Origin of the sequence: Anaerococcus faecalis (assembly GCF_013371425.1) — a bacterium.
Taxonomy (GTDB): domain Bacteria; phylum Bacillota; class Clostridia; order Tissierellales; family Peptoniphilaceae; genus Anaerococcus; species Anaerococcus porci.
In genome coordinates, this window is the sequence record NZ_JABVBA010000009.1 from 1 (window position 1) to 57671 (window position 57671).

62 protein-coding genes and 1 tRNA gene are annotated in these 57671 nt (G+C 30.6%); 9 read left to right on the forward strand and 54 right to left on the reverse strand.

Annotation, left to right across the window (positions count from 1 at the left end; genetic code table 11):
* Positions 1–559 (forward strand): IS256 family transposase (locus tag HV819_RS08565; protein WP_176270008.1); only part of this gene is annotated, 559 nt, incomplete at its 5' end.
* 75 nt (positions 560–634) lie between these two features.
* Here the strand turns inward: HV819_RS08565 and HV819_RS08570 are convergent.
* The 8 genes from HV819_RS08570 to HV819_RS08605 all read right to left on the reverse strand — a co-directional run bounded on the left by HV819_RS08570 (position 635) and on the right by HV819_RS08605 (position 9518).
* Positions 635–1243 (reverse strand): ABC-2 transporter permease, encoded by a 609-nt coding sequence (locus HV819_RS08570; RefSeq protein ID WP_154541027.1) that lies wholly within the window; start codon positions 1241–1243, stop codon positions 635–637.
* Complete coding sequence (locus tag HV819_RS08575) at positions 1243–2082, reverse strand: ABC transporter ATP-binding protein (protein WP_176270009.1); 840 nt, start codon at positions 2080–2082, stop codon at positions 1243–1245. The genes HV819_RS08570 and HV819_RS08575 overlap by 1 nt, the downstream gene beginning before the upstream one ends.
* A 9-nt stretch (positions 2083–2091) precedes the next feature.
* Positions 2092–2460 (reverse strand): GntR family transcriptional regulator, encoded by a 369-nt coding sequence (locus HV819_RS08580; RefSeq protein WP_154541023.1) that lies wholly within the window; start codon positions 2458–2460, stop codon positions 2092–2094.
* A 336-nt stretch (positions 2461–2796) separates the two neighbouring features.
* The gene (locus HV819_RS08585) at positions 2797–3591 is read right to left on the reverse strand and encodes a ZIP family metal transporter (RefSeq protein WP_176270010.1); all 795 of its coding nucleotides are present in this window, start codon (positions 3589–3591) and stop codon (positions 2797–2799) included.
* Between the two features lie 24 nt (positions 3592–3615).
* Complete coding sequence (locus HV819_RS08590) at positions 3616–5991, reverse strand: glycogen/starch/alpha-glucan phosphorylase (protein ID WP_235942781.1); 2376 nt, start codon at positions 5989–5991, stop codon at positions 3616–3618.
* Entirely contained in the window at positions 5966–7492 is a 1527-nt protein-coding gene (gene malQ / locus HV819_RS08595; protein WP_176270012.1) for a 4-alpha-glucanotransferase, read from the reverse strand. Before malQ ends, HV819_RS08590 begins: the two co-directional genes overlap by 26 nt.
* Before the next feature lie 212 nt (positions 7493–7704).
* Positions 7705–8322, reverse strand: coding sequence for a hypothetical protein (locus HV819_RS08600; RefSeq protein ID WP_154541015.1), 618 nt, complete (start codon positions 8320–8322; stop codon positions 7705–7707).
* The gene (locus tag HV819_RS08605) at positions 8319–9518 is read right to left on the reverse strand and encodes an AI-2E family transporter (protein WP_154541013.1); all 1200 of its coding nucleotides are present in this window, start codon (positions 9516–9518) and stop codon (positions 8319–8321) included. Before HV819_RS08605 ends, HV819_RS08600 begins: the two co-directional genes overlap by 4 nt.
* Before the next feature lie 98 nt (positions 9519–9616).
* Between HV819_RS08605 and HV819_RS08610 the strand changes: the two genes are divergently transcribed.
* The gene (locus HV819_RS08610; RefSeq protein ID WP_154541011.1) at positions 9617–10234 is read left to right on the forward strand and encodes a thiamine diphosphokinase; all 618 of its coding nucleotides are present in this window, start codon (positions 9617–9619) and stop codon (positions 10232–10234) included.
* Between the two features lie 78 nt (positions 10235–10312).
* On the opposite strand, the gene HV819_RS08615 is transcribed toward HV819_RS08610, so the two are convergent.
* From HV819_RS08615 to HV819_RS08655, 9 genes are all read right to left on the reverse strand, one after another.
* Positions 10313–10666 (reverse strand): Spx/MgsR family RNA polymerase-binding regulatory protein, encoded by a 354-nt coding sequence (locus tag HV819_RS08615; RefSeq protein ID WP_176270034.1) that lies wholly within the window; start codon positions 10664–10666, stop codon positions 10313–10315.
* Between the two features lie 48 nt (positions 10667–10714).
* Positions 10715–11164 carry an Asp23/Gls24 family envelope stress response protein gene (locus HV819_RS08620; protein WP_154541007.1) on the reverse strand — a complete coding sequence of 150 codons (450 nt, stop codon included), beginning with the start codon at positions 11162–11164 and terminating at the stop codon, positions 10715–10717.
* 13 nt (positions 11165–11177) lie between these two features.
* A complete protein-coding gene (locus HV819_RS08625) occupies positions 11178–11492 on the reverse strand; it encodes a hypothetical protein (protein ID WP_154541005.1) in 315 nt (104 codons plus the stop codon).
* A gap of 8 nt (positions 11493–11500) precedes the next feature.
* On the reverse strand, positions 11501–12040 hold the full coding sequence (gene amaP / locus HV819_RS08630) for an alkaline shock response membrane anchor protein AmaP (protein ID WP_154541003.1): 540 nt from the start codon (positions 12038–12040) through the stop codon (positions 11501–11503).
* 86 nt (positions 12041–12126) lie between these two features.
* Entirely contained in the window at positions 12127–14046 is a 1920-nt protein-coding gene (gene abc-f, locus HV819_RS08635; protein WP_154541001.1) for a ribosomal protection-like ABC-F family protein, read from the reverse strand.
* A gap of 6 nt (positions 14047–14052) precedes the next feature.
* Entirely contained in the window at positions 14053–14691 is a 639-nt protein-coding gene (locus HV819_RS08640; RefSeq protein ID WP_154540999.1) for a redox-sensing transcriptional repressor Rex, read from the reverse strand.
* A 14-nt stretch (positions 14692–14705) separates the two neighbouring features.
* The gene (locus tag HV819_RS08645; protein ID WP_154540997.1) at positions 14706–15155 is read right to left on the reverse strand and encodes a hypothetical protein; all 450 of its coding nucleotides are present in this window, start codon (positions 15153–15155) and stop codon (positions 14706–14708) included.
* A gap of 6 nt (positions 15156–15161) precedes the next feature.
* Positions 15162–16988: a translational GTPase TypA gene (typA, locus tag HV819_RS08650; protein ID WP_154540995.1), complete on the reverse strand. Its 1827-nt coding sequence runs from the start codon at positions 16986–16988 to the stop codon at positions 15162–15164.
* A 121-nt stretch (positions 16989–17109) separates the two neighbouring features.
* The gene (locus tag HV819_RS08655) at positions 17110–17508 is read right to left on the reverse strand and encodes an ATP-binding protein (RefSeq protein ID WP_154540993.1); all 399 of its coding nucleotides are present in this window, start codon (positions 17506–17508) and stop codon (positions 17110–17112) included.
* Positions 17509–17639: 131 nt separating this feature from the next.
* Here HV819_RS08655 and rd point away from each other — a divergent pair, with 131 nt between their 5' ends.
* Together rd and HV819_RS08665 are read left to right on the forward strand one after the other, a co-directional pair.
* Positions 17640–17798 carry a rubredoxin gene (gene rd, locus HV819_RS08660; protein ID WP_154540991.1) on the forward strand — a complete coding sequence of 53 codons (159 nt, stop codon included), beginning with the start codon at positions 17640–17642 and terminating at the stop codon, positions 17796–17798.
* Between the two features lie 62 nt (positions 17799–17860).
* Positions 17861–18457, forward strand: a complete 597-nt coding sequence (locus tag HV819_RS08665; protein WP_154540989.1) for a TVP38/TMEM64 family protein — start codon at positions 17861–17863, stop codon at positions 18455–18457.
* 343 nt (positions 18458–18800) lie between these two features.
* On the opposite strand, the gene HV819_RS08670 is transcribed toward HV819_RS08665, so the two are convergent.
* The 11 genes from HV819_RS08670 to HV819_RS08720 form a co-directional block, all read right to left on the reverse strand.
* Positions 18801–19652: a glycosyltransferase family 8 protein gene (locus HV819_RS08670; RefSeq protein WP_176270013.1), complete on the reverse strand. Its 852-nt coding sequence runs from the start codon at positions 19650–19652 to the stop codon at positions 18801–18803.
* Between the two features lie 8 nt (positions 19653–19660).
* Positions 19661–20629: a YitT family protein gene (locus HV819_RS08675; RefSeq protein WP_154540985.1), complete on the reverse strand. Its 969-nt coding sequence runs from the start codon at positions 20627–20629 to the stop codon at positions 19661–19663.
* A 56-nt stretch (positions 20630–20685) separates the two neighbouring features.
* Positions 20686–21867: a coenzyme F420-0:L-glutamate ligase gene (locus HV819_RS08680; RefSeq protein ID WP_154540983.1), complete on the reverse strand. Its 1182-nt coding sequence runs from the start codon at positions 21865–21867 to the stop codon at positions 20686–20688.
* A 432-nt stretch (positions 21868–22299) separates the two neighbouring features.
* Positions 22300–23034, reverse strand: a complete 735-nt coding sequence (locus HV819_RS08685; protein WP_176270014.1) for an NAD-dependent protein deacylase — start codon at positions 23032–23034, stop codon at positions 22300–22302.
* Between the two features lie 32 nt (positions 23035–23066).
* Positions 23067–23225: a hypothetical protein gene (locus HV819_RS08690; protein WP_176270015.1), complete on the reverse strand. Its 159-nt coding sequence runs from the start codon at positions 23223–23225 to the stop codon at positions 23067–23069.
* 8 nt (positions 23226–23233) lie between these two features.
* The gene (locus tag HV819_RS08695) at positions 23234–23971 is read right to left on the reverse strand and encodes an ABC transporter permease (protein WP_154540977.1); all 738 of its coding nucleotides are present in this window, start codon (positions 23969–23971) and stop codon (positions 23234–23236) included.
* A gap of 1 nt (position 23972) precedes the next feature.
* Positions 23973–24761 (reverse strand): ABC transporter permease, encoded by a 789-nt coding sequence (locus tag HV819_RS08700; protein WP_176270016.1) that lies wholly within the window; start codon positions 24759–24761, stop codon positions 23973–23975.
* Positions 24758–25456: an ABC transporter ATP-binding protein gene (locus HV819_RS08705; protein WP_154540973.1), complete on the reverse strand. Its 699-nt coding sequence runs from the start codon at positions 25454–25456 to the stop codon at positions 24758–24760. Before HV819_RS08705 ends, HV819_RS08700 begins: the two co-directional genes overlap by 4 nt.
* Positions 25449–25799, reverse strand: a complete 351-nt coding sequence (locus tag HV819_RS08710; RefSeq protein ID WP_154540971.1) for a GntR family transcriptional regulator — start codon at positions 25797–25799, stop codon at positions 25449–25451. The genes HV819_RS08705 and HV819_RS08710 overlap by 8 nt, the downstream gene beginning before the upstream one ends.
* Positions 25800–25807: 8 nt before the next feature.
* A complete protein-coding gene (locus tag HV819_RS08715; protein ID WP_154540969.1) occupies positions 25808–26068 on the reverse strand; it encodes a barstar family protein in 261 nt (86 codons plus the stop codon).
* On the reverse strand, positions 26069–26509 hold the full coding sequence (locus HV819_RS08720) for a ribonuclease domain-containing protein (RefSeq protein WP_154540967.1): 441 nt from the start codon (positions 26507–26509) through the stop codon (positions 26069–26071).
* Positions 26510–26553: 44 nt separating this feature from the next.
* On the opposite strand from HV819_RS08720, the gene HV819_RS08725 reads away from it, so the two are divergent.
* Complete coding sequence (locus HV819_RS08725; RefSeq protein ID WP_154540965.1) at positions 26554–27015, forward strand: DUF523 domain-containing protein; 462 nt, start codon at positions 26554–26556, stop codon at positions 27013–27015.
* Positions 27016–27119: 104 nt separating this feature from the next.
* Positions 27120–27196, forward strand: a tRNA-Pro gene (locus HV819_RS08730).
* A gap of 304 nt (positions 27197–27500) precedes the next feature.
* Here HV819_RS08730 and HV819_RS08735 read toward each other — a convergent pair.
* The 5 genes from HV819_RS08735 to HV819_RS08755 all read right to left on the reverse strand — a co-directional run bounded on the left by HV819_RS08735 (position 27501) and on the right by HV819_RS08755 (position 33464).
* Positions 27501–28439: an ABC transporter permease gene (locus HV819_RS08735; protein WP_154540963.1), complete on the reverse strand. Its 939-nt coding sequence runs from the start codon at positions 28437–28439 to the stop codon at positions 27501–27503.
* A complete protein-coding gene (locus HV819_RS08740; protein WP_154540961.1) occupies positions 28439–29542 on the reverse strand; it encodes an ABC transporter permease in 1104 nt (367 codons plus the stop codon). The genes HV819_RS08735 and HV819_RS08740 overlap by 1 nt, the downstream gene beginning before the upstream one ends.
* Positions 29535–31061, reverse strand: coding sequence for an ABC transporter ATP-binding protein (locus tag HV819_RS08745; RefSeq protein ID WP_154540959.1), 1527 nt, complete (start codon positions 31059–31061; stop codon positions 29535–29537). The genes HV819_RS08740 and HV819_RS08745 overlap by 8 nt, the downstream gene beginning before the upstream one ends.
* 210 nt (positions 31062–31271) lie before the next feature.
* A complete protein-coding gene (locus HV819_RS08750) occupies positions 31272–32339 on the reverse strand; it encodes a BMP family lipoprotein (RefSeq protein ID WP_176270017.1) in 1068 nt (355 codons plus the stop codon).
* Between the two features lie 99 nt (positions 32340–32438).
* A complete protein-coding gene (locus HV819_RS08755; protein WP_176270018.1) occupies positions 32439–33464 on the reverse strand; it encodes a M42 family metallopeptidase in 1026 nt (341 codons plus the stop codon).
* Between the two features lie 199 nt (positions 33465–33663).
* On the opposite strand from HV819_RS08755, the gene HV819_RS08760 reads away from it, so the two are divergent.
* The 3 genes from HV819_RS08760 to yfcE all read left to right on the forward strand — a co-directional run bounded on the left by HV819_RS08760 (position 33664) and on the right by yfcE (position 36483).
* Complete coding sequence (locus HV819_RS08760) at positions 33664–34380, forward strand: MIP/aquaporin family protein (RefSeq protein WP_154540953.1); 717 nt, start codon at positions 33664–33666, stop codon at positions 34378–34380.
* 20 nt (positions 34381–34400) lie between these two features.
* Positions 34401–35882, forward strand: coding sequence for an NAD(P)/FAD-dependent oxidoreductase (locus HV819_RS08765; RefSeq protein WP_154540951.1), 1482 nt, complete (start codon positions 34401–34403; stop codon positions 35880–35882).
* 94 nt (positions 35883–35976) lie between these two features.
* On the forward strand, positions 35977–36483 hold the full coding sequence (gene yfcE, locus HV819_RS08770; RefSeq protein WP_154540949.1) for a phosphodiesterase: 507 nt from the start codon (positions 35977–35979) through the stop codon (positions 36481–36483).
* A gap of 800 nt (positions 36484–37283) precedes the next feature.
* Here the strand turns inward: yfcE and HV819_RS08775 are convergent.
* The 21 genes from HV819_RS08775 to HV819_RS08870 all read right to left on the reverse strand — a co-directional run bounded on the left by HV819_RS08775 (position 37284) and on the right by HV819_RS08870 (position 57495).
* Positions 37284–37964 carry a transaldolase family protein gene (locus HV819_RS08775; RefSeq protein ID WP_154540947.1) on the reverse strand — a complete coding sequence of 227 codons (681 nt, stop codon included), beginning with the start codon at positions 37962–37964 and terminating at the stop codon, positions 37284–37286.
* Positions 37965–37967: 3 nt separating this feature from the next.
* Positions 37968–39872: a PTS mannitol transporter subunit IICBA gene (locus HV819_RS08780; protein WP_176270019.1), complete on the reverse strand. Its 1905-nt coding sequence runs from the start codon at positions 39870–39872 to the stop codon at positions 37968–37970.
* Between the two features lie 11 nt (positions 39873–39883).
* On the reverse strand, positions 39884–40936 hold the full coding sequence (locus HV819_RS08785) for a glycerol-3-phosphate dehydrogenase (protein WP_154540943.1): 1053 nt from the start codon (positions 40934–40936) through the stop codon (positions 39884–39886).
* 117 nt (positions 40937–41053) lie between these two features.
* Positions 41054–41866 carry an SDR family oxidoreductase gene (locus HV819_RS08790; protein WP_176270020.1) on the reverse strand — a complete coding sequence of 271 codons (813 nt, stop codon included), beginning with the start codon at positions 41864–41866 and terminating at the stop codon, positions 41054–41056.
* A 1-nt stretch (position 41867) separates the two neighbouring features.
* A complete protein-coding gene (locus HV819_RS08795; protein WP_176270021.1) occupies positions 41868–42230 on the reverse strand; it encodes a PTS glucitol/sorbitol transporter subunit IIA in 363 nt (120 codons plus the stop codon).
* A gap of 20 nt (positions 42231–42250) precedes the next feature.
* Positions 42251–43252, reverse strand: a complete 1002-nt coding sequence (srlE, locus tag HV819_RS08800) for a PTS glucitol/sorbitol transporter subunit IIB (RefSeq protein WP_154540937.1) — start codon at positions 43250–43252, stop codon at positions 42251–42253.
* Positions 43245–43805: a PTS glucitol/sorbitol transporter subunit IIC gene (gene srlA / locus HV819_RS08805; RefSeq protein ID WP_154540935.1), complete on the reverse strand. Its 561-nt coding sequence runs from the start codon at positions 43803–43805 to the stop codon at positions 43245–43247. Before srlA ends, srlE begins: the two co-directional genes overlap by 8 nt.
* Before the next feature lie 14 nt (positions 43806–43819).
* A complete protein-coding gene (locus HV819_RS08810; protein WP_154540933.1) occupies positions 43820–44266 on the reverse strand; it encodes a transcriptional regulator GutM in 447 nt (148 codons plus the stop codon).
* 9 nt (positions 44267–44275) lie between these two features.
* Positions 44276–46141: a BglG family transcription antiterminator gene (locus tag HV819_RS08815; protein WP_154540931.1), complete on the reverse strand. Its 1866-nt coding sequence runs from the start codon at positions 46139–46141 to the stop codon at positions 44276–44278.
* A 228-nt stretch (positions 46142–46369) separates the two neighbouring features.
* A complete protein-coding gene (locus tag HV819_RS08820) occupies positions 46370–46729 on the reverse strand; it encodes a DUF1667 domain-containing protein (protein WP_154540929.1) in 360 nt (119 codons plus the stop codon).
* A complete protein-coding gene (locus HV819_RS08825; RefSeq protein ID WP_154540927.1) occupies positions 46726–47985 on the reverse strand; it encodes an NAD(P)/FAD-dependent oxidoreductase in 1260 nt (419 codons plus the stop codon). Before HV819_RS08825 ends, HV819_RS08820 begins: the two co-directional genes overlap by 4 nt.
* Before the next feature lie 10 nt (positions 47986–47995).
* On the reverse strand, positions 47996–49417 hold the full coding sequence (locus HV819_RS08830; RefSeq protein ID WP_154540926.1) for an NAD(P)/FAD-dependent oxidoreductase: 1422 nt from the start codon (positions 49415–49417) through the stop codon (positions 47996–47998).
* 117 nt (positions 49418–49534) lie between these two features.
* Positions 49535–51040, reverse strand: a complete 1506-nt coding sequence (gene glpK / locus HV819_RS08835) for a glycerol kinase GlpK (RefSeq protein WP_154540924.1) — start codon at positions 51038–51040, stop codon at positions 49535–49537.
* Positions 51041–51051: 11 nt separating this feature from the next.
* Complete coding sequence (locus tag HV819_RS08840; RefSeq protein WP_154540922.1) at positions 51052–51624, reverse strand: glycerol-3-phosphate responsive antiterminator; 573 nt, start codon at positions 51622–51624, stop codon at positions 51052–51054.
* A gap of 243 nt (positions 51625–51867) precedes the next feature.
* Positions 51868–52476, reverse strand: coding sequence for a sugar transferase (locus HV819_RS08845; protein WP_154540920.1), 609 nt, complete (start codon positions 52474–52476; stop codon positions 51868–51870).
* A 94-nt stretch (positions 52477–52570) separates the two neighbouring features.
* A complete protein-coding gene (locus HV819_RS08850) occupies positions 52571–53272 on the reverse strand; it encodes a pseudouridine synthase (RefSeq protein WP_154540918.1) in 702 nt (233 codons plus the stop codon).
* A gap of 1 nt (position 53273) precedes the next feature.
* Entirely contained in the window at positions 53274–53588 is a 315-nt protein-coding gene (locus HV819_RS08855) for a PadR family transcriptional regulator (protein WP_154540916.1), read from the reverse strand.
* Positions 53589–53628: 40 nt separating this feature from the next.
* A complete protein-coding gene (locus HV819_RS08860) occupies positions 53629–56211 on the reverse strand; it encodes an ATP-dependent DNA helicase (RefSeq protein WP_154540914.1) in 2583 nt (860 codons plus the stop codon).
* Complete coding sequence (locus HV819_RS08865) at positions 56208–56711, reverse strand: GNAT family N-acetyltransferase (RefSeq protein ID WP_154540912.1); 504 nt, start codon at positions 56709–56711, stop codon at positions 56208–56210. Before HV819_RS08865 ends, HV819_RS08860 begins: the two co-directional genes overlap by 4 nt.
* A 410-nt stretch (positions 56712–57121) precedes the next feature.
* Positions 57122–57283: a type I restriction-modification enzyme R subunit C-terminal domain-containing protein gene (locus tag HV819_RS11905; RefSeq protein WP_407926331.1), complete on the reverse strand. Its 162-nt coding sequence runs from the start codon at positions 57281–57283 to the stop codon at positions 57122–57124.
* A complete protein-coding gene (locus HV819_RS08870) occupies positions 57283–57495 on the reverse strand; it encodes a hypothetical protein (RefSeq protein WP_154540910.1) in 213 nt (70 codons plus the stop codon). Before HV819_RS08870 ends, HV819_RS11905 begins: the two co-directional genes overlap by 1 nt.
* Positions 57496–57671: the final 176 nt, after the last annotated feature.

Sequence of the window (57671 nt, forward strand, 5' to 3'; positions counted from 1 at the left end):
TTCTAGTGAAAGTGAATATTCATGGTCAAACTTCTTTGAATATTTAAAAGCTAGAGGACTATCTGGACTTAAAATGGTAATATCAGATGCTCACAAAGCTCTAGTAAAAGCAATAAAAGAAACATTCTTAAATGTAATATGGCAAAGATGTCAGGTACATTTCTTAAGAAATATCCTATCAAAAGCACCAAAGAAAAACACTGAAGACTTTAGAACAGACATCAAAGCCCTATTTAAAATCCAAGATATAAACTTAGCAAGAAAAATGAAAGAAGAAATCTTCTCAAAATATGAAACAGAAAAGAAATATCAAACCTCTTTAAACACCTTAGATGAAGGCTTTGAAGATGCTTTTTCCTATTTATCTAATGGAGTAATTCATAGTAGACTTAAATCAACCAATTGCTTAGAAAGACTAAACGAAGAAGTTAGAAGGAGAGAGAAAGTCGTTAGAATATTTCCAAATGAAGACTCAGCTATTAGACTAATAGGCGCAATCCTCATTGATATCAATGAGGATTGGATAACATCTTCTAAATTGTATATTAAAATGAAATAGTAAATATTGGACTAGGATAATTTACACAATATTTTGGACTTGACTTAGCAAAACTTTCGCTAACCTCAAATAATTTTAAAACTCTTTTTTTGATAATATAAATCTTGTAGCAAGATATGAGATAAAATATACTAGTAAAGCTAATACAATAAGTATAATTTCATTATTTAGGACCATTTTTATAATATTTTTTGAAATAAAGGCTAGGATAAATCCACCAATAGTTCCTAAAACAAATATAATTAAAAATACATATGCAATATTCTTATCAGAAAACAAAAACATAAGCGGAAGAGTAAGAGAAAAATATGAAGCCCCTAATAGATAGATTGCTATAATTTTTAAAATTTCCACATGACCTTCTGAAAGATAATATGTTATTATACCTATGAAAGTAAATATAATAACAAATCCTATAAACTCTACAAACTTATAATTTGCTATATCTGACCTTGATATAGGATATTTCAATAGGTCTTTGTAAGAGTTATTTATAATATTATTTAGGCAAACTGTCGCAAAAATAACTATTGAAAGTCCCGAAATAAGACCAAAAAGATTTGACCTTATTGATGTATTTGGGTTTAAAAATTTTAAACTTAAAGATAAGAGGATTGAAAATATAAAATATACTATAATTGGAAGTAAATTTTCATATAAGTCAACCTTGATTATTTTTTTCATTAGATACCCCTTTTAAGCATTAACATAATATCCTCTATGCTTGGTTTTTCAACCACAGAATTAGGATAAAGTTCTTTAAATTCACTTTTATCTTTTATCAACACATCTATATTGTATTTTCCTACTCTCTTTTTTATAAAATATTTGTCGTCATATAAGCCTATCTCATCCTCGCTTGTCTTTAATATTCCATATTTAAATCCTATGTCATCTTTATAGTCTTTAAATACGAGTTTTCCATTGGAAATGTAGGCTATACAATCAGCTATCTTTTCTAAATCACTTGTTATATGGGTTGAAAATAAGATTGATACGCCATCATTTCTTATATAGTCAAAAAATATATCCAAAATCTCAGCACGAACAATAGGATCAAGCCCTGATGTAGGTTCATCTAGGATGAGAAGTCTGGGCTTATGGCTTAAGGCAGTTGCAATCTTCAATTTAACCTTATTACCTGCAGATAGTTTCTTAAAAGATTTATCTGGAATTTCAAGTTTTTTACATAAATCAAAGAAATAGTTTGAATCCCAATTTTTATAGAAAGAGTTCATTACTTCATCAATTTTTTTGAGTTTTAATTTTTCAATAAAAAACTTATCTCCAATTACTACTCCTATATCTTCCTTTAAGCCTTTATTCATACCTTTACCAAAGATTTTAATATCTCCTTTGTAAGATGTGAAACCTAAAATTGACCTAATAAGTGTTGTCTTTCCTGCTCCATTTTCTCCAATTAGTCCCATAACAATTCCTTCTTCTAGTCTTAGATTAATAGATTTTAAGGAAAAGTTTTTGTAGGATTTGTTTAAATTTTTAATTTCTATTGCATAAGTCATAGTGTCCTCCTAATTGTAGAGATTATCCAAAATTTCTATTAAGTCATCTTTGGATAAGTTTATAGATTTAGCCACATTCATTGCATCTTCAAAGCTTTTTTCTATTTTCTTAAGACTATCTTCATAGATAAAATCCTTATTTAAGCTTTTTACAAAAGATCCCTTGGCAGGAACTGTATATATAAAACCTTCAGCCTCAAGGTCATTGTAGGCTCTTTTTGTAGTTATAAGTGATACCTTAAGATCACTTGCCAAAGACCTCATCCCTGGTAAAGCTGCATCTTCTTTGAGTTTTCCACCTATAATCAAGGCTTTTATTTGATCTTTTATTTGCTCATAAATTGGCTTATCGATTTTGTTAGAAATAATTATATTCATTTTGGTCACCTTTAGTGTATACTGTATATATATATTATACTCAGAAATTATAAAAGTCAATATTTTAAAATGAAAAAACCGAACTAAATTTAATCAGTCCGGTTTTTGGCATTAAATATATTTTTATTTAATTGATTATTTGTGTTTCATATTTGTAAAAAACTTAGTAAACTTACATTTTACCTAATTGCATATTGTAAGTATTCTAAATTTTAATTAATACTTTGTATTCACCACACAGCATAACTTTGAGTTTAAGTTGATTCCATATTTTAAATTTTTTAATATATTCTTTCTATTAATCGCGACATGCTTAGTAAAAGTGATTTCTCACTTTTATCCTAACATAACATCCAAAATCATCATTACCGAAAAACCTACTGAAAACCAGATTGTTCCGAGGTTTGTATGGTCTTTCCCTTCTCCTGTTGCTTCTGGTATTAGTTCCTCTACTACTACATAAAGCATAGCACCAGCAGCAAAGCTTAACAAATATGGTAAAATTGGTATCATTATTTGAGACAAAAGTATGGTGATTATGGCAGCCATAGGCTCTACTGCTCCTGAAAATACTCCCATTCCAAAGGCCTTGTGCTTTCCTATTCCTTGGCTTTTTAAAGGCATTGATATTATAGCCCCTTCTGGGAAATTTTGGATTGCTATGCCTATTGATAGTACTATAGCAGATGCCATAGCAAGATTTGTCTCTCCTGCCAATACTCCAGCAAAAGATACTCCTACTGCCATTCCTTCTGGTATATTGTGGATTATTACTGCAAGAACCATCATGGTTGTTTTTCGCATTGAACTACTTTTAGGGCCTTCTGGCACATTGCTATCTACATGTTGGTGGGGTATTACATTGTCTAAAAATAATAGAAAGGCAATACCTACTGCAAATCCTATAACTGCAGGAATCCAAGCCATTCTTCCCATTTGATTTTCTACCATATCCATTCCTGGTATTATTAAAGACCATATACTTGCAGCAACCATTACTCCTGCTGCAAAACCTGCTAGGGATTTTTGGACTTTGTTACTTAACTCATTTTTCATAAGATATACCATGGCCGCCCCTAAGCTTGTACCTAGGAATGGTATTAGTACACCTATTATTATGTTTTTATTCATTTTTTATTCTTTTTCTTTGGTATCTTAGATTTTCCAGATATCTTTAGCATATTCAAGGATTGTCCTATCAGATGAGAAATAGCCTGCATTTGCTATATTTTTAAGAGCTTTTCTATCCCAAGTTTTCCTATCACTATATTCTTCATTTATCTTTTCATGGACTTTTTTGTAGTCTTCAAAGTCTTTTAGTAAGAAATATGAGTCTGCTTTCTCTCCACCTTGAGGATTTATTAAAGAATTATATATATCAAGGAACATATAGGAATTATCATCATTTAATTCTCCTGATACCAAGGAGTCTACTGCATCTTTTATGTCAGAATTTTTGTGATAGTATTCTTTAGGGCTATATGAATCTCTAATAGAGTTTAATTCTTCTACTTTGGCTCCAAATATATAGTTATTTTCAACTCCTGCTTTTTCGAATATTTCAATATTTGCTCCATCATAGGTTCCAAGAGTTAAGGCACCATTTAGCATAAATTTCATATTACCTGTTCCTGACGCTTCTTTTCCTGCTGTTGATATTTGTTCAGATATATCTGCTGCTGGGAAGAGTTTTTCACCATAGGATACTCTATAATTTTCTATAAATACAACTTTTAACTTTTTATTAACATCTGGGTCTTTATTTATAACCCTTGCAACTTCATTGGCAAGCTTTATTATGGCCTTAGCTCTGAAATATCCTGGGGCTGCCTTTCCTCCTAGTATGAATGTTGTTGGATAAAAGTTCATATCAGGATTTTTCTTAAGCCTATGGTATAAGTTTATTATATGAAGGATATTTAAGTGTTGTCTTTTGTACTCATGTATTCTTTTTATTTGAATATCAAATATAGAATCTGGATTTATAACTATGTTTTCTTGTTCTAGGATATATCTTGCAAGATCCTTTTTATTTTCATATTTAATTTGATTTATCTCTTCTAGCACCTTGTCATCTTCTAGATATTTTTCAAGCTCTTTTAGCTTATTTAAATCATATTTCCAATCATCTGAACCAAGTTTATCTGTTATAAAGTTTGATAGTCTTATATTTGAATAAACCAACCATCTTCTTGGCGTTATACCATTTGTTTTGTTATTAAACTTTTCAGGCATAATCTTATACCAATGGTTGAAAGTATCATCTTTTAGGATTTTTGTGTGGAGTTTTGCTACTCCATTTACGGATATAGACATAACTATGGCAAGATTTGCCATTCTTATTTGATCATATCTTATTATCCTATAAGGATCTATAGCCTCTTCTGATAATCCCTTTGCTTTGAAATCTTCTACAAGCTTGTCATTTATCTTCTCAATTATATCAAAGCATCTTGGACATACTTCAAGCATAATATCCTTTGGCCATGTTTCAAGAGCTTCTTGCAATACTGTATGGTTAGTAAAAGCAAATGTCTTTTTAGTAATCTCTACGGCCCTATCAAAGTCTATACCATTTTCGTCAACTAAGACCCTTATTAACTCAGGAATTGCTACAATTGGGTGGGTGTCATTTAATTGAATTACATGATATTTTGAAAAGTTTTCAAATTGTAGATCATTTTCAAAATATTTTTTATACTTTTCTACCAAATCTTGGATTGATGCTGAGCAAAAGAAGTATTGTTGTTTTAATCTTAATACTTTTCCTTCTCTTTGAATATCATTTGGATAAAGTACCCTTGTTATATCTTCGGCCCTATTTTTTTCTTCTACCGCCTTATCATATTGGAAGTTATTAAAATAGGAGAAGTCAAACTCTTCAAATGGCTCAGATTGCCAAAGTCTAAGAGTATTTACTTGACCATTTTCAAAACCTAGCATTGGCATATCATATGGAACTGCCTTTACTGTTTGATCTCTAAATTTAACTATTTTTGAATCTGATTCAACCCTTATTGACCAACCATCTCCATCTTTTATCCAGTGGTCTCCCTCTTCAACTTGGAATCCATTTTCAATTTTTTGCTTAAAAAGTCCTTCCCTATATCTTACACCATAGCCATACATGTCAATTTTTTGGCTTGCCGCAGAGTCCATAAAACAAGCTGCAAGTCTTCCAAGACCACCATTTCCTAAGGCTGCATCATCTTCAAAGTTTTCTATTGATTCAAAATCTATATCAATTTCATCTAATAATTCTTTAACTTCATCATAGATTCCAAGATTTATCAAATTATTTCCTAAAGATCTTCCAACTAAAAATTCAGCTGAAAAATAGTAAGCCTTTTTTGTTTTTTTAGTCTTATTTTTACAATCTCTCCATTCTTGGTTTATTCTTTCCATGATTGTATCACATAAGGCAAAGTACTTATCCTTATCCGAAGTATCCTCAAAATTTTTAAGCGTTATCCTTTGAAGATTTTCAATATAATCTTCCATAAATTTATTCTTGTTTAATTTTATTTTCATAATTTCCTCTTTCATATAATTTTGCAAGACTTTTTATCTTTTCAGACAATTCTTCATCCAAAATATCTTTTTTTAGCCTCCATTGCCAATTTTTGCCCAAAACACCAGGCTTATTAATCCTTGCTTCATTGCCAAGCTCTAGTAAATCTTGAATTTGAAATATTGCTATATCTGAAACACTTGCCATAAGTGCTCTTATAATTTTAAAATTTACGCTTTCATCTTCTTTTATATCAAAATAATCTACTACCATTTCTTTTGTTTTTTCATCAAGATTATCAAACCATCCCTTTAGAGTGTCGGAATCATGAGTTGATGCATAGACTATGGAATTTCTTTCATAATTATGTGGAAGATATTCTGATGTAAAATCCTCACCAAAGGCAAATTGGATTACCTTCATTCCAGGAAAACCTACCTTATTTTTCAAATCTTCTACTTCTTTTGTAATAAAACCTAAGTCTTCTGCTATAAATTCTGTATCCTTGAATTCTTCTTTAATTTTTTTAAAAAACTCATCTCCCTTAGCCTTTTGCCACTTTCCATACTTAGCATTTTCGTCTGTAGCTGGCACCTCATAGTAGGATTCAAATCCTCTAAAATGGTCAAGTCTTAGTATATCATAAAGCCTTAAATTTATTCTTATCCTATCCATCCAAAATTTAAAACCATCCTCTTCTAACCTTTCCCAATTATAGATTGGATTTCCCCAAAGTTGGCCATCTTCTGAGTAGGCATCTGGTGGTACTGCAGCTACAAAGTCTGGTTTTTTTTCATCCTTATCAAGTTTTAAAATTTTGGTGTTTGCCCAAGCATCTGCGCTATCTAGAGCAAGATAAATAGGTAAATCTCCTATAATTTTTATATGTTTTCTATTTGCATAAGCCTTAAGATTTTTCCATTGCTTAAAAAATTCATATTGAATAAATGCATAAAAATTAATATCATCTATATGTTTTTTAGTAAAATCTTTTAAGGCTTTAGGATTTCTATTCCTTAAGTCTTTGTCAAAGTCTATCCAAGATATATCCAATTGATCTTTTTTGATAGCCATAAATAGACAATAGTCCTTAAGCCACTCTTCTTCCTCTTTTTTAAATTCTTCTATTTTTTCTTTTAAGTTATTATCTATGTTTTCATAAGCCTTTTTTAGTATCCTAAACCTTATATTATAAAGAATTGAATAATCAATATATTCCTCATATTCTCCAAAGTTTAATTTACTATAGTCATCCTTTTCTATAAGGCCATCCTCACTTAATAAGTCTAGGTCTATAAAGTATGGATTTCCTGCAAAAGATGAAAAAGACTGGTAAGGACTATCCCCATAGCTTGTAGGTCCAAGGGGTAAAATTTGCCAATACCCTATAGAAGCTTTTGCTAAAAAGTCGATAAATTTGTAGGCTTCCTTCCCAAAAGTTCCTATTCCATAATCTGATGGCAAGGAAAATATCGGCATGATTATTCCATTTGACCTTTTAAATCTTTTATTTTTTTTCATAATAACCTCTCACCTTTTATCAGTTATTTACCCATTCTAATAAAAAATAATTCTTAAAAAGAGGCTGTTGCAAAATGAATTAATCGTTTCAAAATCATTACAAGCTACTCTAAGACAATTTAGCCTCCATGAATAGACAGACTATTTTCAAATTTTCTATGAATAACTTGTAAGATGTAAATTTATAAATTCATAATTTTGCAACAGCCTCTTTAGCTTATATTTTCTTTTTCAAAATATATGAAGCCAGTATAGGTACGAGGCTGGCTTAAAAACTCTTTTAGACTCAATCTGTAAAGTCTTCCCCAAGATGATATAGTTAAAACATAATCATCATCTTTTTTTATAATCTCAGTAATAGTCACTCCATGGTGAGCCAGAAATTTAATTTTAGGGCTAAGCCAGTTAAAAAATATAAGGGGAAGATCATGACTTATGGCATAATTTATAAATGAACTTATCTCATCTATTGATTTTCTTTTAATTGGGATATCTTCTAAGATATGTGATTTAAGCCTTAGATAGTAAGATTTTCTCAACCTATTTAACTTGAAATCTAGGATTCTTGCTGTAGGAATCCCGTAAATTTTAGGTCTTAAGATCTTGAAAAACCAATAATGATAGTGATTATAGTCTTCGAATGAAAATTTCTCATCTGGTCTAAATAGGTAGAGATAGACATTAGTAAAAGCTGTAACAACACAGGATCTATCCCTATAAAATTTAGATACTCCAAGTTTTCCTAACATATTTTGATAGCCACCAAAAAGAGTTTTATTGCCATCATTTACTGGAACGAATTCTCCTGGTAGGGATTTTTTCAATCTCATTCTTCCACTTCTCTTTTATAATGGACAGTTTCACTTATTATTTCTATTTCCTTATCACTTATATTCTTTTTTTCTAAACTCTTATCCATCTTCTCATTCATTAGAGTAAATATGATTGATGCTATAGGTATTGATACTATCATTCCAACTATACCAAATAAACTTGCTCCTATAGTAATTGATACAATTACCCAAATTGAAGGAAGACCTATAGACTTCCCAGCTATGGTAGGATAAATTATTGATTCTTGAACTTGTTGAATAACAAGAACAAAAATTAAAAATACCAAAGATTTAAATGGAGATTCTATAAAGATTAGAATCATTGATGTAACTGTGGCTATAACTGGTCCTACATAAGGAATAAAGTCTGAAACTCCAACTAAAATTGCAGCCATAGCAGCAAATGGGATATTTAAGATTAGCATGCCTATAAATACTAATACTCCTAGTATAAAACTTGATAGAGCCTTAGAATTTATATATGATGCAAAGCTTGAATATGATAGAGAAAATACTCTATTAAGATAGTTTGCTTTATCTTTTGATAATATAGAATAAATTATCCTATTTCCAAATATCTTAAGATCCTTTTTATTTATAAGGACAAATATAGAAAAGATTACTGCAGTTATAACTGTAATCACTGTTGATGATACTGAGTTTATTATGCTTGTAGTTTTATCAAATATATTTCCAGCTTCACCTAAGAAATAATCTCTTATTTGAACAACTGTACTGTCCCGGTTTATTTGATTTATAAATTGTTGGGCATCACTTGCAAATCTTTTGGTTATTTCATAACTATTTAAAAAATCAATTATTTGGTTTAAAAATACCGGAAACTTATCAATCAAGGCTGAAATTGAAGCAGATATTCTAGGTATAAGAACATTTAAGAATAAGCTTATTCCCAATATTACTAATATCCATGATAAGATAAGAGAAAAAATCGGAATTAGTTTTTTTGTTTTATCTGTTTTAAATATCTTTGAAAACACCTTATTTTCAAAAAAATTCATAGGTAGATTAATTAAAAAAGCAATCATAAATCCTATTATAAATGGTTGTATTACAGCTATAAAAATAGCTATGGCATTAGTTACATTATTTATGTACCAAAAACCAAAAAATACCAATATGGAAATTAGGATTACTCTTAATAATTGCGAGTTTTTTTCGTCTAATTTTCTCATTTATTAAAATAGACCTCCTTTTTTCTTTTACCTATATTTTACCATCTTATTTACTTTATTCTATTATTATACATGTTATAATGAAATAGAGGTGATATATGAAAAAGTGCTTTATATTTGCTGGTGGAGACTATGATGGATTTTTTGATAAAATTGAAAAAAATGATTATGTAATAGGGGTTGATAGAGGATACACATATTTGAACGCTCTAAAAGCTAATCTTATAATTGGAGACTTTGACTCATCTGTTGAACCAAATTATCCTGATAAGATTGTTCTGAAACCCGAAAAAGATGTGACAGACCTTTACGCCGCCCTAGAAATTGCTATAAAAAAGAACTATAAAAATATAATAGTTTATGGTGGCCTTGGTGGAAGGCTATCTCATACTATTGCAAATATTAAAATTCTTTTTGAATTTAAGAAAAAAGGTATAAATATAAGTTTAAAAAGCAAGAACAAGCTTGCCTTTATAATAAATAAAGATTTTAAGGAAGAAGAATATATAGATGATTTTTATGTATCAGTCTTTGCTCTCGAAGATGATATAAAAGATCTATCTCTTAAGAATTTAAAATATGAGCTTAACAATTACAATCTTAAATCTTATCAAAGCCTTGGAGTTTCTAATGAAACTTTAAATAAACCATTTGAAATCAAGTTTTCTAATGGGATGCTTCTTGTAATTTATGAAAGAAAATCAGCATTCATCTAACAAAACTTGCTATATAAAAACTTACTCCAAAAGTCTGATTTTCCATCTGTCTTTTTGGAGTAAGTTTTTTTAACTAATTTACTTTTCAAAATATTCTTTAATGTTTTTTCTTCCTATGATTACATCATTACCATTTTCAATTATTGGTCTTTTTAAAAGCATACCATCTGATGCGAGAAGATTTAATTTTTCTTCTTCATCCATATCAGAAAGCCTATCTTTCAAGTTAAGGTCCCTATAAATTTTGCCAGATGTATTAAAAAATTTCTTTATATCAAGCTTACTTTTTTCATAAAGGCTCTTTATTTGCTCATATTCTGGCTTATCTTCCTTTACATCTTGAAACTTATATTCTATGTTCTTTTCATCAAGAAATTTCTTAACATCCTTACATGTAGAACAATTTTTATATCCAATAAATAAAGTCATTATTTCTCCTTACAAAAAAGGCCAGCCTAAGCTGACCTCACTTTTTTGAATTTATCTTCTTTCTCTTTCGTCTTCGTCAGAATTTTTTGCTCTATATTCCTCTCTTGTCATAACATCAACTACGTCTACATTTACTGTTACAACATCAAGGCCTGTCATTTCTTTTACATTATCTCTTACAACTTTTTTGATTTGTTCGAAAATTCTTGGAGCACTTTTTCCATATTCTAAGATAATTTGCATATTTACCTTAGCTTCTTTTTGTCCAACTTCTACATCAACACCTCTTGTGTCTTGTTCATTAGATGAAGTGAATACAGATGATACAGAATCAAAGAAACTTCCTTTCATTTCAAGGATACCATCGATTCTATTTACGGCAATTTTAGAGATTTTAGCAACAACCTTGTCAGCAAAAGTTAATTTTGAAACTTCTTCTCTAATTTCTTCGTCTTTTTCTAATCCTTTTTCATAATCCTTGTTAATATTTCTTTCTGTCATATTATCCTCCTATTTATTGAAATTTTCTTATTAGCTTTACTACAAATCCTACTACTTTTGAATCTTTATCAAACCATCCACCTAGAATATAACAAAAGCTTAATACTATCCATATACCCAGGGTTCTGAAGAATCCATAGTCAAATAAAGAAGCTATGGTTAATATACCCAAAACCAAGAAAATCAACTTATATTTATTTTCTTGTTTGAACTTTTTAGCTTCTTCTTCTTTTTTCTCTCTTATGTCAAGTTTTCTCATCTCAACATCGTAGGCAGTAATTTGTTTTTCTTTGTTTTTTTCTTGCAAAACTTTATCTTTATTTTCCATCAAACCACCTACCTGATTTCTCTTTCTTTACTCTTTTCGGCCTTATTTAATTGAACGTGAGCATTGGATGATTGTAATCCTGTAAGCTCTTTAAGTCCTCTTTCAACTTCAGCTTGAATCTTTCTACCTAAATCTTCGAAATCTCTGTTTCCAAAAATATTACATTTAATATTAGCTTCAACAGTCTCTCCCTTTATGATTTTTACTTTTGAATCCGTAAGTTCTGCACCTTCAAATTGACGTACTGCCGAATTTACTGTAGAATCTAATGAATTTTTTGTGATAAAAATATCTCCATCATTATCTTCTACTAAATATTCTCTCTTATCATTTTGATTTGCAATAATGTCTATAAGAAGAATGATAGCAAAAAATAATACCACTATAGCTACGCCTAAAAGTATATATCTGTAATTTTGTAAATCTAAATATGATAACATATCATATCTCAACTTATCATCAACTAGAGCAACACTTGCAAGTATTGCTGAGAGTATTATCAATGCTATTGTCATTAGAGACCATAAAAATTTTTTAAAAGCTCCCATAACTCCTCCTCAATATTATTTTACCCATAGGAATTAATTTAAAACAAAACTTTGCTATTTTTTTTCGATTTTTTATCTCTGTTATCTTAATCTTCAAGCTCTAAAGAAAGTTCAAGCCATTTATTTTGAAGTCTTTGCTTTTTATCTTCTAGGTTTTTTATGGTATCAAAAGTCTTTATAACATTTTCTTGATTATCAAAAAAACCATCTTTTAAGCTATCTTCAGTTAGTTTATGAATCTTTGCATCAATAGAGTTTGTCTCTTTTTCAAGCTTTTCTATTTCTTTTTTTATCTTTCTAATTTCATTTCTTTGAAGTTTTATCTTTTTTTCTTCCTTTTTTATTTGAGTCTTAGTTTTTGAAGGCTTCTTCTCATCTACCATAGCCTCTTCTTTAGTTTTTTGTACATAGTAGTCATAATTTCCCAGATATTCCCTCATATTATCCTTATGCATATCTAGTATTTTAACTGCAATCTTATTTAAAAAATACCTATCGTGACTAATTACTAAAACAGTTCCTTCATAGGCTAAAATAGCATCCTCTAAGGCTTCTTTTGAATCTATATCTAAGTGGTTGGTTGGCTCATCCATAAGAATAAAGTTACAATCAGAAAGCATCAATTTAAGCAAAGAGATTCTTGCCCTTTGACCTCCCGAAAGCTCATTTATAGGTTTTTTGACATCATCTCCATAAAACATTATCTTTGCAAGGTAAGATCTTATCTGAAAATCTGTAAGGTCAGGATAAGCTCCTCTTATCTCATCGAAGATATTATTTTCAAGATTTAATGACTTTTGCTCTTGATCAAAATATCCTATATTTACGCTTGAACCTATGTCTACCTTTCCACTATTCTTTTTTTCCATACCCATAATTATCCTAAATAGAGTTGTCTTTCCTACCCCATTTTCACCTATTATGGCTACCCTATCATTTCTGTAGATATCAAATGATATGTTTTCAAAAATTGTCTTATCATAAGATTTTTCTAAATCTTTTACACTAAGTACATCTACACCTGATTGGATTCTTGGAGAAAATTTAATATTTATACTTTCAGAATTATCCATAGGTTTTTCTATCCTATCCATCTTATCTAAAAACTTTTGCCTTGACCTTGATTGGGATATGCCCCTTTTTCTCTTAGAACCTCCAAGGTTTTTAAGCCTATCTATAATTTCTTCTTGCCTTTTTATTTCCTTTTGTTGGGTCTTATAAAGGTGATTTTGTACTTTTAAATCCTTTTTTCTTTGGTCCATAAAGAAAGTATAGTCACCATCATATATCTTAAGACTTTTATTGTCTAGAAGAAATATCTTAGATACTGTTGCATCTAGAAAATACCTATCATGGCTTATAACTATTACAGATCCTTTGAAATTTTTGACAAAATTTTCTAGAAAATTTATAGCATTTATATCAAGATGGTTGGTTGGCTCATCCAAAAGAATTAAATCAGGTTTTTCAAGCAAAAGACAGCTAAGCTCAACTCTTGCCTTTTGTCCTCCTGAAAGCTCTCTTATCTTTTTATCAAAGTCATCTTCACTAAAGCCCATGCCAATTAGAGTTCCTCTTATTTCTGACTTATAAGAATAACCATTTGATTTTTCAAACTTATCACTTGCATTTTGATATTCCTTCATAAGGTCATTAAGCTTATCAGAATTCTTTTCCTCACCCATCTCCTGCTCTAAGTTTCTTAATTTTTCTTCAAGTTCAATAAGGTCTTTAAATACATTGAGGCAGTAATCATATATGCTCTTATCTGAGTCAAGACCTAGCTGTTGCTTTAAATAGCCAACTCTTACATCATTAGGTATATGAATACTGCCATCATCTTTTGATATTTCTCCAGTAAGTATATTAAATAGTGTAGACTTTCCAGAACCATTATTTCCAATTAATCCTATCTTATCACCCTTATTTATAGTAAAAGAAACATTTTCAAATATATCTTCTGTAGGATAGGATTTCTTTAAATTTGATACTGACGCTACAATCATAATAATCTAAAATGTGAAATCTTCTGGCTTGTTGATAAAATATGTTAGGGTAAAGAGTGACTCATCTAGATGAACATTTTCAATTACCACATCATTTTTTGTCTTTAAATCAACAGGAGCAAAATTCCAAATTCCTTTTATTCCTCCTTCACATAAGATATCGCATATCTCTTGAGCTCCTTCTTTAGGTGTTGTTATTATTCCGATATCTATATTGTTTTCTTCTAAGTATTCTTTAAGATTATCTGTTGATAATACTTTAACTTCTTCATTAGCTAACTCTTCATTGTTTTTATCAAATACAGCCTTGGTATTATAATCTAGTGACTTAAATCCTGTATACTTATAAAGTGCATGACCAATATTTCCAAAGCCTATAATTACCATAGAATACTCTTTGTTTACCCCTATAATTTTTGCAAGCTCATCCATTAATTCACGTACATTATAGCCATAACCTTGTTGTCCAAAACAACCATAATGATTTAAGTCTTGCCTAATTTGACTTGCTGTAAGTCCTGTTATTTGTGAAAGTTCCTTTGATGAAACCCTTACTATTCCCTTTTCATTTATTGCCTCTAAATACCTATAATACTTTGGCAATCTTTTAATTACAGATAAAGAAACGTTTGAACCTTTTTTCATATTTACCTCCAATTTTATTGTTCTTTCTTGTTCAACCCATCATCATTAGACTTATATCTACCTAGTAATATTAAATTAATTATGTGTACTATGTATACTACAATAAGTGCTGTATAAAAAACTTGTTGACCCATTGTTACTAATCTTTCTTCAACTGCTATATATTTTGGAATTACTGCTATATATTTACCTGCAACAATTATGGCATGGTAACTTAAAATAATAAAAGCTAAAACCGTAACTATGGCTACAAATATGGAAAAAGAACGGCTGTTCTTTTCCATTAATATATATAGTCCATAGATAAACATCAATATCCAAGATAAAAGAAGGCTCAAATTCCAAGCTTTATCATATAAATCTGTATTAATGTTTATAAAGTTTATTAATATTGGTCCTATTAGTAGCAGTAATATAGATAAAAGCAGTAAAAAAGACAAAGTTTTTTCAAATCTTTTACCCATATTTACCTACTTGCTATTTTTCTTTGACTTATATCTTAGGTTGTTGTTAAGAATTTTCTTTCTTATCCTAAGATTGTGAGGTGTTATCTCAATAAGTTCATCCTCTTCAACAAATTCCATCATTTCTTCTACACTCATAATCTTAGCAGGTGATAAAACTAGTGCATCATCTGCTGCAGATGCCCTAACGTTAGTTTGCTTTTTCTTTTTACATACATTTACATCTATATCAATGCCCTTAGCATTAGAACCTATAACCTCTCCTTCATATACTTCATCTTGAGGTTTTACAAAAAGTTGTCCCCTAGATTGGGCTGCATGAAGACCATATGTTGTTGCAACACCTGTTTCAAATGATACTAAGGAGCCTGCTTGTCTTTTTGCAATATCTCCCTTATATATTTCATATGAGTCAAATTCTGTATTTAAAATACCTGTTCCCTTAGTATCTGTTAAGAACTCTTGCCTATATCCTATTAAACCCCTTGCAGGTATTTTAAATTCCATTCTTGTATAACCTGATGAATTAGGGGCCATATTTATTAGCTCACCCTTACGAAGTCCTAGCTTTTCTATAACTGAACCTGTGTACTCTTGATCGACATCTATGGTTGCTATCTCCATGGGTTCAAGAACTTTTCCATTCTCATCCTTTTTAAACATAACCTCAGGTTTTGAAACTTGAAACTCATATCCTTCGCGTCTTAAATTTTCAATAAGAACTGATAAGTGAAGTTCTCCTCTTCCTGAAACTTTGAAAGCCTCAGTAGAATCTGTAGTTTCAACCCTAAGTGAAACATCTGTTTCCTTTTCTTTAAATAACCTATCTCTCAAGTGCCTACTTGTTACATAATCCCCATCACGACCTGCAAAAGGTGAGTTATTTACAGAAAATGTCATAGAAAGAGTAGGTTCAGATATCTTTGTAAACTCTATAGCTTCGCTATCAGCCTCTGTACAAATAGTATCACCTATATTTATATCTTCCATTCCTGAAAGGGCAACTATTGACCCAAATTTCGCCTCTTCTACTTCAACTCTTTCAAGTCCTTCAAATTCATAGATAGTAACAATCTTTGACTTTAATCTTCTATCTGGATTATTGTAATTTACAATAAGGCATGAGTCATTTTTAGAAATCTTACCACTTTCAACCTTACCAATTGCAATTCTTCCAAGGTAATTATCATAGTCTGTTGTTGAAACTAGAACTTTAAACTGACTATCTTCTTTCGCCTCAAAGACTGGAGTGTATTTTAGAATTGTATCTAGAAGATCTGTCATATCATCTTTTTCCTCTCCAAATTCAAGGGATGCCCATCCTTGTTTTGCTGATGCAAAAACAAATGGAGAATCAAGGTAGGATTCGTCAGCTTCAAGAGAGATAAATAAGTCTAGAACTTCATCCATGACCTCTTCAACCCTTTGGTCAGGCCTATCCACCTTATTAATACAAATAATTGCAGGAAGGTTAAGCTCTATTGCCTTTCTTAATACAAACTTTGTTTGTGGCATAGGACCTTCATGACTATCTACTACCAAAACAACTGCCTCAGCCATGTTAAGTACTCTTTCAACCTCTCCACCAAAATCTGCGTGTCCTGGAGTATCAATAATATTAATCTTTGTATTCTTATAATTTATGGCTGTGTTTTTTGATAATATGGTAATTCCTCTTTCCTTTTCTATAGAATTTGAGTCCATTACCCTTTCATCTACCTTTTGGTTTTCCCTAAAAATACCACTTGTCTTTAAAAGACCATCTACTAGTGTTGTCTTTCCGTGGTCTACATGAGCAATAATCGCCACATTTCTTATATCTTCACGTTTCATTAAAATCATCTTCTTTCTTAATCTAATCTACTATTAATGCTATCAATTTATTATATCATATGTGATAAGATTATCAATAATTCACAAAAAAAATACTTGATATTTTACAACATACCAAGTATTATATATACAATTTCATCCTAGAGTCTCTTCTTACCAAGGCAGTTATCATATTATCCCTTATTATAAGCTCTTCAGCTAGGCTATAGACAAGCTTTATTCCTCTGCCATGGTCAGTAAAGGCATCATTTTCTATAAAATAGTCAATTCCTTCCCCTTCATCTTTAACCTTTATCAAACAATAATCTTCATCTAAAACAAAGATTGTATCAATAATTTTATCATACTGACATCTATTTCCATGTTTGTATGAATTTATAATAAGCTCATCTAGTATAAGCTTGATTTTAAATATTAAGTCATCTTCTACAGATTTTTCAATAAGGATATTTATAAGTTTATCTCTAAAATCTTTTATAAGCTTTAAATCTGTAGGTATTATAGTTCTTATTATTTCCATAATATACCTCTCTTGTTTTATATGTATACCCAAATTTACTTTTTTATCAATTATTTTACAAATTAAGTAAATTATTGATTTTTTTCAATTTGTAGTATAATAAGTCTATAAAGATACGAAAGGAGATTATTATGAAATACGTATGTACAGCTTGTGGATATATCTATGATCCTGCAGAAGGAGATGTTGATAACGGAATCGACGCAGGAACAGAATTTAAAGACCTTCCAGAAGATTGGGTTTGCCCAGTTTGTGGAGTTGGTAAAGATATGTTTGAAGAACAAGAATAAAAGATTTTTGAGGGCTGTTGCTTTTTGCAACAGTTCTTTTTTAATCATATGTGTAAAAAATCATGAAAACATTTTTTAAAAAATATAAAAGAAAAATAAAATTTATCCTAAGCTTAATAATTTCTTTAATCATTCTATTTGGACTATATAAATTATATAAACTTGGTATTCTAACAAACGAAGAAAAACTCTATACCTACATAGGAAACTTTGCAATCCTAGCTCCCTTTGTATTTATAATATTAAAAATTTTAGTAGGACTTCTTCCATTTATTCCAAATACCCTAATAGTTCTTATAGGTTTTGCACTTTTTGGACCTTTGTGGGGACTTTTTTTAAATTACATTTCATCTCTTATAACTGGAGTATTAAATTTTTCTATAACTAGAATATATGGAGAGAGAGTTCTCAAGAAATTTTTATCAAAAAAGAATTTAAAAAAATATAAAAGGATTAGATATCAAAGTAAAAATCGCTTTAAAAAAATCTTATTAATAAGTTGCATAATACCATTTGCTCCTGATAATGCCCTATCCCTTATTGGGGGATTAAAGGATATTAATTTTAAAGATTATTTTAAAGTAATTCTTCTTGGTAAGTTTATAGAAATAATTTTACTTTCTATTATAATCTATAAACTAGGACAAATTTTGATATAAGATTTTAGAAAAATTATTAGTAGGTGGATTTCCCTGAATTTAAGAAAAAATTTACACTGACCTCAAAAGTTAAAATAAAAAATAACTTAAGAAGGTCAGTTTTTATCCTAAAATATAGCTTTACTCATAAAAAGCGTTAGAGTATGAGGTTAATACTTATAAGACATGGCTTTTAACAATATTAAATTTCTAAAAAATAAGAAATGTTCTAAAGGCTTAAAACTAAATACAATAAGCCTTATAAAATTAAAATATATTATACTTATATTTTTTCTTTAGTAAGAAGTTAAAAACATAGATTTTTAACAGATCAAGTTTTTTATTATTTAAGGATATATTATCTCTACTTATTCTCTATGTTTTTATATATTCTATCTGCCTTTGTCAGAAAGTATTTATAAAGTGAAGCAAATATACCTATGTATTCCTCATCAAACCATGGTTTTCTTTTTCCGCAAAAGTGTAAAAACTTAGTATTATCCATAACATAAGATAAGTCCCAACCTTTATTTTTTAACTTATAAAATAAAAATTTTCTAGCATCATAATTGTATTCTAGCTCGCTTATACTTATAATATTATTTCTAAAAACCACATTTAGTAAATCCTGATCTGGCATTAGAAGTCCAAAACTTTTACTTTCTTCTATGTACTTTTTGACTTCTCTTTCATAATTTTCGCTTTCTCTTGCAAGATTTAAGTTAATCATTAATATTCCAGAGTTAAAATAATTACTAATATCATCATACCCTGAGCTTAAGCTTAGTCTTGTAACATTAGCTCCCTGAACTGCTGGAGCAGAATGAGTTGCTGCTGCAAAAAGATTATCCTTAAAGTTAATATTATAAAGTTTCTCAAAAGAATTTAGAACAAGAATATCAGGATCTAGATAGAGAATCTTGCCTAGATTTTCTGGTAGGTATTTATAGGCTAAAAGCCTATAATACATCTCTTCTGTATAGTAAAATGTAGTTTTTGCCCCCATAAATAAAGCATCAACTTTAATACTTATTAATTTTGATTTATTATCACTTATGTTCTCAACAAAATCTTCAAGTTTTTCAATTTTTTTATCACTTATATTCTTATGAATTAGATAAATATTATACTTATTCTTTGTATTTTCAAACAAAGAAACGAGCATAACCCTGAGCGGTCTTAAATAATTCTCATCACAAGAAATTAATATATTCATAAAATCACCTAATGTAAATCTGTTGAATACCAACCTTTACCAATTATAGATGAAGTATCTATAACTGTTATAAAGCAGCAGGGGTCAATTTCTTTTATAAATCTTCTAAATAAAACAGCCTCATAATCATTTGTAACACACAAAAATATTGACTGATCTTTTTTAAAATATAGACCTTTTCCATCAATTACTGTAGCTGACCTATTTAGCTTATCTCTAATAAATTCTGAAATTTCATCTTGCTTATTTGTTATTATCAAAAAAAGTTTGGCTGTATTAAATGAGCTTATAAACTCATTTACTACAACTCCTTTCATCAATAAACCAAGACAAGATAAGAGCCCTATCTCAATTCCAAATATTTTTATTGATAGGATAGTTAGGATAGAATCTCCCATAAGTAGGGATTTCCCAATATTCATATTGAGATATTTATTAATTATCATTGCTATTATGTCTGTTCCACCACTTGATGCTGATAGGTTGAAAAGTATGGATGAACCAAGGGCTGGTATTAAGACTGCACAAAATAATTCTAAAAGCTTATTATCTGTCAGGGTAGATTGAAGTGGAAAAATTTTATCTAAGACTATAGCTGTTAGAGAATTTAGTATGGATACATAGCCTGTTTTGAAGACAAAATTCTTACCTAGTATAAAATAAGCAAGTACTAATAAGGAAATATTTAGTATCAAGGTTGTAAAGGCTGGAGTTACTGGCAGGGAATTTGATATAAGTATAGACGCTCCCTCAACCCCTCCTATTACAAAGTTATTTGGGTATTTGAAAAAGTGAGTGCCATTTGCCATCAAAATTGCTGCAAAGGTCATCATGAAAAATTTCTTTTTTCTGCTCATTGGCTTATGAGCAAAACGGTCTTTCACTCTATCCTTCCTTAAAAGCTTTATGGCAGTATTTCTATCAAGTATATGCCTTATCATATCCTCGTCTTTTTTAGGATTTGTTTCCTTATTCATCTTTTATTTTTTTAATCCTCCAAGTTTATAAAAAAAAAGCCCGAAGGCTTTTTCCCTTAATTGTTTGAATAATTATCAAAATACCCTTGTATAAGAACAATAGGGGTTCCCTTATCACCTGAACCAGATGTAAGATCGCAAAGTGATCCTAAAAGGTCTGTAATTTGTCTAGGTGTTGTTCCTAGAGTTTCATCAGTACCTTTTAAGTTTGATGATTTATTTGCAATTCTTTCTTTCATAGCTTCAGTTCTTTGTTCAATTGAAAGGTCTTTAAATTCATTATCAGCTATATATTTGATTTTAAGCTCATTTGGTGTTCCCTCTAGTCCTTTTGTATATGCTGGAGATACAACAGGATCTGCAAGTTCCCATATCTTTCCAACTGGATCTTTGAAAGCACCATCTCCGTAGATCATAACTTCAACTTCCTTACCAAATTCTTTAATAAATCTTTTTTGAAGTTCATCTACAAATGCTTGACCATTCCTTGGGAAGAGTTTTACAACATCTTCTGTAGAAAGATTTGAACCAAGTAAACCATAATCTTTATTATAACCTGAACCATCAATTGACTCTGTCATTATTTCATCTAGTGAGTAAACTTCTTTAGCACCAGAATTTTTTAGTAATTTTTTAGTTAATTCCCTTGTGTGGATTGAACAAACTAATACACTTTCTGTAAATTTAAGAACATCCTTAGGATTATTAAAAAAGTGTACTTCTGAGTTTTCTGCCATTTCCTTATATAAAGAAATATAGTCAACTCCAGTAAATTCGTGTTTGTAATCTCCAGCAAGTTTTCTGAATTCTTCTTCATTTAGAATATCAGAATATGGATTAACATCACTTTCAAATAAGTCAAGCTTATCCATAATATAGTTTCCTACCTCATCTTGTGGGTAAGATAAGCAAATGTGTAATTTTTTACCACTTAATGCAAAGGCCTTTAGCATAATTGAGAACCTATTTCTACTTAAAATTGGAAATAGGATTGCTATTTCATCTCCCTTAAACTTATTATTGATGTCTTTAGCAATTTGTTCACAAGATGCATAGTTTCCTTGAGCTCTTGCTACAAGTGATTCAGTTACACAGATTACATCCTTGTCATTAATTTTGATATCATTTGATTTAACAGCATTAACTACGCTATCAAATACTATATCTTCTAAGTTATCCCCTGTCTTAATGATAGGTGTTCTCACACCCATTGATACTGTTCCTATTAATCTATCCATACTCTCTCCTTCCTGTCGTATTATACAACAAGTTTTTAAAAAAATAAAGAATTTTTTAGGATTTTACCTTCTGTTTTGTCTTGCATTTAGGACATTTAACAATAATTTTGCCTTTTCCCTTAGGTATACGTAATTCCTGTTTGCATGATTTACATTTAATATACTTATACTCAGAATTCCCAAACATTTTCCTTTTTAGATATCTATATTTTTTTTGGATTGGATTTAAAATTTTAAGTTTGAATATATAATTCTCACTATTTCTTTGCAAATCATTTAAAGATAAAGTTCTAAATATAGCATATATAAATATTATACTTGCAAATATATTTAGAAAAGTTTCCTTGACGAAAAAATTTATTACTAAAAATAATATAGCTAGCCATACAAGAGCTATAGATAGTTCATCTATTCCATGTCTTTTTTTCAAAATTAAACACCTTCCACTAATTCTTTCATAATTTTTGATATATCTCCTTGTAAAAGGAAATCAGCACTTTTATCTTTTGGAGTAGGATCCATATTTATTACTATGAGCTTATTACCTCTATAAAAGTCAATAAGTCCTGCCGCAGGATAAACTACAAGACTTGTTCCTCCTACAATCAAAACATCAGCCTCACTAATAAGTTTTACTGCATAAGATAAATTATCAGAATTTAAGCTCTCTCCATATAAGACTATATCAGGACGAACTAATCCTCTGCATACATCACACTTTGCAGCATGGTTGAAGCTTTTTACATAATCAAGGTCAAATTTTTTACCACAATCTAAACAATAATAGTCTCTCAAGTTTCCATGAAGCTCAATTACATTCTTACTTCCAGCTTCTTGGTGAAGGGAGTCTATATTTTGTGTTATAACCGCCTTAAGTTTACCGATATTTTCAAGTTTTACCAAAGCCTTATGGCAATCATTAGGCCTTATACCTTCAATCATCAGATTTTCTTTGACATAATCCATAAATTCATCAGGATGATTTGTAAAAAACTCATGGCTTAACATATACTCAGGAGAGTAATCTGAATCATTGTTTCTATTGTAAAGGCCTGTTGCAGACCTAAAGTCAGGAATCCCTGATGCAGTTGACACACCTGCTCCTCCAAAAAACACAATATTGTTTGATTCTTTAATTATCTTTTTTACTTCACTTATATTTCCCATAAATCCCCCTTCCTATATAAAACTATACCGCTTTAATGTTTTTTATTATTATCACAACTCGCCCCTAAAAATGCTCCTATGACAGCGCATCCTACAGATACCATCTCTTTTGACGGAAAATCATAGATATTATTTATAATAACAGATACAATCACACCCAAAAGTATTCCAATATACATGTTTTTATTCATAAGACTCCTCAAGATAGATCCAAATCATTTTTTAGGATTTTTATATTAAAAAAACTAAGTATTAAAGCTGTAAGTATGTAATATAAAAAACCTGTAATGTTTAGAAGCTTCCTTCCACTTACTTTTACATAAGCTGATATAAAGGCCAAAGTATTGTCTCCACTTCTTACTAGACTTCCATCGCTTAGGAATAAAAAATACCTATTTAGGAAAAATCCACCAACAAAGATAAGGCCTATAAGTAAAATTATAATAATCACTGTATTTTTCCTTTTAAATAAGAACCTATCCATCTGCATAAACAAAAATATTAAAAGGCTAAATACATTTAAAATTATCATAGCAAATATAATTGATATTAAAGACCATATATTCATAAATCTACCTGATAGATAAAATAAAAATATAGATAAAAATACCAAAAGATAAAAAAATATATTTATTACCAAAAGTTTTGCTGTCAAAAATTCTCTTGCTGAAATAGGAAGAGAAAAAGTTAATATCGACCTATCTGTATAAAGGTCCTTGTAAAAGGTATTTATAACAAAATATATCATAGTCATTATAAAGACCCCTATGAGGATTATCTCAATAGAGTTTATAGCAGAACCAACTTCCAAAAGACTTGTAAAAGAACCAATAGTCCTTACAGATACAAGACTTACAAGAAGAATTACAAAGCAAATAAAAGTCGATAGGAAAAATTTCATATTTGATTTCACGTCATATTTTAAGTACTTACGCATATTAAAAATCTATCCTTTCTTCTATTAAATACTCATTTATAAAAAATGAAATTGTTATTATAAGTAGGCTTAAAAGAGATGTCCGTACATTTATCCCCAAAATCTTTCCATCAAGACCCATATATACCATAGAGATATCAACTCCATTTATATGGATAAGATTTTCTAGAGAGAAATTTCTTAAATTAAGGCAAACAGGACTTAAAACATATATATTTCTAAAAATCCATATTATTAATGAAAATAAAACTATGGCAAGAACTATAGTTACAAAATTATAGTACCTTTTAAATATCTTAACCCTAGACAAGCTTAGACCTAAGACTAGCAAAAGATATGCCATAGAATAATAAAGTCCCAATACAAAGCTAAAAGTAGAAATTCTACCTACAGTAAAAGCTATTGTTATCTCCTTTATACTTAAAATAAAAGATGAAAATAAAAGCCAGAATATATAGGTAAAGATTGAAATAAAAGCTACAATTAGACTTGCCAAAAACTTCGCCATTAAAACCTTTCCTACAGATATATTTATAGTAAATGTAATATAAGATGACTTATCAAATATGTCCCTTTTAAATCTAGATGCAAAATATATCAATGAAATAGCAAGGATTATAATGCCTTGAGCAATTATCAAAATGAGAATTGCCAACTGCCTATCATTTACTCCAAGATTATCAGACTTTGCCATAAGTCCAATAAAACTTGCTGATAAAAGACTTAAAAATATCTCTAACAAAAGAAATCCACTTGATCTTTTTAGCTCATATCTTAAATACCTAATCATATAACAAAAATTTCCTTATATAAATCAACCATTTGCTTTTTGTACTTATCCCTTAAGTTTTCTGCGTCATCTTCAAGGATTATTTGACCCCTTTGAATAAAGGCTGCCCTATCAAAAAGATTCTCCAAATCTCCTATTTGATGTGTAGTAATAATTATTGTTCTACCTATATCTACAGTTTTTATTATAGATGCTAAAATCATATCCTTGGCAATTGGATCAACCCCCTCAATCGGCTCATCTAGGATATATAATTTTGTATCCCTTGAAAGAGTTAGTGCCAAAAGAAGTCTTTCTTTCATACCCTTAGATAACTTATCAGAATAACCTTCTTTTGGGATTTTCATATATTCTAAAAGGTCCTTGCAGACTCTCATATTGAAATCATCGTAAAAATCCTTATAAAGATTTATTGTATCTTCTATTGTTAGATTATCATAAAGATGGTAGGCATCAGGAAGATAAGAAATAATCTTTTTTGTTTCAAGTCCTTGTTTTTTTCCATCTATTATAATCTCTCCATCATCAGGTTTTATAAGACCCATTATAGACTTTAAAAGAGTTGTTTTACCAGAACCATTGGGACCCATAAGACCCAAAATCTTCCCTCTTTCAAGCTTTAAATTAAGACCATCTAGGACATTGGTCTTTCCATATGATTTTTTTAAATTTTTAATCTCTAAAATATTATCCATTAGAATTCATCCTTAAATTTATAAAGTCAAAAGCTCCCTCATTATTAATACCTATTGAGTTCATTTTATCAAAGTATTCATTCAAATACCCATTGGCAAACTCTATTATGAGAGCATTTTTCTTATTCTCATCTATAGTCATATAGTAATAGTCACTTCTTGATTCTATCAAGTCCTCATCCATAAGTCTTTGGTAGGACTTATCAACATAAGATGGATTTACCCTAAATTTATTTATAAGAAAGTCCTTATCATAAAATTTATCTCCATCTTTTAAAAGGTTTCTTATAATATTTAAGGCTACAAAATCTCTAATTTGATTATTAACTGACCTATCTTTCATAAAAACTCCTAACTAAACTTCAAAAAATCTATATCAAGGTCAAAAGTTAAACTTGCCTTCATAAAACATGATATGACTCTTTCACCATAATCTCCAAGACTTTCATAGATTTTTCCATAATTTTTTATAACAATTCTTTCATCTTCTATAGAAAGAAGGTCAAAAAGTCCGTCAAGATTATTAGCCTCATATTCAAAGTCAAAGCTTTCATTTAATAGATCATAAAAATCTTTCTTTGACCTTATATCTTTAAAATCAACAATTATCATCTAATTCTCCTTGCTAAAGCTATTATAGTGGTCATTAGTGTAATAAATATTAAAGTCTTCGTCAAAGACAAGTCTTTCAGGACCTCTCTTTCCACCATTATAATTTACATCACACTCTTTGTAATCTCCTTCAGGAAGATTTTTTTCAAAATTTCCAAAATAATCTCCCCCTATAACTCCCTTATCGGTAACTTCCCACAAGTTTCCCTCTTTTGGAATCCGACCAAGCTTTCTGGCTTCTTTTTTCGTAAGGTAGTTTGGGGGAAGTTTCTCATACTCTTTTAAGTAAGCTATAACATCATCTTTTTTATAATAGGCCTTATCTTCTGAGATAGTACTTTCATTTGATATCTTTGTTGTAGAAGAGTCTACACATCCTGTTAAAAGAAATATCACAGAAAAAGCAAATAAAAATTTAAGTAAAAAGTTTTTAATTCTCATTTCCCATCTCCTTTGCTATAATTATATCAGAATGGAGGCTTAAAATGAATGTTCTAGTGTCAAAGTGCCTTTTGGGCTGTAAGTGTAGGTACGATGGAGATGATAATAAAATAAAGGAAATTAATCAGATAAGAAAAAACAACCCTAGCCTTAATTTTATAGGAATCTGCCCTGAAGTAGAGGGAGGAATGGAGATTCCAAGAAAGCCTTGTGAGATAAAAAATAAAAAAGTTATTAATGAAGATGGGGTCGATAAGACTCTATTTTTTAAAAAGGGTGCAGAGATTTCTAAGAAAAAAGCTTTAAAAAATAATGTGAAAGTTGCCCTACTTAAGGCAAAAAGTCCATCTTGTGGGAAAGACTATATCTATGATGGATCTTTTTCAAAAAAACTTATAAAGGGAGATGGAATAACTTGCCAAGCTTTAAAAGAATGTGGTATAATAATTTTCAATGAGAAAGAAATTGATGAGTTTTCTTCTTATATTATTGGAAATTTTTCCTAGTTTATAGCCTAAATCAAGCCAATCTTACAAAAGGTTAAAAACTTTTAAAAAAGATTTGACAAAAGTATTTAAAGGCTGTATACTATATATTGTCGTTAGGACATCGGGGTGTGGCGCAGTTTGGTAGCGCGCGTGGTTTGGGACCATGAGGCCGAAGGTTCGAATCCTTTCACCCCGACCATTTTATTGCAAGCTTGCGCTTGCTTTTTTAGTTGTAATACGTAAATTTTCCCTTTTAAATGCACCATGTGGTGCTTTTTTTATATGTATTTTTAAATAACTTTTTAATAAATAACATTAAAGTTTAGTCAATATTATTTTTTATAATTTAATTGTATTGATTAAAATATTATATAATTAAAACTTATATATATATATTGCATTTTATAATCAATTATAACACTTCAGATACCGAATAAAAACGACGAGAGCTTGTTGACTTATAATCATTTTAATAAAGTCAACAAATTCTCGTCTTTTTTTCTTTATTGTATATCTTCTGTAAGATATGGCTTACCACTTGCACTTGGTGCGTGGGATTTTTTGTTAAATATCATTAAGAAGACTAGTATTGATATATATGGAATCATTGAGATAAATTCCATAGGTATTGTTATAGCTGTTCCTGTTAGATAAGTTGCTATAGCTTGGGTTAGTCCGAAAAATAAACTTCCTACTAATACCCCTTGTGGTCTCCAGTTACCAAATATTACGCAAACAAGGGCTATGTATCCTTGTCCTGCTATAAGGGTTGGCGAGAATACACTTACTACCGCAAGTGACATGCTTGCTCCACCTAAACCTGCCATAAAACCTGAAAACATCACTGCAAGATACCTTATTCTTCCTACAGATATATCTAAGGTTTCTGCAGCCTTTGGATGCTCTCCTACTGCCACTAACCTAAGTCCCCATTTTGTCTTGTTTAAAAATATATATATTAATATTACAAAGACTAATACTATATAAACTGTAGCATATTGGGAAAAGATATTTTTTAAAGCTTGGTTTGTAATAAGTCCGTCAAATAGTCTTGGAATCTTATTTTCAAGAGCTATGGATGGGGTTTGAGTTGCTCCATCAAAAAATATCCTTGATAGAAAAAGGGCAAGACCAGGTGCTAAAGTGTTTATTGCAATACCTGATATGGTTTGGTCTCCTGCAAATGTTACTGAAACTATGGCATGAATTAGACCAAAAAACATACCTGCAAGACCTCCAGCTAAAAATCCTATCCAAGGGTTTTTGGTGTAATAGCCTACCGTTGCACCTATTAAAGCACCAATTGTCATCATTCCTTCAAGTCCAATATTTACTACACCTGATTTTTCTGAAATCATGCCACCGAGACCTGTAAATAATACTGGTGTAGCATTTGAAAGTGTATTTCCTATTATAAGTCCTAATACTGTCAAATTAAGCATTATTTATTGCCTCTCTTTCTTAATTTTGCCTTTATAATCTTAAAGATTAAAGGAATAGCTGTAAATAAGATTATAGTTCCTATAATTATTGATATAAGCTCACTTGGCACTCCCATTGCCCTTTGAAGATTGCTTCCTGCATATTTAAGTGAACCTAGAAAAAGTCCTGAGAATATACATCCTATAGGGTTATTGGATGCAAGTAAACTTACTGCAAGCCCATCAAAACCGAAATTTTCCATGGCAGATAAAAGTGGGAGCGAATAAGTATAGCCCATAACTTGAGTTACCCCTGCAAGAGAACAAAGAGCTCCTGAAATTGCCATAGATTGGATAATTTTGTTATTGGCATTTATACCTCCATAAATACTTGCTTCCCTATTTAAACCTACAGCTTTAAGCTTATAACCAAGGCTTGTTTTATTAAGAACAAACCAAACAAGTACTACACAAATAATAGCTAGAATAATACCCAAATGAATTGGAGCTTTGAAAAATTGTCCAAAAAATCCATCAAACTTCTTAGCCGCTCCATGGACAAGAGTTACCTTTGCTGAATCATTTATATCAAAAGTGGACATGGAGTTTGGCTTTTGATAGCGATAGACTATAAAATTTTGAAAATAAAAAGCAATCCAATTAAGCATTATTGTTGATATAACCTCATGAATTCCAAATTTGGCCTTAATAAATCCTGCAAGCCCACCATATATAAGCCCTGCTAAGATTGCAACTATTATAGTAAGAATTACATGAATTACAGGTGGTAGATTTAAAAGGTATCCAAATAAAAATCCTATAGTTGATCCTATTATAAATTGTCCCTCTGCTCCCATGTTAAATAAACCTGTTTGGAATGCAAAGCATACTCCTAGACCTGTAAGAATTATAGGCGTTGAATTTACAATAGCCCAGCCAATATTTCTAGGTGATTTAAAAACACCTTGGATAAGATTTATATAAGCGTCAATCGGATTATATCCTGCAAAAGCTAGTACTATAGCTCCTACCAAAAGACCTAGGATTATAGAAACTAAGGTAAAGCCTATTTTAGAATTGGCAAAGAGCTTTCTATTTTTATTGTCAATTTTCTTCTTAGTCATTGTTTCCTCCTGCCATTAGTATTCCTATTTCAAATTCATCAGTTTCTTTTGGATCTAGACTTCCTACTATTTGACCATCATAGATAACCCCTATCCTATCAGATAGATCCATAACTTCATCTAATTGAAAACTTACAAGTAGGACTGCCTTACCTTTATTTCTTAATTCTACCAAATATTGATGGATAAATTCTATAGCACCTACATCAAGTCCCCTAGTTGGTTGGGCTGCTATGAGAAGGTCTGGATTATTTGAAATCTCCCTAGCTATAATTACCTTTTGCTGGTTTCCACCAGATAAGGCTCCTACTTTCTCATCTATATCTCTTGGTCTTACATCAAATTTTTCTATTAAATCTTTGGCATTTTCATCTATTTTTTCAAAATTTAGGATACCATTTTTAGAAAATTCTGTACTATCTACTTTTTCTAAAATTAAATTATCCTTAATAGAGTACTCTAAGATAAGACCTCTTTTTTGCCTATCTTCTGGAATTTGATTCATTCCAAGCTCAAGAATTTCTCTTGGATTTTTTCCAGCTATATTAATTCCTTTTAGGATGATTTCCCCCTTTTGAATCTCTCTCATACCAGTTAGAGCATCTATAAGCTCCGTTTGACCATTACCATCAACACCTGCTATACCTAAGATTTCTCCTTGTTTTAAAGAAAGATTGAGTCCTTTTACCTTATCAACTCCCCTATTATCCTTAACCCAAAGATCTTTTATAGTAAGAATTTCCTTGCCTAGTTTAATATATTCTTTTTTTACATTAAAGCTTACATCACGACCTACCATCTTTTCAGCTAAAATATTTTCATCTACTTCACTTACCTTTACTTTGTCTACAAATTCTCCTCTTCTTATAATTGTACATGTATCAGCCATAGCCTTAATTTCCCTAAGTTTATGGGTGATAATTATAATTGATTTTCCAAGACCTGTGAGTCTGTTAACAATTTCTATAAATTCATTTATCTCTTGAGGGGTTAAAACTGCTGTAGGTTCATCAAAGATTAGTATATCAGCCCCATGATATAAGGCCTTTAAGATTTCAACTCTTTGTTGGCTTCCTACAGATATATCAGAAATTAAAGCCTTTGGATCTATATAAAGACCATAATCTTCTGAGAGTTTTTTAATATCTTCTTCTGCTTTTCTCCTATCTATAAGGGCGTTTTTTCCCTCATAGCCTAATATTATATTTTCACATACGCTAAAGGTTTCTATTAGCATAAAATGTTGGTGAACCATTCCTATACCAAGATTTATTGCCTTTTTCGGTGAATTATTTATGATTTTTTCACCTTTAATATAAATCTCTCCATCAGTTTGAGCAAACATCCCATACAATATGTTCATTAGGGTAGTCTTGCCCGCTCCATTTTCTCCCAATAAAGCATGGACTTCGCACTTGTGAAGGTCAAAGTCTACTCCCTTTAAGACTTCTTTGTCTCCAAAGCTTTTGTGGATATTTTTCAAACTGATTAGTGGTTTTTCTTCTAAATACTTATCCATAATACCTCACTACTAATTTAGATATTCTAAATATTTATAAAAAAAGAGTAGCTTAAATACTACCCTCAATTTTTAAATGATATCGAAAAGCTCTTTTTGAAATAAGTCATATATTTATAAACTTATGAACTTAGTAAAGCTTAGTTTAACTTAACTTTATCGAATCTTTGAGAATATTAAATTCTCCTACTCTTTTTTTGATATAATTACCTATTTATCATAACCCATTGAAGTAAATTCTTCTTCATTTTGTGGAACTTTAATTTTTCCATCAACTATTTGATTTCTTAAATCTTCTACCTTATCTTTTACTTCTTTAGAAACTAGGTCATTATCCCCATAAGCAATACCTAAAGCATCGCCATCTTTAAGTGAGTAAGATACAGTTTCTCCTCCCTTAAACTTTCCTTCTTTGTAGTCGTCAATTGTTAATTGAACTGCCTTGCCTACACCCTTTATAGTTGATGCTAGTATATTATCTGGAGCTTCTTCTTTTTGGTCACGATCAACACCTATAATGTATTTATTGTTTTCTTTTGCTGCTTCAAATACACCAATACCTGTACCACCAGCTGCTTGGAAGATTACATCTGCACCATTTTGATACATTTGGTTTGCAATATTTTTACCCTTAGCTTGGTCAGAATATGAGTTTGCATATTGAACTTGAACTTCAATATCTTTTCCCTTTTCTCTTGCAGCTTGCTTAACACCTGCCATAAATCCATATTGGAATCTATCAATTACAGCTGATTCCATACCACCAACGAATCCAACATTATTAGACTCTGTCTTCATGCCAGCTATATAACCTACCAAAAATGAATTTTCATGATCTGCAAAAGTAATTCCAAGTAAGTTTTTTTGATTTTTTGAATTTTCATTATCAATTATTGCATAATTTTGTTCTGGATTTTCTTCAGCAGCTTTGCTTGTTGCATCAAAAAGAGCATACCCAACTGTGAAGATAATATCAGATTTACTATCAAGAGCTGATTCAAGGTTTGGTTGATAATCTGAATCCTTGTGAGATTCTATATAATCAAACTTAATCTTACCTTCGTCTTGGTAGGCTTTAAGTCCCTCATAAGATGATTGGTTAAATGACTTATCATTTATACCACCTTGGTCTGTTACCATAGTTGCTGATACTTCAGCTTTTGAGCTATTACTAGCATTATTAGATTCTTTATTGCTAGAATCATCTTTCTTACCACATGCAACAAGACCTAGTGAAAGTGCAAGAATTGCAGCGGCTGTTTTAAATTTACTTTTCATATCTCCCCCTTTAAATTTAATATGCTTTTCTCACCTATATTTTATATGATATTGTTTTTTCTGTCCACATAAAAATCAAACTAACAAATTAATGTATACTTATTTTGTGATATAAGTTTTTAATAAATCAAATAAGGATAGGAGGGCTTTCTCATGGACTCTTTCATAGCCATGAGAGGCAGAAATACCTGCTCCAACTAAGGCATGTCTATAATCATAAGTGCTTACAGCAGCCGATGCATCTGAACCATAAAATGGATAAACATCAATAGCAAAGTCTATATCTATATCCTTTGCAATCCTTATCAAATCATTAGTTAAATCATAATTATATGGACCAGATGAGTCCTTAGCACAAATTGAAACTAAAAAGTCTTTTGTCTTTAAATCCTTATATACAACTCCCATATCAACAGCTATCATATCTCTAACGCCCTTTGGGTGGCCTGCACTAGCCCCATGACCAACCTCTTCGAATACTGTAAACATCATATAGATATTTCTATTAAATTCTATGTTTTTTTCCTTGATTTCCTTAGCAAGAGCTAAAAGAACTCCACTTGAGGCCTTGTCATCTAGGTGACGGGATTTAATAAAACCATTTGAATATTTAAATCTTGGATCAAGAGCTATAAAGTCACCTGCAAATATTCCTAATTTTTCAACATCTTTATCATCTTTAACAAGTTCATCTAAAACAACTTCCATATCTTCAAATTCCCTTTTTGAAGTCCTTGGGAAATCTGATCCATGAACACTTGCCTCATTTAGTCTGAAAACTCCACTATACTCCTTACCTTCTCTCGTAAAAACTTTAACATTTTCAAATTCTGCATAATTTAAGGGAAAACCACCCAAAGTTGTAACCTGTAAACATCCATTTTCTTTTATACTTCTTACCATAAGACCTAAGGTATCTATGTGAGCTGATAAAATCAAACCATCATTATTACTAGATTTTTCACTTATAGGAACTATGACATTTCCCTTGTTATTTTGATAAGGTCTATAGCCTAATTTTTCAAATTCATCTATCAAATATTTTTCACATTTTTTAGTAAAACCTGTAGGTGAAGGTGTTGTACATAAGTCTTTTATATAGTTAATTATTGTATCTTTTTCCATATTATCTCCTTTTTTTCTGTTATCATTATAGGCTAAAAATATGCTTATGTAAATTTATCAAAAAATTTGAACAAGCTTTTTATTTATGCTATAATATAAATATAAACATTTTCACATCCGAATATACAAAGAGCAAGAGCAACAGAATCTATTTTTGTTGCTTTTTTATATTTGGATAATACTTTAGAAGGAGGAGTATATGAGAGATATAGTATTAGGTGAATTTTTCGGAACCATGATATTGATACTTTTAGGTTCTGGAGTTGTTGCAAATGTTTCCTTAAATAAAAGTGGACAAAAAGGTGGAGGTTCAATTCAAATAACCATAGCTTGGGGTCTTGCTGTTATGATTCCAGCATGTATATTTGGTTCACTTACAGGAGCCCACTTTAATCCAGCCTTAACCATAGCACTTGCCTTAAATGGTAGTATTGAATGGGCAAGTGTTCCTTTTTACATATTAGGACAAATTCCTGGTGCATTTTGTGGAGCAGTATTGGTCTATATTTTATATAAAGACCACTATGATGCAACAAGTGACAATCCTGAATTAGTTAGGGGAACATTTTGTACAGCTCCATCTATTCCAAACACATTTAGAAACTTACTATCTGAAATTATTGGAACCTTTGTTTTAGTTTTTGCTATAATAGGGTTTGGCAATGTTGATGGTGCAGGTATGGCAGGAGTAGATAAAATTTTTGTATATGGTCTTATAGTTTCTATAGGTATGAGTTTGGGTGGTCTTACAGGTTATGCAATAAATCCTGCAAGAGATTTAGGACCTAGAATTGCTTTTGCAGTCCTACCTTTTAAAAACAAAACCGACCCTAATTGGGGATATGCTTGGATACCTGTAGTTGGACCAATAATTGGAGCAATAATAGCAGTAATAGTATATAACTTCATATTTTAATAGTTAGAAAGAAAGATAAAATGTATGATTTGATAATAATAGGTGCTGGTGTAAGTGGAGCATCTATAGCAAGACGCCTATCAAGATACAAACTTAAAATTCTTGTACTTGAAAAAGAAATAGATGTATCTATGGGAGCAAGTAAAGCAAACTCTGCTATAGTTCATGGGGGTTATGCAGAAAGTCATGATGAACTTAGGGGCAGGATATGCTATCCTGGAAGAGTTCAGTTTAAAGAATTAAACAAAGAGCTAAACTTTGGATTTTTGGAAAATGGATCCTTAGTCTTAGCCTTTAATCAAGAAGGTGAAAAAATCTTAGAAAAACTCTATAAAATGGGTATTCGTAATGGACTAGATGATTTGGAGATAATAGGTAAAGAAAAACTTCGAGAACTTGAACCAAATGTATCAGATGAAGCCATATCTGCCCTATATTGTAAGGGCGCTGGAGTTTGTTCTCCTTATGAGTATGTTATAGCCTTAATGGAAAATGCCATAGAAAATAAAACAGAGCTTAAACTTCAAAGTGAAGTAGTTGATATCAAAAAAGAAAACAACACTTTCAAGCTTAAAACAAAAGATGGTAAGTCTTATAAGGGACATTTCGTAATAAATGCATCAGGTCTTAATGGAGCTAAAGTATCCTCTATGATAACGAAAACTGATTTTGATATCCACCCTAGAAGTGGTGAATACCTTATTATGCAAAAAGGGACTGGAGATAGGATTAAACAAGTCCTATTTCAAACTCCATCTCCAAAATCTAAGGGAATCCTAGTAACAAGAACCTATCACAATAATCTTTTACTAGGTCCTGATGCTATAGATGAGGAAGAAATTGACCTTGGAACCCATATAGAAAGACTTGTAGAAATCTATAAACTAAGTCAAAAATCTGTAAAGAAAGATGTAATTGATTTAAAAGAATTTATAAGATCCTTTACAGGACTTCGCCCTGCATCATCAACAGGGGATTTTATAATAGAAAATACTGAAACTGATGGCTTTATAAATGTAGTAGGAATCCAATCTCCAGGAATAACCTCATCTCCTGAGATTGCAAAAATAGTTGAAGAAATATTAAAAGACTTGGGACTTGAACTTGAAGATGATCCAGACTATAATCCTTATAGAAAACCAATAATAGAATACAAAGAATTAGAAGACTTTAACAAGGTAAAAGAAAAGATTGACCTTCCACTAGGAGAAGACGAAAGACTTGTATGTAGGTGCGAGCAAGTAAAAGAATCTACCATAAGAGATGCAATGAATCGAGGCATACCAACCCTTAGCTTTGATGCAATAAAAAGACGTACTAGGTGTGGAATGGGATTTTGCCAAGGAAGTTTTTGTAGAAATAGAGTAATTGAAGTTATGGAAGATGAGTCAGGTGAAAAAATCAATTCAAACAAATTTGATACTGAACACTCTGGTATCACAAGAGTCAACAAAAAGGATATAAATGAATTTATAAAAAAATCCGAGAAAAAAGAAGATTAAGGATAAAGCTTTCGCAAATAATTTTGCGAGGGCTTTTTTGATATAATAAATTTGTAAGTAAATTTAATGTGATACAAGATTTGAAAGGAGATTTATGAAAATAGGAGTAATTTCTGATACACATGGGTCACTTTTTTATACTAAAAAGGCCTTAGAAAAATTAGGAAAATGCGATAAGATAATACACTTAGGCGATGTACTATATCATGGCCCAAGAAACCCTGTCCATGAAACTTATAAGCCAAAGGAATTGGCAGAGTTTTTAAAGAGATTGGATATAATTTATATTAGGGGAAATTGTGATAGTGATGTAGACTGTATGGTTACAGAAGCTGATATATACACAAAAGAAAGATTTCTAGACTTTGGTGAAGTAAAAATTTACGCAGTTCACGGCTATGAAGAAAGCCTTGATGAAAGAGTGAAAAGAGCCAAAGAGTTTGGAGCTGATACCCTACTTTTTGGGCATAGTCACATAAAAGTAATGGATAATATTGATGGAATCAATGTAATAAATCCAGGATCCACCACCCTTCCAAAAGACGGAACAAACTCTTGTGCAGTATACCAAGATGGGAAGTGGGAGTTTATAGAGCTATAATTAAGGATAAAAAAATAAAGTTAAATTACTTATAATAATGTATTATTTACTTAGTAGTTTAGCTTTTTCCCTTTTTATTGCTACAATTTCAAAAATAGCTATTAAAATCATCCACCAATATCTAAATATTCTAAATTCAAAAAAAACAAAATCTAATGCAGAACATATAATATAAGAAATGACAATCATTACTAGTGATATTTGTAAAAATTTCAAATTTAAATTTTTCATATTATTTCTACTTTTTAGTTCAATACTTTGTTTACTATATAATATCATATAAAGTTTATAGTCACAATTTTTATACTTTATCTGGACTACAGTACTTTTGCTATCACCAATTTTTTAAATTCTTAAAAAAGATATCCACAACTATATCAACGTTTCTATCGTATACAAATTTTTGATTACATCGATGAAAAGTAAAAACTTTTATGTAATAACTATTAGATATAGGTTTTAAGATTGTCATAGCAACATTATTCATTTCACTGAGACTTCTCCTTACAGTCGAAGTAATAAATGTTTTATTCACTTAATGTCAAAGTATAGTCAATCTCTAAAATTAATTTAAATTCAAGATTTACATCGAACGAAGTGAAATAAAAGCTCTATCAAAATTGGGATTGAATTGATGAAGGCCTTATGCATAGAGTCTCCTATGTTAGATAGAATATTTAATTATAGTAAGAATCTTAAACTTACTTGATACTAAGTCAAATTACCAAAATTAAGTAAGTGGTATCTTAGTAAGATAAAAGAAAAAGAACTGCAAGTTTTAACTTACAGTTCTTTTTCTTTTATGATAGGTAATCTATCATGGTTTTTTTTATATTATCCAATTTTTCAAAGTCTTTAGCAAAGTCATCAACTGCCTTGTCAACATTTCTATCGTCTACAAATTTTCTTATTACATCTGCTGAGCAAGTTAGGGCTCCTATGCCGTATTCTATAAGGGATAGGGCTTGGTTTGAGTTTTTAAAGCTTGCTGCTAAAATCTCTGTATCAAATCCATTTGTATCTATTATATTTTGGATTTTTTTTACTGTGTAAAGTCCATCATAGCCAAGATTATCTATCCTATTTACATAAGGGGCTACGTATTTTGCTCCAGCTTTCATTGCAAGGAAGGCTTGCATTGGTGAATAGATTGCTGTTGCTGTCACATTTATCCCCTCTTTTACAAGATTTCTCATAGCCTTAAAACCTTCCTTGTTTGAAGGAATCTTAATGAAGGTATTCTCTCCAAATTCTTTCACAATAATTCTAGCTTCTTTTTCAATATCACTTGCCTTATTTGATAAGACTTGTATATGAAGCTCATCATCTTTTATAAATTCTCTTATCTCTTTTAAGACGTTTTTGGGATTTTTGCCTTGCTTTGCAAGGATAGAGGGGTTTGTTGTAACCCCATCTACTTCGAAGTATTCATAGATTTCTTTTATATTTTCGATATTTCCATCATCAATTATTAGTTTCATAACTTATTTCCTCTCCTTATTTTCAAGAATTTCTTTTATTTTTGCAGGATTACCTATCTTTACAAAATCATCTACCTTTTCTTCTGTATCAAATTCAGTAGAAATCTTTGCCAATATATCAAGGTGCTCATCGCCTTTTCCAGCTATTCCTACTACAAGTTTGACATTTGAACCATTCCATTCTATACCATTTTTATTTATAATTAGAACAAGATCAGTCTTAAGTATCTCACTCTTATAATCAAATGAACCATGTGGTATGGCAAGTCCATTTCCCATATTAGTATTAAATTCTTCTTCTTTGGCATAAAGACCATCTAGATATCTTGGCGTAGTATAGCCTCCTTCTACAAATTTTTTATTTATTAAATTAAGACAAGTATCTCTATCCTTTATAGATTCATCTATTATTATATTTTCTAAATCCAGAATATCTGAATTGTTATTTGTCTTTACTTCAACTACTTCTTCTTTTTCATCTATTATATAAGATTTGTTTTCCTCATGATTTTTCCTTATAAGATTTTCAATATCATTGAATTCTTTAGGATTTATATATGATGATATAGAAATATGAGCTTTGTTAGGCTTTGCCTTTTTAGCAATTTCTGTAAGTTCAACATGAGTTACTATAAGATCTACATCAGATGGAATATTCGCTATAGCAGAATGGATTACCTCTACATTTAATCCTGCATTTTTTAATTTCTTTCTTAAAGATGAAGCAGACATAGCAGATGAGCCCATACCTGCATCACATGCTACTACAATCTTTCTAATAGGTCCATTTATCTTTTTTCCAAAAGTTCTTGGAAAATCTTCAAAAATAATCTCTTCATCTGGCTCTTCATAATTTTTATATGCTTTCTTAACAAAAAATGCTGCTACCAAAAAAGTCACAATGCATGATATTCCAACTGTTAGAATTGCCCCAAGATAATGTCCCTTTGGCGTTAAGGCTAAAACTGATATTATAGATCCAGGAGATGGTGTATAAGTTGTTCCATAATTTGTAATTTGCATGATTATAATAGCTGCTATTCCTCCAGCTATATCAGCTAAAATTAGGAATGGATTGGCTAGTACAAATGGATAAAATATCTCATGGATTCCACCAAAGAAATGAATAAGTATTGCTGATGGAACTGCATCTTTCATCTCGCCTTTTGCATATATATAATATGCTAAAAGTATTCCAAGACCAATTCCTGGGTTTGGTATTATCATAAATAAAGATGAAAAACCTTGACTTTGTGCTTGTTCAAGTCCAAGAGGTGCCATTATACCGTGATCTATTACGTTATTTAAAAACAATACTCTTGCAGGTTCTATAAAGATTGCTGATAAAGGTAAGATTCCTCTATCTATAATCCAAGAAACTCCTCCTGCCAAGATATTGGTAATCGATTGCATTAAAGGACCAACAAAAATATATGAAAGTATACAAATAATCCCCCCAACAATTCCCAAAGAGAAGTTATTTACAATCATTTCAAATCCTTCAGGTATCTTATCTTTTACCAAGTCATCGAATTTTTTGATTATAAAACCACCTAAAGGTCCCATTATCATAGCACCTAAAAACATTGCTACATCTCCACCACCTACAATAAGACCGAGGGTAACAGTTGCACCTGCTACTGCCCCTCTTTTACCATAAATCATCTCTCCACCAGTATAGCCAATCATCATTGGTAGAAGATATTGTAGAAGTGGGGAAATAAGTTTAGCTATTTTTTCATTTGGGTACCAACCTGTTTCCAAAAATATGGCAGTTATAAGACCAAAGGCTATAAAAGCTCCTATATTTGGTATTACCATTCCTGACAAAAAACCTCCAAATTTTTGGAACTTTTCTTGAAAGCTAGTAGTTAATTTATTTTTATTTTTCCCAACACTTTCAGTCATTTTGCACTTCCTCAATTTTCAAAATCGTCTAAATTAAATTTTTCCCAAGGTATATTGACCTTCTTTTCATTTGCAATTAAATCATATACATGCATAAGAAGTGGGAAGTGCTCTGGATTTATCTTTCCATCTTCTCCTAATTTATTAATACTTTCTCCCATTCTCTTTGCTATAACTACTGATTCAAGAGTTACTCCTTTGAGAGTTTCCATTGCTTTATCAAAGCTTATACCCCTACCTAGAAGAGTCCCTATTTTTCTTGTTCTTCCACCATATATTGTTACATACAAGTCACCTATTCCAAGTTCTAATTGGTTTCTATCCCCATTATAAACTTCTAAAAGCTCCCCTATTTCACGACTTGCTTGGGTAAAAAGTGCTGCTTGTGGATTATAGTGGTTTACTCCTTCCTTACCTTCTTCAACTTCTGCTATACCTACTGAAAGGGATACAGCAAGAGCATAGGCATTTTTAAGTGCTACTGAAAGCTCGACTGCCCTTATATCTGTTGATAAAGAAATATGGTAGTAATCTGTGCCAAAGATTTCTCTAAACATCTTTAATTCTTCAATCCTATTTCCACAATATCCTACTAGAGATTGGTGCTTATCAGCAAGCTCATATGAAGTACAAGGTCCGCCAACAGCATTTATCTCTCTTTTGATTCCTTTCTCTTCTAATTTTTGCATCCAATATTCTGGATAAGTTATTATGCTTCCATCAGAGTTATTAATCATTCCCTTTGTTACTGATAAAACTGGAACTTCTGGATTTATTTTCGGATAAACCTCTTCTAAAAACCAATCTACACCAAAAGATGAAACCCCACATATTACTGCATCTGCCCCATCAAGGGCTTTTTCTAATTCCTCTATATAGTAAAATTCTGTATCATGGGAAAGTTGTCTTTTTAAGCTTATATGGTATTGGCTTTTTTTACCTTCTTTTACTATGTCCTTGTCAATATGTGTCCCTACAAGTCTTATTTTGTGTCCATTGTCATGGGCTGGTATAGATAAGGCTGAAGCCATCATTCCACATCCTACAAATGTTAAAGTTTTCATAATTACTCCTTAATTAAAGATAAAAAGCAAAACCTTAGTAAATCATCCGCTTTTTATCTTTTTATATTCTATTGTCTCAAGTGTGTCATATTATTTAAATTTTAATAATACAAGTTGTTATCCTCTAGTCTTACCACCAGCAACATTTATAGTTACACCATGGATATATGATGCTCTATCACTTGCTAAAAATGATACTAGGTTTGCTACTTCTGAAAGTTTTCCACTTCTTCCTAATGGGGTTGTTTTTGTTGAAGAGTATCCTTTTCTTAGATCTTCAACTGTAATACCTCTTGTATAAGCTAGAGCAGTTTCATAAGAAATGGTTCTAAGTCCAGTAGCTTCAAGTATTCCAGGTGCTACACCTACAACCCTAATTCCATATTTTCCAAGTTCTTTTGACCAAGATCTTGTAAATGAATTTACAGCATTTTTGCTTGCAGCATAAATTGATTGCCCTTCGCTTCCTTCCAGACCTGATTCAGATGACATATTTATAATTACACCCGAATTTTCTTTAACAAAAACTCTTGCCGCTTCTTGAGCACAGTAGAATAAACCTTTAAGATTGATATTTACAACCTTATCAAATACCTTATCATCTAATTCGTATTCGCTATCTTCCTTCTTAGGATCTACAAGAAGTCTTGGAATATTAATTCCAGCATTATTTACTATAACATCAAGTGTTCCAAATTCATCAACTGCAGCTTTAACCGAAGATTTCACATCTTCTCTTTTTGTAACATCACAGATTTGATAAAGGAGATTATTTTCACTTTCTCCCTTAAATTCTGGTTTTTCACTATTAATATCACATGCTACAACCTTAGCACCTGCTTCTATTAATCCTTCTGTTACAGCCTTTCCAATTCCTGTAGCTGCTCCTGTTACTATTACTATTTTATTTTCTAAACCTAACCAAGACATATTATTCCTCCACTATTTTAATCTCTGATCCTATTTCAACCTTTATAATATCTAAACTCTCACAAACTATGGCCCCTGGAAGTAAGTCTTCAACATTTGCTGAAAGATTAACTGTTAAATGTCCTAAATTCTCAAGATTTCTTTGAGCTTCTTCTCCTACAGCAAGAATCTTTGCTTTTAATCCATCGACTTCAAAATAATCGCCTACCTTAATTTCTCCATCTACTTTTTTTATATCTATAAGATGGCAATAATCTTTTAAAGTATCAGGTGCATTATCGCCAAAGAAAATGAGCATTTCACTGCCAAATTCTTCAACCAAGTCTCCTTGAGCCTTTACTTTGTTTTCATAAATTGTTTTCATCAATAATCCCTATCTTTTTTCTAATAAAGTCCAAATGATGCTAAGTATCCTACTATTACCCTTGGTACACCTATTAGAAATCTTGAATACATTACAGATACTACACCAACTTCTACTGTTTCTTTTTCTGCTTCTGCAAGGCCTAAACCTACTGGAATAAAGTCACAAGCGTTTTGTGTATTTATAGCAAATAGTGCTGGAAGTGCAAGATTAGGTGCAATGTTTCCTCTTGCAATTTCACTACCTATTAAGGTTCCTATAACTTGGCTTATAACAGCTCCAGGTCCTAGTAGTGCTGAAAGCACTGGAAGTGAGCAAACAAGCCCCAATATTACAAGACCTACTATATTGTTTGCAAGTGGAATAAGAAGTTTTGCAAACCAGTTACCAAATCCTGAACCTTGGATTATACCTATCAACATAGATACAAAGGCCATGAATGGAAGGATCGTACTTATTACAGTTTGAACAGAATCTCTACCTGCTTGGAAGAATATATCTATAACTCTACCTGTTCCCATACCTACTTTTTGTATAAAGGAATTTCCAGATTGTTCTGCTAGAGTTTCTGAAACCTTTTTATCTGATGAATAAGTAACTTTAGACTTATCTTCTTTAGCTTCTTCTTTTGGACTAGCTTTTTTAGCTTCACTTTCTCCAAGAGCTTTTATTTGATTAAGTCCAACATCAGACACATATATATCCTCTGTTATATATTTTGCTAAGGGACCAGATTTTCCAGTTGCCATTATATTTATAGTTGGAATTCCTTTTTTAGGATATATTCCACACCTTAGTGTTCCACCACAGTCTATTATTACAGCAAATATATTTTCTTCTGGAACTGAAGTTTTAAAGCCATTTACAGCCTCACACCCTGTAAGTTCAACAATTTTATCAACTATTTCAGGTTTTGCTCCTCCACCTGTTATATATAAAAGTGTATTTTTTTCACCTTCTGGTCCAATTTCTAATGGACCACCAAAGCCTGCATGACCTTTTTCAATCCTTATCTTATTCATTGTGTACCTCCACATCTATTGCTCTTTTTAATTTAATATTTTGTTGTTTTTCAACAAATTTTGTTGTAAAGTCTGTAATCCATCCTGATAAAAAATTCATAACTAAACCTACAAGCATATATCTTATAGCTAAAGGAACTGTAGATAATCCTAGTTTTTCAACACCTTGAGCTATACCTAACCATACGAATAATTCACCTGGATTTATGTGAGGAAATATTCCGTTGTTTGTATGGCAGTGGTAAGCTGCTGATGCATAATATGAAGGTTTTTGTGCCTCAGGCAAGAACTTACCCATTGATAAAGCCATTGGGTTACCTAGCATAAAGGCTGATACGAAAGGTAAAACACCATAAGCTAAGATTTTGTTTTTCGAGCATAATTTACCAAATTTGTTAACCCTTTCAGCTCCAATAAGTGCAATTAACGCATTCATGAATACTAAAAGTAAAAGTACCTTAGGTACTATAGAAGTCATCCAACCTACTAAAGTTTCTGCACCCATTTCAAATAAACCAATAAATGATTGGGCAAGATTTACTAAAAAATCCATAAATTCTCTCCTTTTTATTTTCTATTTCTAAAAAAGCCAAAAGCTTTTTGTAGAGGCGATTTTTCCATTTTTATTTCTTCACCATTTTCTGCCTTTATAAAATTGTTCCTGGCATTTAAAATGGCAAGTCTTATATTTTTTTCAATTTTTAATTCATTTAAAATTTCTTCATCCAAGTCCTTGATATTTGCATTCCTAAATAGATCTTTTTCCTTAAACCTAGCAAATACCGATACCCCATGGATATAAGCATATTTTTTAATATTTCCTAACTCATCTACAGAAAACATAACTATGGCACCAGCCCTTATAGCTCCCTTTTTTATGCCTATAGCTACCTTTCCATCTTTTATATACTTATTAAAATAATCCCTAAAGGAGTTCATTTGTAAAAAAGTAAAAAAGTATTGTAAAAGATACATAGAAAGTATAAAGATACCTAAGTATACAAAATTAGACATTTTTTCTCCTCACCTAAACAATTCTGTTTCCTTGATAAAAAACTCCATCAATTTTGGATAAGATTTTATCTTAGAAATTTTCTCAACAAGCTTATCATCATTAGCAATCGTAACAATCTCATCATAAAGTTTTACCAAGACTTCATCTAAATTTTCTGGAACTCCTACTAAAAATATCAAATTAGGATAGTCCTTTTCATTAATTCCCAAGGCTACACTCAACTTATTTGACTTAGTATGAGGAAAGGCTACTCCCCTAGAAAATATAGTTGAAGAGATCTTTTCTCTTTTTATAATTCTTTCCTTAAAATCTTCATCTACTAGATTTTTATCAATTAAGGAATCAAGCATATAGTAAAGATTTTTCTTAAAATCCTTACCTTTAATTAAAAATAACTTTTCTTCATCCAAGTTGTTTAAAAAAACTGACTTTAAAAACCTATTGTTTAAAATCATATTTTTCTTTTCTCTTAAGTCCTCTATTCTTTCTCTAATCTTTGAAATCTTATAGATGTCCTTTCCAGATATTTGACTAATCTCAGTATCTACATCCCTATCCGTAATAAGAAGATCATAGCCTGATAAGTCAATAGAAATATCATCGATTATAGAAATAGATAAGTCATCATTTATATCTCCTGCCTTCAATTTTCTTTTTAAAGACAGGTCATTTATCTCATCTGTCGTAAAAATCGCTATCTTAAAAGCATTTTTATTTACAAGGTCGAGTTTTTCTACTATATATATTTGAAAGTAGGAGGCAAGGTAGGATTTTTCCGACTCATTTACAGTCTTTTCAAGTTTATTTTCTATAACTTTAGCTGCAATTTCTGCCATCTTGTATGCCACCCTATATTCTTTTTTAATTTCTTCATTTAGGCTATTATCAATCTTATAGTCAAGCTTTATTCTATTAAGAAGAAAATAAATGTGGTAGTTAAAATCCTTAGTAACTTTTCCAAGATCAACATCAAGATCCATCTGCCTTTTAATAGATGTAAAAATTTCACTTATAAGATTTTGTATATCCTGACCTATTTCAATATCTGAAATACTTGTAATAATAAGAGGAGTTCTCATTCCCCTCAAAGGAACTGTTATAAATTTAAGTTCATCATCACTTAGCTTAAGACCTATAACTTTTTCAACTCTGTTTTTTATATCTTCCCCTATATCTTTAATAAGGCCCTTAAGATTGTATGAATAGTCCTTATCAAGCCTATTAATATAAAAATTATTTCTAATCCTTACTATGGATACATTGAGAAATATCTTCATCCTGTCAAGGGTTTCCTCATCTACTAAATAAGGGGACAAGGCTTTTCTAATAATTTCTGAAACAAGTCTAGTGTCTTTATTTTGCCTAAAAATTTCATTGTAACAATTTTCTATAACAAAGTTTCTAATATCTATTTCTTCACCAAGAATTCCAATGCCTACATTAGGTCTTCCGGCTATCCTTATATTGTAAGAATCCATAAGTTTATTTACTTTCTCAATATCCTTATTTAAGGTAGTTTTTGAGATTATCATCTCAAATGAAAGATCCCCCATAGTCACAGTCTTATTTTCAAATAAGTTTTTTATAATATAAATAAGTCTATATTTCTCATTATTGAAGCTTTCCTCTTCTTTTCTAATTTTATTTAAAGATTTTTTGTATCTTTTATAATCATATACATATAGGGAAATTTCCTTATGTTTGATGTTGATGAAAGCACAATGCTCTAATTTTTTATTTATTTGTTTTATGTCGTTTGATAATGTTTTCTTGCTAATTTTTAACTGATCTAATAATATATCTTCATTAATAGGCTTTCTTTCAAGAAGCTCTATTAGATAAAGACTCCTATTTTCTAACTTTTTCCAAATCATATCCTCCCTCTTTCTATATGGTATTACAGATTGAAATTTAATTAATACATACTTTTTCTCGCAAGGAGAAATTCACCTTATCATTTGTTCATAGCAAAATTTTAATTAATATTTTGATTATAATATTTGTTTAAAGGAACTCGGAATAATAATTTACTAAAGTTTTTATTAATTTTTTACACAAAAAAAGACCTCAAACATAAAGTTTGAAGTCTTGATATTTTTATTTTATTTTCTATTTGCTGTTGCTATAAGGTCTATGCCTGTATTTGCTATATTATTTACTACTACATCTCCAATATGAACAGGTGCCTTGATACTTGCCTTGTTTATCTCATACATTGCCTCTTTCATCTTATCTTTTGCTATAGCATCACTTGTTTTTACTGGAACAGAATATAGTTTTCCTCCAATGACTTTAACAGTTGAAGTTACCATTCTTACAGGATTCTTAACTTCATTTCTTGCATATATTTCTCCTCTTTTGCAAGTATTTCCTGTGATATCTTGTATTTCTCCCTTATCATCCATAGTTACTATCACATTACATCCTAGAGGACAATTTATACAGGTTAATTCTTTTTTCATATTTCCTCCAATTTTATTTCTATATTACTAGCATCTTCTCCAAGATCTTTCTTTTTAAGTATGAGATTTTCCATCTCACCGGGAGCGTAAACTAGTTTTCTTTTTTTGGCTACTTCCTTACCATCTACAAACATTTTTAGGATTCTTTTTTGATAAACATTGTTTACCCTAAATCTTATTATGGCTTCATCTGCCATTGTATCCTTGTTTATATATTGAGGAAGGGTGTATGATATTCCATCTCCAGCCTTAAGGTAAATTGGCTTTTCTTTTGATTTTTTGAATTCATTTTTTATATAGGCTGCTGCTGATTTTCCTGCAAGTTCACTCTCTTCTGTAACATAATCTACCAAATCATGTACATGAAGGACATTTCCTGCTGCAAAGACTCCATCAACACTTGTCATTAGCCTATCTGATACAACTGCCCCTTTAGTCTTTGGGTCTATTTCTATATTTGCTTCTTTTGTAAGTTCATTTTCTGGAAGAAGTCCTACTGAAAGAAGTATTGTATCACAATCAAAGTGTTTTTCAGTTCCTGGTATTACTTTCATATTTTTATCAACCTTTGAAAGTGTACAACCTGTAACCCTATCAACTCCCTCTATAGAGGATATAGTTGTATTAAAGTAAAGAGGAATATTAAAGTCATCTAAGCATTGAACTATATTTCTTTTTAATCCTCCAGAATATGGCATAATTTCTGCAACACATTTAACTTCTGCTCCTTCAAGCGTCATCCTTCTTGCCATGATTAATCCTATATCACCAGAACCTAAAATCACCACTTTTTTCCCTGGCATATATCCTTCTAGGTTTATCATTCTTTGAGCTGTACCAGCAGAGTATACCCCTGCCGGACGGCTTCCCGGTATATTTAATGCTCCCCTTGGCCTTTCTCTACAACCCATTGCAAGAATAACTGCCTTTGGTTTTAGTGTAAACATACCATTTTCTTCATTCATAAGACTTATAGTCTTATCTTCCCTAAAATCAACTACTATGGTATTTAAAAGTAAGTCTATATCTCTTTTTTTAACTTCATCTATAAATCTTTGGGCATATTCAGGACCTGTAAGTTCTTCTTTAAACCTATGTAGACCGAATCCATTATGTATGCATTGGTTTAATATTCCCCCAAGCATTTCATCTCTTTCTACTACTAGTATGTTTTTTATTCCTTCATCATAGGCTTTAACTGCAGCACCAAGTCCTGCAGGACCTCCACCTATTATTACTAATTCATAATCTTTCATTATTTTCTCCTTACTTTACATGTCCTCTTATATAGTATGAACCCTTAGCATTTTTAACTACATTATCATATGGTATATCAAGTTCTCTTGCTAAAATTTCCATAACTCTTGGTAAGCAGAATCCTCCTTGGCATCTTCCAGCAGTAGCTCTAACTCTTCTTTTAACTCCATCTACAGTCCTTGCTCCAAGTGGTCTGTTTATAGCATCCACTATCTCTCCTTCTGTGACGGATTCACACCTACAGATTATCTTTCCATATCTCTTATCTTTTTTGATTAAGGCATCATGCTCTTCTAGGCTCATTTCACTTGTTTTTGGTGTTGGCTTTCTATCATAAATGAAATTTTCTTTTTCTTCTAATTTTAGTTTCTCACTTACAAGATTTGCCATATAATCTCCTATAGCTGGTGCTGAAGTAAGACCAGGAGATTCTATACCTATACAATCAAAGAATCCATCAAGGCTTTCTTTTAGAATAAAGTCTTCACCCTTTTCATGTGCCCTGTTTCCAGAAAATGATGTTATTACCATTCTTACCGGTACATTTTTAACAGTATCATTTGATTTTTCTATAACTTCTTCTATATGCTCTCTAGTAGATCTTTTGTCTTCCTTATCGTCTATAAAGTCTGATGTAGGTCCTACTAAGGTATTTTCATCTATGGTTGGTGAAACAAGTATTCCCTTACCTTTTTCAGTTGGAAGGTTAAACATAACATGTTTTACAAAACCTTTAGAATCTTTGTCTAAGAGTAAGTACTCACCACGTCTTGCCCTTATTTCGTATTTTTCATCTGAGACCTTATTATGAATTTCATCAGAATGAATTCCAGCTGCATTTACAATAGTCTTTGTCTTATATGTATTTTTTTCAGTTTTAACTATCCAATAATCATCTTCTCTTATTGTGTCTATAACTTTTTCATTGAAAACATAATCAACACCATTTATATTTGAAACTTCACCAAAAGCTATAGTCATCAAAAATGGATCTAAAATTCCTGCTTCCTCACAAAATAAGGCTGCTACTACATCATCTGTTACATTTGGCTCAAGCTCTAAAACTTCTTGCCTATTTAAAATCTTCATACCAGAAACACCATTTTCTATACCTTGGTCATAAAGTTTTTGAAGCTTATCCATATCAGCTTCACTGTGGCATAAAACTAGAGTTCCTATTTTTTTATAAGGAAAGGATAGTTTCTTACTAATCTCTTCCATCATATGATTTCCTAAAACATTCATTTTAGCTTTCATAGAACCAGGCTTCGCATCATATCCACCATGGCAGATACCAGAATTTGCCTTTGATGTTTCTGTACATAAGTCCTCATTTTTTTCTATTAATAGAAACTTTCCCTTTTTCTTTGATAAATTGTAGGCTATGGATGTACCTGTAACTCCACCACCAATAATTATTGCATCAAACATTTATTTCTCCTTTTAAGTAATAAAAAAAGCAAGTTAAAGTAAGGCTAACTTTAACTCGCTTTCTCTTTCGTATATTATTCTTATTTGTAGTATACTCTAAATTTTAGATTTTGTAAACTATTCTTCAAAATGATTAGCCCATCCAAAAGCTCTTTGCATAGCCCTTTGCCAGTTTCTATCCTTCTTATCCCTTTCTTCTTTGGATATTTCTGGAATAAATTCTTTATCTACTAATCTATTTTCTTTTATCTCATCTAGATTTTTATAAAATCCTACAGCGAGTCCTGCCAAGTAGCATGCACCTAGAGCTGTTGTTTCAAGTGTTTCTGGTCTTTCTACCTTGGTTTGAATCATATCTGCTTGAAATTGCATTAAGAAATTATTAGCACTTGCTCCACCATCTACTTTTAATTCTTTTAGACTTTCTCCTGAATCTTTCGCCATAGCTGTTAAGACATCATTTGTAAGATAGGCTAGAGATTCAAGTGTTGCCCTAACTATATGGTACTTACTCGTTCCCCTTGATATACCCACAATTGTTCCTCTTGCATAAGGATCCCAGTATGGAGCACCAAGTCCTGTAAAGGCTGGAACTACATAACATCCGTTGGTATCATCTACTTTTGTAGCCATATATTCTGTATCATCAGCAGCATCAACTATCCTAAGTTGATCTCTTAACCATTGGATAGCAGAACCAGCCACGAAGATTGAACCTTCTAGGGCATAGCTTACTTTTCCTTCTTCAAGCCCCCAAGCTATAGTTGTAACTAAGCCATTGTCACTTTTTACTGCTTCTTTTCCCGTATTCATAAGTAAGAAAGCACCTGTTCCATAAGTATTTTTGGCATCTCCAGGGTTAAAGCATGTTTGTCCAAATAAAGCTGCTTGTTGGTCACCTGCAATTCCTGCTATAGGAATTTCACCATTGAAATATCCTGGGAAAGTATTACCATATACAAAGCTTGATGGTTTTACTTCTGGAAGTATGCACCTAGGTATATTTAGCATTTCTAAAAGTTCATCATCCCATTCTAGGGTATGGATATTAAATAACATTGTTCTTGAAGCATTGGTATAGTCTGTTACATGAACTTTTCCACGAGTTAGGTTATAGATTAGCCATGTGTCAACTGTCCCAAACAAAAGCTCTCCATTTTCAGCTCTTTCTTGCCCATTTTCTATATGATCGAGTATCCATCTTATCTTTGTTGCTGAAAAATATGGATCCACTACAAGGCCTGTCTTATTTTGAATCATTTCACGATAGCCATCTTCTACAAGTTTGTCTGCCATATCAGCTGTTCTTCTGCATTGCCAAACGATTGCATTATAGACTGGCTTTCCAGTTTTTTTATCCCAAATTATAGTTGTTTCTCTTTGGTTTGTTATACCAATTGCCTCTATATCTTTAGAATCGATACCAAGCTTTGCTATAGCTTCTGTACAAACCCCTAATTGAGTTGACCAAATTTCTGTAGCATCATGTTCAACCCAGCCTGGGTGTGGGAAAAATTGGGTAAATTCTTTTTGGGCAACTGACTTAATTTCACCTTTCTTGTTAAAAAGAATCGCTCTATTACTTGTTGTTCCAGCATCTAGCGCCATTATGTACTTAGTCATACTAATCTCCTTTACATTTTCCAAACGTTGTAATTTGACGATGATACAGCTACAGCATCAACATTTAAGGCCTCGATAACATCATTTTTATCTCTAATAAGGCCACCTGCAATTATTGGAATAGCAGTTCTTTTCCCTATATCATCTAAGATTTTTGGCATAATACCAGGAAGTATTTCTATAAGGTCACAATTAGCCTTTTTTATGGTTTCTTTGACATTCTCATAAGAAAGAGAGTCTAGGACAAAAAACCTAAGAACAGATATAAGACCGATTTTTCTAGCATATGATGCATTTTGTGATCTTGTAGTAATAATTCCATCGGCATTTGTGTATTTTTTAATAAAGGATGATGAAAGGTAAGATGAAGAAAGTCCTTCTACAAGGTCTTCGTGAACAAGGACTATTTTTCCCTTATCCTTAAGTTTTTCTACTATAAGTGATATAGTTTCAATATTTCCATATAGAACAAAAACTATTTTGTTGCCATTATTTTCTTTTTTTAGGCACTCTCTTAAATCCTTATTATCTTTAATAGCCATAATCACAGGATTTTCATAAAGCAAATCAACTATATCAATCATTTATCCTCCATAAATACACAAAGCGAGCCGGTTATTAATCCTGCTCGCTTCTCCATAATATTCTTATATTTTAATAATATCACAATGTAAAAATAAATGCAATCAATTTCATGAAAAGAATCCAATATTTTCCGAAAAAAAGTGAAGTCCTATAATATTAAAATCTTTTTATTATTTTCTTTATAATAATTTATCTTTACTTTATGAAAACATTTTATTTGTATCTAAAAGCCAAAAGGCTAATTATTTGAAATCTTCATCATTTATTTTTCCCTCTCTTATGCCTTCTCCAAATATAACAGCAGGAATAGTCTTTAAAAATAGCTTCATATCATCAATAAAGTTTACATTTCCAGCATAAAGTCCATCCATCTTAGCCTTTTGCCTAGGTGGAAGATTATCCCTTCCAGATATTTGAGAAAGTCCTGTTATACCTGGTTTTACCTTGCATGCTCCATACTTTTCTCTTAAGTCTAATAATTCAGTTTCTTTTAGGATAACTGGTCTAGGCCCTACAAAGGACATATCCCCCTTTAGGATATTGAAAAGTTGAGGAAGCTCATCAAGGGAAGTCTTTCTCATAAAAGCACCAAATGGTGTTATATAATTTTCTGGATTTTCAAGCTCCCATGTAGATGCATTCTTAGGGGCTGAAGTTGACATAGACCTAAATTTATAGCACTTAAAAGGCTTTCTATAAATTCCTGACCTTTCTTGAATAAAAAGGACAGGGGAATCCCACTCTTTTATTTTTATAATTAAGGCTGTAATTAAAATTATTGGACTAAGTAGTATTAGAGCAATTATTGCCAGTATCTTGTCCAAAATAAATTTTATGTAGTTTTCGTACATATACCCTCCACTTTTACAAGGTAAAGGCACTACTCAAGAGCGCCACTTATTTATTCTTATTTTAATCTAAACTTATTTTTTATGGAATTTTTGTTTAGATAAATAAATTCAATTCTTCTTTACTAAGTTCTCTATATTGTCCAGGATTAAGACTAGAATCAAGTTCTAAATCCCCTATAGCAAGTCTTCTAAGCTTTATTACCTCATTGTTGTTGTTGGAAAATAACCTTTTAACTAAGTGAAATCTACCTTCTGTTACATATACATAGGCTTTTCTTTCATCAAGGATTTCAAGTTTAGCACTTCTTGCTGTATAGTCATCTTCTTTAATATATACTCCATTTCTAAAAATTTCAACTAAAGAAGGATCTATTTTTTTAGAAGTTTCAACCTCATATTTTTTCCAAATATTTGAATTTGGACTTATAAGCTTATGGACAAATTTCCCATCAGTTGACATTAATAAAAGTCCTGTTGTATCCTTATCGAGTCTTCCGACTATTGATATATCAAGATTTAGGTAAAAATCATCCAAGTCTTGCATTACAGTTCCATCAAGTTCATTTGATTGACAAATAAGACCTTCTCGCTTATTCATCATAATATAAATATTGTCAAAATAGTCTACTAACTCTCCCATATAAACTACCTCATCTACATTAGGATCAACCTTTGTTGATGAATCCTTTATGATTTCTCCATTTATAAGAAGAGCTCCCTTTTTGGCGTTTCTTTTTATATTTTTTCTTGTATCAAGATTGGCATTTCCAATCATTTTATCTACTCTCATTATCATCTTAATCTCCTATAATATTTCCAACTAGTCTTTCAAGCTCTCTAAAACTTTCTTTAAATTCCTCTAAGTATTCTTCCCCTTTGGGGGTTATATAATGATATTTTCTCTTAGGTCCAAGCTTAGACTTCTCCTTTGATGAAAGGATAAGACCCTTATTGGATAATCTTTGTAGGATTGGATAAACTGTTGACTCTGTCATATTATAAAAACCATTTAGCCTTAGATTTTCTACAATCTCATAACCATATGTTTCTTTATTTTTAATTATTTGAAGAATTACCCCTTCGATAACTCCTTTTAACATTTGAGATTCCATATTATCACCTAAGAATATTGTATTACATAGTAGTCCTTTTTCAAGCTCTATCACAAAAGTAAGCCATAGGACAAAACTTGCACTCATCTCTATTACTTGTTTTTACTTCAATATTTCTCTTAACTATATTTTTAGCAAGATTATCAATCATACTTATATTAAAGTTATCTCTCTTAACTTTAATAAGCTTATCACTTTCTATAAAATAAAGGTATAAGTCTTTTATCTTTTTGTTATTATACACAAACAAGTTGTAGTAAGTAAGGAGTTGGTTTTTATATCTTTCTAAATAATTCTCATTTACTTTTCCCGTCTTTATATCAACAATCGAACCATCTTCTAAAACCACATCAATATTTCCTTGAAGTAAATAAAATCCTCTGTCAAGCTTTAGGTTAAGCTCTGATTCTTTTATATTAAAATCTCTATTTACAAAATTTTCTATTGGCTTTTGATATATTTTATTATTTTTTATAAATTCATTTACTAAATCTAATGACTTGCCCTCCTTTTGAAGATTAGTCAAAAACTCAGCTATAGCATGGACATTTGAACCAAAGATTAAAGACTTGCTTTTTTCTTTTCTAAAAGATAAAAGCCTTATGAATTTGTATTTTAAAGGACAAGACTTATAAACTTCAATGTCAGTTGTGTATGCTAATATTTCTTTTTTTACTTCTTCTTTTTCAAATTTAAGGTCAAGAGTCGATAAATTTGATGAATTATTCAGACCTTTTTGGAAATTTTTGATTTGAAAATTCTCTGAGTTATCTAAAATTACTAAAAGTTTTTTAGCTCTGGTCATAGCTGTATAGTACTTTCTGAAAAAATTTTTATACTCATTATTTCCATTTTTATCTCTTATGTTTTTAGAAAAACCCATCTTAGGACTTGATGGATTCTCATAAAGACCAGATACAAAAACTACATCATACTCAAGTCCTTTTGATTGGTGGATAGTTAAAAAATTTATAGCATTTTTTGGTGTATCAAAATCTTCAAATTCAGGAACCAGCTCATTTTTAAAGAGATAAAAAATATATCCATAAAAAAGCTCTACTGACTTTTGGTAAAAGTTAATATCAGGTCCATTTATATCAATGAAATCAGTTATAATCTCAGTAAATTTTCCTATATTTGAAAGATTACGAATAGCCTTTAGTCCTTTAAGTTCTTGGTCAAGGTAGGATTTCACTATAGGTAGTTTAAAAGATTCATAGATTATATCAGTATAAGATAAATTTTCTTTGATTTTTTCTTTTTTATTACTTATAAAACAATTTAAATCCTTATCTTTTTTGAAATTCACATCATCAAAGATAGATATAAGATAGGTCTTAAAACGCGTCTCCTGTGCTCTTTTATAATTATTTTCATTAGAACCTTCTTTTGATTTTGGCTTTCTTGAATATATGGAAAGAAGGATAAAAAGCAAAATCCTTACCTCATCTCTTCTAAAAAAAAGCTTAGATGACTTGTTTAAGACTCCTATTTTATTAAATTCAAAAAATGACTGAAGATCTTTTGGATACTTGTGTTTTAAGCTTGGAAAAAGAAAGGCTATTTGATTTAAATTAATATCCTTATTTAACTCTTTTATAATCTTTAGTATATTATCATAGTTTAAAGCCCTTGCCCTTACCACTGTATTGTGATTATTTTCTTCATCAAAAGCCTTAAGATCTTTAATCTGATCAAAGGCACCACTTTGAGATAAAAAATCCTTGGACTTATCTATAATTTCCTGATTCGATCTGTAGTTTATATTAAGACTATAAAAATTGGCCTTGCACTTAAGCTTTCTCTCGCAAGTCTTATTAAAATCTGTGAGGTTTTCTGGACTTGCTCCCCTAAAAGCATAAAGTGATTGATCATCATCTCCAAAAACCATGATATTCTTACCTTTTAAAAGTTTAAACCCTATCTCTTCTTGGATATGATTAGTATCTTGATACTCATCTATTATTACAAAATCTATCTCATCCCTGATTTTTCTCCCATATTCAAAATCATCTAAAAGATTGTAGAAATTTTTAAGGATAAGCTGATAATTAATAAGCTTATTTTCATCCAAAAAACTCGCCCATTTTAAATAAATTTCAAGACCTAATCTATCTTTTTTATCATTGGACTCCCTTAAAGCATTCAAATCTATAAGGTTGTTGGTAATATAGGAAAATATTCCCATAATTTGACCAACTTCATTATAGGAAATATAAGTGTCAAAATCATCAATATTTTTAAAGATATGAAGATTTTTTTCAAGTAAATAGCCTTCCATAGCTTGGTCAATGACCCTTTTTTCTAAAATATCCCCACTAAAGGATTTGTATTTTCTTAAAAAATTCAAGGCAAGAGAATGGAAATTCCCTATAAGCATATTGGAAGTATCAGCCTTGATATTTTCTTTTTTAAGCTCGGATTCAACCCTTTCTATAAGCTCATTGGCAGCTTTTTTGGTAAAACTTGTAACAAGAATCCTATTGGGAGCAAGACCATCATTTTTGATTAAAGATATAATTTTTCTAACTATAGTAAATGTCTTTCCAGTCCCAGGACCTGCTATAACACAAGCTGGATATTTTGATTCATTCACTATAATTTCTTGACTTTTATTTATCATAATACTAACTCATAGGCAATTCTTTCGCTTCTTCCCTTTCCATCATCTACAAAACATGGCCCAATCTTTTTAAAATCAAACTTTTTTATCAAAGATTTCATCTTAAAGTTATCTCTATGGGTATCAATCCTAACAGATGAAAGCCCTCTATCCTTAGCAAAAGCTATGATTTCGCCCAAAAACTTCTTAGAAATCCCCTTTCCTTTCGAACATTTTTTGATACTTAATCTATGTATAGTAAAAAAATCATCATGTTTTTTGAAGCCTTTTTCAATAGGCTCATAATCCTTTTCATAATCTTCTTTAAGATAAGCAAATGAAACAATTTCACCATCTACTATATAAACATAGCCTTGATTAGATTCTATATTTTTCCTTATATCATCTATTTTAGGAAGACCATTTTGCCATTGGTCTATCCCGTCTTCTTTAAGTGAAAGCTTCCCATCTTCAATTATTTCCATTACATTTTTCAAATCTTTTAATTCTGCTTTTCTCATAGCTTTATTATACTTTAATTTGATGAATTTAATATTTTAAAATACTTATTTAATAAAATAAAAAGTTCAAGGATTAAATTAGTTATACTATTTCTTAATATATAATCATAATAAGTAAACTGAAATTACAAAGTAAAATAAATCTAACTTTTATTTTTATGATATCTATCAATAAAACATTATAACTAAAAAGACTATGAGTTTTCAAACTCGTAGCCTTTCATTTTGCTATATAGAAGCTTTAATATTTAGTTTTGTTCTAATTCCTAGTTCATATATACTTTTATTAATTTTTAGACCACATCTACATATTCATTTAGCTTATTTAGAATATTAAGTAGGCTTCTAATTTCTTTTTTATTATCTTTAAAAATTTTTGTAATAGAGCCTATTGATTTAAAAGACTCTTTTTAAAAGACTTCCATAGATAGGTAGTTATTTTTCTTTAGGTAATTGGTTATGGTTTTTACAAACATTTGTTGCTCATAGTTTAGTTTATTTTCTCTATAAAATTCAGCAAAGGCTTTGTTTATACTATCTTGACTTAATCCTGTTATCGATCTTATAATTATTAATTTATGATACGATCATCCTTTACTTTTGATTTTACATAGTGCTTAGCTTTTTCCCTATATATTTTAAGAGCTTCTTCAAAAAATTCAACATCATTTTCTTTTATACTAATAAATTCATCCTTAAAGTTTGAATAGTAGCTTTTTTGTTCTTTAAGGCCAATTAAAGGCATAAAATCTCTAAGAGCTAGCCTTATTTCTTCAAATTTCATAAGGCCTATATCTTTCCAAAAATTATCGTCTTCTATGTTTTTTAATAGGTAAGATTTTTCTTAATCGCCTTTCTTTATATTTTCCTTTTTTGGATAGGTTTTTGGCAGTCTGCCTTATAGTTTTTATAGCAATTATATTTAAGTTGCCTTGTAATAAACCTAATTCAAGTTGAAGC

Bases quoted from the DNA above. Each gene is read 5' to 3' on its own strand.
- HV819_RS08675 (WP_154540985.1), bottom strand. From the start codon at position 20,629: ATGAATAAGGAAACAAATCCTAAAAAAGACGAGGATATGATAAGGCAT.
- HV819_RS08690 (WP_176270015.1), bottom strand. From the start codon at position 23,225: ATGAATAAAAACATGTATATTGGAATACTTTTGGGTGTGATTGTATCT.
- HV819_RS08780 (WP_176270019.1), bottom strand. From the start codon at position 39,872: ATGACTGAAAGTGTTGGGAAAAATAAAAATAAATTAACTACTAGCTTT.
- HV819_RS08845 (WP_154540920.1), bottom strand. From the start codon at position 52,476: ATGTACGAAAACTACATAAAATTTATTTTGGACAAGATACTGGCAATA.
- HV819_RS08775 (WP_154540947.1), bottom strand. From the start codon at position 37,964: ATGAAACTAATAATTGATGATGGAAATATCGAAAATATAAAAGAAATC.
- HV819_RS08695 (WP_154540977.1), bottom strand. From the start codon at position 23,971: ATGCGTAAGTACTTAAAATATGACGTGAAATCAAATATGAAATTTTTC.
- amaP (WP_154541003.1), bottom strand. From the start codon at position 12,040: ATGGGAGCTTTTAAAAAATTTTTATGGTCTCTAATGACAATAGCATTG.
- HV819_RS08840 (WP_154540922.1), bottom strand. From the start codon at position 51,624: ATGATTGATATAGTTGATTTGCTTTATGAAAATCCTGTGATTATGGCT.
- yfcE (WP_154540949.1), top strand. From the start codon at position 35,977: ATGAAAATAGGAGTAATTTCTGATACACATGGGTCACTTTTTTATACT.
- HV819_RS08625 (WP_154541005.1), bottom strand. From the start codon at position 11,492: ATGGAAAATAAAGATAAAGTTTTGCAAGAAAAAAACAAAGAAAAACAA.
- HV819_RS08750 (WP_176270017.1), bottom strand. From the start codon at position 32,339: ATGAAAAGTAAATTTAAAACAGCCGCTGCAATTCTTGCACTTTCACTA.
- HV819_RS08755 (WP_176270018.1), bottom strand. From the start codon at position 33,464: ATGGAAAAAGATACAATAATTAACTATATAAAAGACTTATGTACAACA.
- HV819_RS08665 (WP_154540989.1), top strand. From the start codon at position 17,861: ATGAAAACATTTTTTAAAAAATATAAAAGAAAAATAAAATTTATCCTA.
- HV819_RS08820 (WP_154540929.1), bottom strand. From the start codon at position 46,729: ATGAAAAAAGAATTAACCTGTATAAATTGTCCTCTAGGATGTAATGTG.
- srlA (WP_154540935.1), bottom strand. From the start codon at position 43,805: ATGGATTTTTTAGTAAATCTTGCCCAATCATTTATTGGTTTATTTGAA.
- HV819_RS08655 (WP_154540993.1), bottom strand. From the start codon at position 17,508: ATGGAAATAATAAGAACTATAATACCTACAGATTTAAAGCTTATAAAA.
- glpK (WP_154540924.1), bottom strand. From the start codon at position 51,040: ATGACTAAGTACATAATGGCGCTAGATGCTGGAACAACAAGTAATAGA.
- HV819_RS08745 (WP_154540959.1), bottom strand. From the start codon at position 31,061: ATGGATAAGTATTTAGAAGAAAAACCACTAATCAGTTTGAAAAATATC.
- HV819_RS08605 (WP_154541013.1), bottom strand. From the start codon at position 9,518: ATGAGAAAATTAGACGAAAAAAACTCGCAATTATTAAGAGTAATCCTA.
- HV819_RS08575 (WP_176270009.1), bottom strand. From the start codon at position 2,082: ATGACTTATGCAATAGAAATTAAAAATTTAAACAAATCCTACAAAAAC.
- typA (WP_154540995.1), bottom strand. From the start codon at position 16,988: ATGAAACGTGAAGATATAAGAAATGTGGCGATTATTGCTCATGTAGAC.
- HV819_RS08710 (WP_154540971.1), bottom strand. From the start codon at position 25,799: ATGAAAGATAGGTCAGTTAATAATCAAATTAGAGATTTTGTAGCCTTA.
- HV819_RS08645 (WP_154540997.1), bottom strand. From the start codon at position 15,155: ATGGGTAAAAGATTTGAAAAAACTTTGTCTTTTTTACTGCTTTTATCT.
- HV819_RS08620 (WP_154541007.1), bottom strand. From the start codon at position 11,164: ATGACAGAAAGAAATATTAACAAGGATTATGAAAAAGGATTAGAAAAA.
- HV819_RS08610 (WP_154541011.1), top strand. From the start codon at position 9,617: ATGAAAAAGTGCTTTATATTTGCTGGTGGAGACTATGATGGATTTTTT.
- HV819_RS08720 (WP_154540967.1), bottom strand. From the start codon at position 26,509: ATGAGAATTAAAAACTTTTTACTTAAATTTTTATTTGCTTTTTCTGTG.
- HV819_RS08600 (WP_154541015.1), bottom strand. From the start codon at position 8,322: ATGAGATTGAAAAAATCCCTACCAGGAGAATTCGTTCCAGTAAATGAT.
- HV819_RS08765 (WP_154540951.1), top strand. From the start codon at position 34,401: ATGTATGATTTGATAATAATAGGTGCTGGTGTAAGTGGAGCATCTATA.
- HV819_RS08760 (WP_154540953.1), top strand. From the start codon at position 33,664: ATGAGAGATATAGTATTAGGTGAATTTTTCGGAACCATGATATTGATA.
- HV819_RS08825 (WP_154540927.1), bottom strand. From the start codon at position 47,985: ATGAAAGATTATGAATTAGTAATAATAGGTGGAGGTCCTGCAGGACTT.
- rd (WP_154540991.1), top strand. From the start codon at position 17,640: ATGAAATACGTATGTACAGCTTGTGGATATATCTATGATCCTGCAGAA.
- HV819_RS08815 (WP_154540931.1), bottom strand. From the start codon at position 46,141: ATGATTTGGAAAAAGTTAGAAAATAGGAGTCTTTATCTAATAGAGCTT.
- HV819_RS08670 (WP_176270013.1), bottom strand. From the start codon at position 19,652: ATGAATATATTAATTTCTTGTGATGAGAATTATTTAAGACCGCTCAGG.
- HV819_RS08740 (WP_154540961.1), bottom strand. From the start codon at position 29,542: ATGACTAAGAAGAAAATTGACAATAAAAATAGAAAGCTCTTTGCCAAT.
- HV819_RS08585 (WP_176270010.1), bottom strand. From the start codon at position 3,591: ATGAATAAAAACATAATAATAGGTGTACTAATACCATTCCTAGGTACA.
- HV819_RS08570 (WP_154541027.1), bottom strand. From the start codon at position 1,243: ATGAAAAAAATAATCAAGGTTGACTTATATGAAAATTTACTTCCAATT.
- abc-f (WP_154541001.1), bottom strand. From the start codon at position 14,046: ATGATTGTAGCGTCAGTATCAAATTTAAAGAAATCCTATCCTACAGAA.
- HV819_RS08855 (WP_154540916.1), bottom strand. From the start codon at position 53,588: ATGGAATCTCAAATGTTAAAAGGAGTTATCGAAGGGGTAATTCTTCAA.
- HV819_RS08725 (WP_154540965.1), top strand. From the start codon at position 26,554: ATGAATGTTCTAGTGTCAAAGTGCCTTTTGGGCTGTAAGTGTAGGTAC.
- HV819_RS08705 (WP_154540973.1), bottom strand. From the start codon at position 25,456: ATGGATAATATTTTAGAGATTAAAAATTTAAAAAAATCATATGGAAAG.
- HV819_RS08795 (WP_176270021.1), bottom strand. From the start codon at position 42,230: ATGAAAACAATTTATGAAAACAAAGTAAAGGCTCAAGGAGACTTGGTT.
- HV819_RS08685 (WP_176270014.1), bottom strand. From the start codon at position 23,034: ATGGGAAATATAAGTGAAGTAAAAAAGATAATTAAAGAATCAAACAAT.
- HV819_RS08830 (WP_154540926.1), bottom strand. From the start codon at position 49,417: ATGTTTGATGCAATAATTATTGGTGGTGGAGTTACAGGTACATCCATA.
- malQ (WP_176270012.1), bottom strand. From the start codon at position 7,492: ATGAAAAAAAATAAAAGATTTAAAAGGTCAAATGGAATAATCATGCCG.
- HV819_RS08785 (WP_154540943.1), bottom strand. From the start codon at position 40,936: ATGAAAACTTTAACATTTGTAGGATGTGGAATGATGGCTTCAGCCTTA.
- HV819_RS08580 (WP_154541023.1), bottom strand. From the start codon at position 2,460: ATGAATATAATTATTTCTAACAAAATCGATAAGCCAATTTATGAGCAA.
- HV819_RS08590 (WP_235942781.1), bottom strand. From the start codon at position 5,991: ATGAAAATAAAATTAAACAAGAATAAATTTATGGAAGATTATATTGAA.
- HV819_RS08700 (WP_176270016.1), bottom strand. From the start codon at position 24,761: ATGATTAGGTATTTAAGATATGAGCTAAAAAGATCAAGTGGATTTCTT.
- srlE (WP_154540937.1), bottom strand. From the start codon at position 43,252: ATGAATAAGATAAGGATTGAAAAAGGTCATGCAGGCTTTGGTGGTCCA.
- HV819_RS08850 (WP_154540918.1), bottom strand. From the start codon at position 53,272: ATGATAATGAGAGTAGATAAAATGATTGGAAATGCCAATCTTGATACA.
- HV819_RS08865 (WP_154540912.1), bottom strand. From the start codon at position 56,711: ATGAGAAAAGCAGAATTAAAAGATTTGAAAAATGTAATGGAAATAATT.
- HV819_RS08735 (WP_154540963.1), bottom strand. From the start codon at position 28,439: ATGCTTAATTTGACAGTATTAGGACTTATAATAGGAAATACACTTTCA.
- HV819_RS08680 (WP_154540983.1), bottom strand. From the start codon at position 21,867: ATGGATAGATTAATAGGAACAGTATCAATGGGTGTGAGAACACCTATC.
- HV819_RS08715 (WP_154540969.1), bottom strand. From the start codon at position 26,068: ATGATAATTGTTGATTTTAAAGATATAAGGTCAAAGAAAGATTTTTAT.
- HV819_RS08870 (WP_154540910.1), bottom strand. From the start codon at position 57,495: ATGAAATTTGAAGAAATAAGGCTAGCTCTTAGAGATTTTATGCCTTTA.
- HV819_RS08860 (WP_154540914.1), bottom strand. From the start codon at position 56,211: ATGATAAATAAAAGTCAAGAAATTATAGTGAATGAATCAAAATATCCA.
- HV819_RS08790 (WP_176270020.1), bottom strand. From the start codon at position 41,866: ATGTCTTGGTTAGGTTTAGAAAATAAAATAGTAATAGTAACAGGAGCA.
- HV819_RS08640 (WP_154540999.1), bottom strand. From the start codon at position 14,691: ATGAAAAAAGGTTCAAACGTTTCTTTATCTGTAATTAAAAGATTGCCA.
- HV819_RS08810 (WP_154540933.1), bottom strand. From the start codon at position 44,266: ATGTCTAATTTTGTATACTTAGGTATCTTTATACTTTCTATGTATCTT.